This is a genomic window from Methylobacter sp. Wu1, assembly GCF_036553575.1.
Lineage (GTDB): Bacteria > Pseudomonadota > Gammaproteobacteria > Methylococcales > Methylomonadaceae > Methylobacter.
Genome location: NZ_JAZHOC010000057.1, coordinates 1 through 56921 on the forward strand (window position 1 = coordinate 1; position 56921 = coordinate 56921).

Here is a 56921-nt window from a genome sequence, read left to right on the forward strand (position 1 = left end):
GGTTCTCGCACCCGAGGGCGAGTTACTTTCTTTTGCGCGGCCAAAAGAAAGTAACCAAAGAAAAGGCCGCCCGGTTGCCGCTTGCTTCCTGCGCTCCTCGCTTTCGCCGAGGGTTGCCAGAAGGGCCATCCTTGGCCCTCTGGCAACGCGCTGCATCCATGCAGCGCCCCTGCGGGCTTGATCACGCCGAAAGTTGCGGTGCTCGGCGCGGCAAACGGGGGGAAACCGTCCGTACATAACATCAGTCTGATAGATGAGACGCTCTTTTACTTATTTGTGACAGGCGAACCGATGACCATCAAATCTCTTTTATATACGGGTTTTATTACGATGACTTTAATGACTGCCAGCCCTATCAATGCATCCGAAAAAAAACTGGCCCCATGCCCGGGCACTCCGAACTGTGTTTCGAGCCAGGCCGCGGACGCGGACAAGGAGCATTTTATTGCCCCGTTTAAGATAATCGGCAAGGCAGAAGATGCCTGGAAAGCATTCAAACAGGCGCTTGTCAGCCAAAGCCGCACCGTTATTACCGAAGAAGCGGAGGATACGCTGCATGCGGAGGCGATCAGCCTGGTTTTCCGTTTTGTCGATGATGTCGATGCCATACTCAATGTTGAGACCGGACTGATTCATATCCGTTCCGCCTCGCGCGTCGGTTACAGCGATCTGGGCGTCAACCGCAGGCGCATGGAAAAGTTGCGGCTTGCGTTGCAGAAGGCTGGCGTTATTGAATGAATGCTGAAGATGCTTCTCCAATTCAGGGCTTTAATAACGCGTGCTTCACTGCCGAAACCAGGTCCGGGTATTGAAATTCGAAATCCTGCGCCAACAGCCGTTCGGGCATGACGCGCTGACTGCCTAATACCAGTTCCGACATCTCGCCGAGCAGGGTTTTTAACAACCAATCCGGAACCGGAAGCAGGGCGGGGCGGTTTAAACAGTAAGCCAGCGTTTGCGTAAACTCGCGATTGGTGACCGGATTGGGGGCGGTTGCGTTATAAGCGCCTTGCATGGATGCATTGTTGATCATAGCCTGGACAATCGCTATCCAGTCCTCGCGATGGATCCAGGACATCCACTGCCGGCCGCTGCCCAGGCGGCCGCCCAGCCCTAAACGGAACGGCAGCAACATGCGCTTCAGCAAACCGCCATCTTCGGCGATGACCAGACCTGTTCTGATCAGGCAGACTCTGACCCCAAACTGCTCGGCTTTTCGGGCTGCCTGTTCCCAATCGGCGCAAAGCTGGTGCGAAAAGTCCGGATGCGGCGCCGATTGCTCCGTTAAAACAGTATCCCCTTGGTCGCCATAATAGCCGACAGCCGAACCGTTGATCAGAAGATCCGGTTTGATGGCCATGCGTCCGATGGCGTCAACCAGTTGTTCGGTCAGGTTGATGCGGCTGTCCCGGAGCAGTTTTTTTCTGGCGTCGGTCCAGCGGGCGTCAAAAATGGGTTCGCCGGCCAGGTTGATGATGACCTGATAGGCGTCTTCGGCTTTAAGCTGCTCAAGATTGCCTAGCGCGCTTACGCCGGGGCCGCAGATCGCGGCGACTTTGTCGGGATTGCGGCTTAAAACGGTGACGGCATGGCCTTGGCGGGTCAGATGCTGAGTCAATGCATGGCCGATAAAGCCGGTTCCGCCTGTAATCAATGCTTTCATGGTTCTGACCTCATTGCGTTTTTCCTGATAGAGTCAATCAAGTCGGATAAGTTGTTTATTCTTTTTCTTAAAGTTAAATTGCGCCTGTTGTTACAAAGTGCCCGATTGTTCAGGTATGGATTGACAAACTGTCGTAACGTTCTTATGGTAAATCAATTGTTTACTTAGAACAGGGTTATGAGTTAGGGATTTTTTACTTTAAACAAGAGTCGAATATTCGGGTGATGTTGAACGCCCGGTTAACTGATTCTTCTTTTTTCTCTCAACCTCACGAGAACTGTAAAAAATCCTCCTCGATAAACCCTCCTTGGCAGTCTAGGGGAGGGTTTTCTTTTACTTGATGAATGACAAAGCAGATGAGTGGAAGTATGACATCAAAAGTATTCCAGACTTTAAAATTCCTTATGACTGCCAACTTTTATCTTTCCGTGATTGTGCTGATGGCCGGGGGCATCTCGTCAGTATCGGGCAGTGATGCAATTTTCGAATTCAAGAGGGAGTTTTATGATCCCTTGCGCAATAACTTGCGCATCATGATGATTTACCTGGCTATTTCTGAAATAGGCGTTTGCGCATATTGTTTTTTAAAGGATAAATTTCAAGCGATTATTCTGACCGGTTTTTTTCTGGTTTTGATTACCGGATTACTGGAATTTTATGGACAGATAAACGAGATCCCAATTGATCCGAATTACCCGCCGTTTTTTCTCTATATCGGTTTTTCTCACATTTTGTTCGGTGTGCTGACGAATATGGAAAAAACGCTAGCAAACCAGGCGCATGAGATGTCGAAGCAATAGTCTGGACGTTGTCGTTGAATGTCATTGGTCATGCGGATATTTGCATGAGCTATCCGAAAACAAAATCACGTATCTGGCGGAATACACAACGTGTTTTGGGGCTTTTTTATCTGTTTGCATTGGCAGCGTGTACCGAGTCTTTATTGTTCGCCGTTAATTCACTGGCCCGGACCGATAATTTTACTGAAATTGAAGACATAGCTTATGGTGAGCATCGACTGAACCGGCTCGATATTTATCTGCCTGACCGGAATCAGGCTTTGCGAGCCACGGTTGTCTTTTTTTACGGCGGTTGCTGGGGCGGATGCGAAACCAAAGGCAAGGAGAATTACCTGTTTGTCGCCCAGGCTTTGACATCGCACGGTTATGCGGTCGTCATACCGGATTATCGGCGCTATCCTGAAGTCAGGTTTGATCAGATCATAGACGATGCCCGGCGGTCCGTCGAATGGGTTAAGGCTCACAGCGCAGAATACGGCGCGGATCCCGACAATATTTTCCTGATGGGGCATTCGGCCGGAGCGCATCTGGGCGCCATGCTGACGCTTAATGAGGACTATCTGCAGCCTGAAACCTACCAAAGCATAAAGGGATTTGTCGGTCTGGCAGGTCCTTATGATTTTTTACCCCTTACAGAAGTCTATCAAAAAGAGATTTTCGGCCCCGAAGAGAAATACCCGGCCTCCCAGCCCGTCAATTTTGTTCAGGGTACGGAACCTCCCTTGCTTTTGCTGTACGGCAACAACGATGAAACGGTAAAGCCAATCAATATCAAGAGCCTGAGCTATAAAGTCAGGGATGCGGCGGGTTGCGCGGAAACCCGTCTATACGAAGACCTTGATCATGTTGAACTGTTGGCGGCGCTGGCATTGCCTCTGCAGGACAGCAAGCCGGTTTTGCCGGATATCATTGGATTTCTGAATTATTACGCACAGCCGCAGGCATCGTGTAAAACGATGATTACTAAAATGCATTAAATTTCTTGTTAATTTAACCAAACTATAATTTCTGATATCCAGTTGATATTAAGCCAATAGCGATATCGTTTTTTATCTGCCCTTATGTTAAACAGCCAAGCTGTATTTTAAAGACCTCTGAGTCAAGCTATGCTTAAATCTTCCTGACATGATAGAATTTAAGGATTTTTTAATCAGGACAGGATTTTTTCCTCTTCACTGATTTTCTTCAATCAGGCTGATTTTCGCCGTTCAGCATGCGTTAAGCCTGAGTTTGAAAAAGTGATGTTATATTTGTTTTTGCGTTTGAGAAAATTATCAAAATGAAATTGCGTATATTGTTTGTCTTGTCGATCGCATTATCAGCCATCGGCGGCAAAGCCAGTGCCACGACCTACAATTGGCCGGCAGATCCCAACGATACTGTCATCACCGAATACCCGGATGGCGTGCCTCTGGCCCGGGCAGAGCAGGAAGAGACTTTGCTGGATATGGCCAGAAGGTTCAATTTGGGACAAATGGAAATAGTGCGTCTAAATCCGGACGTTGACCGCTGGCATGTGAAAAAGGATGAAATCATTCGCATCTCCAACAGACGCATTCTGCCCGATTCGCCGCACAAGGGCATCACGCTGAATATTTCCGAATACCGTATGTACTTTTATCCGCCTCAGGCACCCGGCATGCCCCGGCAAGTGATGTCGTTCGCGCATGGGGTCGGCAGACAGGACTGGAAGACGCCGCTGGGCGAAACCAAAGTCGCGCGCAAGATTAAAGATCCTGTCTGGCATCCGCCTGAATCAATCCGGCGCGAACATGCGGCCAACGGCGACCCTCTGCCGGCAGTCGTGCCGCCTGGCCCGCATAATCCACTGGGCGCTTATGCGCTGTATCTGAATCTGCCCGGTGAATACCGCATACATGGCACCGATATCGACAAGATCTTCGGTATCGGCATGCAGATCACGCATGGTTGCGTGCGTATGTATCCTGAAGATATAGAGCAGCTCTATAACATGGTGCCGGTGGGAACGCCTGTTTATATCGTCAAGCAGCCTATCAAGGCGGGATGGCTGGATAACAAGCTTTACATAGAGGCGCACCCTGATTTGGAAGGCGAGGAAATGACGCGGGATCAGCGCTTCGAGCTGGCGCTGAGCCTTATCCAGAAAGCCAATAACGGTGAAATACCTGAGTTTGATCAGCAAATTCTGAATGAAGCCCTGACCAAGCTGGATGGTGACCCGATAGCAATTTACGAAAGATTGCCGCCTATGCCTGATGAAGAGGCTATAACCGCGCAGCAAGAGCCGGTTCAAACGCCTGCCAGCAATCCGACTTTGACAAAATATTACCGCGGCCCTCAAAAACCGCCTTCGTCGTATTAACCATGCCCAGACTATCCGGTGCGTTCCTGCCGCAACCGGATAGTCTGAATCTAAAATTGCAATTCAATGTCTATAGGGAGTCGTTCATGCAGCACGCCGGCAAGAAATCCTTATTTGCCATTGATGTCCATTTCTCGATAGCCGATCCAGGCTTGCGGCCAGGCTTATATTTTACTGTGTCGGATGGCATTCTTTGGCAATTGCCTGGCGCTGTTAGGGTTTTACGACCCTATAATTTTTAAGGACAATGTTTATTGAAATGATGCTTTTTGTATAATTTGCACTGGCTTGAATTAGTGTTTTTAAAGGTCATTTCAATTTCCCGGAAGCTGGTAAAGTCACAGGTAATTTTACATTTTTGAAGTCAGAATGGGCATTTGCAGCTCTTTTTTGAAAATCAGGATGAATAAAATTCACGACTTTTGTAAAGAAATCGCTATCATATCGCTCTACCGGGAATTGAGCGTAAGCTTGTCCATTAATATTTTTATTCTATGAGGATTTCATGAAGCAATTGCTGTTTTGGGTTTGGTTTTCCGTGTTGTTTATGAGTGGTCAGTCAATGGCTGCAGATCAGCCGGCAGCTACAGAAAAACCGGCAGTTGCAGACAAGTCAACGGTTGTTGATAAACCGGCAGCCACAGAAAAAACACCGCCTGCCGATAAGCCGGAAGCTGATGCCAAGCCGGCTGCAGCCGAGAAACCGGAAACTGCTGACAAGCCAGCCGCTAAGGGGCAGGATCAGCCACCGCCAGCCGACAAGCCGGCGACAACAGAAAAGCCGATAGCGGAACTCCAGCATAAAGAAAATGGGCCCATTCCACCTTCCAATGAAGTATTGCAGTGCGCCGCTTTCAGCCCTTACGTCGGCGATCTTAATCCCGACAAGGGCACTCATCCATCCAGGGAATTGATCAATGAACTGCTCGATAAGCTGGTCAAGGAAACACGCTTTCGCTGCATTATGACCTACGGCGTCATGAACGGGCTGGAGTATGTCTTTGCTGCGGCCGAAGCGCGTAATCTCAAAGTGATCGCCATCATCTGGCTGGACGATGACATCAACGTCAATACACAGTCGATTAACAGCGGCATAGAAGTCGCGCGGGCTTTCCCGCAGACGATCGTAAAGCTGAGCTGCGGCTCCGAAGTCAGAACGCGGCACGGCAATGCCTTCGATGGCGAGATCACGCGCTGCATAGACAGCCTGCGTAAAGCCGGCGTAACCCAGCCTATCACAACGATTGATACCTGGTGGGAATGGTGCAACCGGTCATGGCCTTGCAAGCAAACCAGCTTCGGCAAAAGCGTGGACTGGATAGGCACAAATATTTTTCCCTGGTGGGAAAATAAATATTCAGGTATTTTTCCTTGTACGTCAGCCAGCAAAGCGGCTGATTTTCATATCGCCCGCCTCAAGGATCTGCGGAAAACTTATCCCAAGAAAGACGTGATTCTGACCGAATTCGGCTGGCCTAACGGCCCGGCAGGCGGCACGGAATACAATATTCATACCAAACAGCATTGCGGCGTGGCCGGCAAGAAAAATCAGATGAGAGTCGTCGAGCAGACCTTTAGAAAACTGTCTCAAAAGAACTGGTCCGGCGTTGCGTTTGAGGCGTTTTCGGAAAACTGGAAGCCCAGCAATGAAGGCAGCTTCGGCAGTTACTGGGGGCTTTGTGAAGGAAAGCCGCCGTACGCCTGCGTCAAAGGGGTAAGCGGCATTCCACCCAAACGGTAGGGAACTGAATTGAAAAGCGTTGTTTAAACAGCAGGGATAACAGCAACGCTTTTTTACCGACATTGGAGCATTTTCGACAAAATAAAGTCCAATGCATCATCAAGCATAGGCGCACCTAAAAATGCGCCATTGATTGTTTTGAAATATGCCATCTACGGGACTTTATCATGCCATCCACCGCCGAACTGAAAGCCAAGCTGGCCGCCGCCCTGGAAGCTAAAGGCCCGAATTACCAGCCTCGCACGCATCATCTGGAAAACGGCAAGCCGATTTATACGAACCGGCTGATCTTTGAGGATTCTCCCTATCTGTTGCAGCATGCCCATAATCCGGTGGATTGGTTTCCCTGGGGTGATGAAGCGTTTGCCATAGCGCGTCTGGAAAACAAACCGGTTTTTCTGTCGATAGGCTATGCCACTTGCCATTGGTGCCATGTCATGGAAGAGGAAAGTTTTGAAAGCCTCTATATTGCAAAAATCCTCAATGACAATTTCATCTCCATCAAGGTAGACAGGGAACAGTACCCCGACATCGACCAGATTTACATGGCAGCCGTCACCATGATGGCTGGGCATGGCGGCTGGCCGATGTCGTCATTTCTAACGCATCAAGGAAAGCCCTTTTTCGGCGGCACTTATTATCCGGCAGAAACATTTGCCAATTTGCTATTGCAGATCTCGCAGGTTTGGCACAGCCAGCAGCAGATACTGATCGATCAGGCCGAGCAGCTGGCCGATGCGCTGGATCGCGTCACGGCCGTTCAGCGTCGGGTCAGCAAATTGGACTCTTCGGTCATGCAGGCGGCGGTCGGCCAGTTGCTTGAACACTACGACAGCAAAGATGGGGGCTTCAGCCCGGCGCCAAAGTTCCCCAGCGAGCCGGTTTTGTTGCTGCTGCTTCAGGCCTATGAGCGAAATCCCGATCCGGCGCTATTTTCCGCTTTGAATCACACGTTGTCGGCGATGGCGCAAGGCGGCATTTATGACCAGATTGGCGGCGGATTTCACCGTTATGCCACCGATGCGCATTGGCTGGTGCCGCATTTTGAAAAAATGCTCTACAACCAGGCCTATCTTGCCAGAGTCTATCTGCACGCCTACGAGCTGACCGGCAATCCGCTCTATGCGCGCATCGTCAAACAGACGCTCGATTATGTGCTGCGAGAAATGACGACTCCGGAAGGCGTATTTTATTCCGCAACCGATGCCGACAGCGAAGGCCGGGAGGGCGCGTTTTTTATCTGGACAGTGGATGAAGTTAAATCCGTGCTGCCGCCTGACGATGCCTTCTTCATCATAAACACTTTCGGCCTGACGCCAAAGGGCAATTTTGAAGGCAAGAATATTTTTCACCTGCCTCGCTCGCTGGATGACATCGCCCGTGACGAAGGCGTCAGCCTGGACCAATTATTTACTAGACTCGATCCGCTGCTGGAAAAACTCAGGCTTTATCGCGCAAAACGGATTTCGCCGTTGACAGACAACAAAATCATCGTTGCCTGGAACGCCATGCTGATCACGGCGCTGGCCGAGGCCGGCGACAGGCTGGTTGAGCCGCGCTATATCGATGCCGCCAGGCGCGCGGCCGGTACGCTGTGGAAGAAGCAACGGCTCAAAGATGGCGTATTGTGGCGCGTCAGTCTCGATAATAAGTCATCCATTCCCGCTCGCCAGGACGACTATGTCCATTTCAGCGAGGCTTTGCTGGCGCTTTATGATATCAGCGGCGAACCGTTGTTTCATCGGCAAGCCCAGGCGCTTGCCGATGAAATGCTGGAAAAGTTCCTGGACAGCGCTTCCGGCGCACTGGTGATGGGACGGGAGCGGCTATTGTTCCATCATCCCAAAGACAGCTATGACGGTGCGCTGCCTTCCGGCAATGCCGTTGCTGTGCGTGTGCTTTCAAGGCTGGCCAGGCGCGCGGGAGAGCTTGTCTATGCTGACCATGCGGCAAAAATCGTTCAGGCTTTCGCGGACGATATCAATCGACAGTCTTCAGCTTTTGCTTATCTGTTGGCGCAGCTCGATGAAATGCAACATGGCGAGATCGGGCCTCGCCAATATGTTGCGCGCGGCGCTGTCAAAATTGAGGCAAAACGCATAAAACAGCCGCGCAAAAGCACTGTGATAATCGATCTGGATATCAAGGAAGGCTGGCACATCAACGCCCATGAGTCGTTACAGCAAACGGCGGTGGCTACGGAGATAAACTTGGCAAAAGGCTCTTCATGGACTATCGATGCGGCGACTTATCCCAAGCCGGTGTTAAGGACGCTGCCGTTCGATAAAAAGCCATTGGCGCTTTATGAGGGCCGGGTACACCTGCAGGCCGAACTTTCCCGTCATGATGACGGAAGCTATGAGCCTATCAAGCTGAATCTGCAGCTTCAGGCCTGTAACCAAAATAGCTGCCAGTCGCCCGAAGCTGTGGTTTTAACGGTCTATTAATAGCCTTTCAATATCATCAAGCATGGTTCTGTAATTGAGATAGTCGACCGCTACAGGCGAAATCTTGCCATTCTGCTCCAAGATCAGCGATGGGTAAGAACAGACGCCAAAACGTCTGGCCGTCTTGATTTCCTGCTGCAGTTGCCTGTCAATTTCATGGCTGCGATAGTCAAGTTCAAATTGCCTGCCGTTTAAACCCGCCTGGCCGGCGCACTCGAACAATGTGGAATCGAGCGCCGGATTTTGGGCGTGCTGATAATAAGCCTCCTGAATGCGGGCTAAAAGCCTGTCTTCAAATTCAATCCCTTGTTTTCTCGCTGCCAATAATGACCGGCAGGCTGGGTAGGTCGAACGGATAGGCGTGTTATTGCTCCAGAATGCAAAATTGAATTTAACGCCCAGCACCGTTTGCTCGATGCGATGCCATGCCTGCTGTATGCTTTGCTGCAGGGCAAGGGGCATAGGCTCTGTCGAGTCGGGGGCAAGTCCGCCCAAGAGTCTTTTAAACCCGATGCCCGGCGGTAATGCCTGTTTCAGTGCGGACAGGCTGGTCTTGAAAGCGTAACACCAACTGCACAGCGGATCGTGTATATAATATAAGCTTGTATTCATTTTCATCCCGATGACAGTTAAGAAACATGCAGGCCGATTCAAATAAAATTTGTAATATCGCCGATCTTGAAGCCGGCCAATGCCGGCAATTCAATTATACCAATGCATCGGGTGTACTAGTTGAGGCGCTGCTGGTGAAAACGCTTGATGCGGTAAAAGCCTATCAAAATGCCTGTCCTCATTGGGAAGTGGAGATGAACTGGAAGCCGGATGAGTTTCTTAACCCTGAGCGGACGCATATCAGCTGCGCCATTCATGGTGCCTTGTTTAGAATTGATGACGGCTTATGTGTGTTCGGGCCTTGCGTCAGGCAAAAACTAACACCGGTTCCTGTCCAGGTTTTGGACGGAGCTGTTTATTTATCGGCGCATGGGCGATAAATTACGATGATTTAACTGCAGATCCTCATAGATTAGTTTATTTGCAGTATAATTAATGAGCTGTCCCAAGGGAGGGTATGACAGAATTTCAGCATAGAATTTCCGGCACATCAATGATCTACTTATCATCAATAGCGGTTATCGTCCAATTGGGAATTGGCGGCATGGCGCGCAATACGGTTGCCCAATACATCCGAAAAGAATCAGGCAATCAGTCAATAGGCATTAATGTTTTGATACATGAAGTAAATAAACAGTCTTTCGGTTTCAGAGGCTAAAGTTGTGGTTATTTCTGAGAAACAAAAGAAAATTCTGGCTATTCTTGCAGACGGCCAATTTCACTCCGGAACCGAACTGGCTCGCGCCATGAAGTTCAGTCGCGCAGCGGTATGGAAGCAATTAAACAGCCTGACTGAATTGGGCCTGCAACATTCGGCAGTCAGAGGTAAAGGTTACCGGCTGGACAAACCGCTTGAGCTGCTTGTGCATGCCGAAATCGATGAAGTGCTGAGCGATCGGACCCGCGAGCTGATTTCATCACTTGAAATTCATGACCGTATCCATTCCACGAACAGTTATTTGGTAGATTGCGGACAACATGGCGCGCTGTCCGGCACTGTCTGTTTCGCAGAGCATCAAACCGCCGGCAAAGGCAGGCGGGGACGGCAATGGATATCGCCTTACGGCAGTAATATTTATCTGTCTATACTGTGGCGTTTCCAGCAGGGCCCTGCCGCCATTTCAGGATTGAGCCTGGCTATCGGCGTAGCGGTCATGCGGGCTTTAAGACAGCATGATATTGAGGATGTCGGCCTGAAATGGCCTAATGACATCTACAGCCAGGGTAAAAAATTGGGTGGTATTCTGGTCGAGGTTTCAGGAGAAACCGATGGCCCGTGTTCGGCTGTGATCGGCTTGGGCCTGAATTTATTTTTGCCCGAACCTGAGGCTGAAAGCATTACGCAGGCATGGACTGATCTGAGCAAAGTGACCGGCTGGCAGCAACTCTCCAGAAACAGGCTGGCTGGTCTTTTATTGGACCATCTGATTGCGGTTATTGCGGATTTTGAGGACGTCGGCATCAAAGCTTATGTCGATGAATGGCGCAGTTATGATTGCCTGAAAGGCAAGGAGGCGACACTGTTTATCGCTACGCAACAATTCGACGGCATTGTCGAAGGCATAGATGATGACGGGCTGTTGTTGATTAAACGACTGGATGGCCATGTCCAGGCTTTTGCTTCCGGCGAAGTCAGCTTCAGCGGTTATTTGCCATGAATTTGCTGATCGACATAGGCAATACCCGGTTGAAATGGGGCATGGCCAACGGCCATCAGATCATTGCCGGACGGCCGCTCGTCCATGATCAGGTGGTGCGGCATGAGCTTGTGAGTATTTGGGAAAAAATCTTTCCGCCTCAACGGATCGCCATCGCCTGCGTCAGTGCAAGGCAACTGTTCGAACAGGTTCGGTCAGTCGCTCTTGAGCTTTGGCCTGGCGTGGATATCATGACTGCCAAATCTCAAGCACAGGCATTCGGTGTACAGAATGCCTATGAAAATCCTGAAAAACTTGGCGTTGACCGCTGGCTGTCGCTGGTGGCCGCCCGGCATTTCTATCCGGGACCGGCCTGTGTGATCGATTGCGGTACGGCAATAACCGTGGATGTGCTTGATGCGTATGGCAAGCATCAAGGCGGCTTGATCAGCCCCGGATTGAGGCTGATGAAAAAATCGCTCTCGCTGGGAACCGAGCAGCTACAGTTCAGTGAAACGCATCATGCATTCGGGCTTGCGGCGAACACGGCAGCGGCCATCTATAACGGCACCTTGTCGGCTGCAGTCGGGCTGATCGAGCATGTAGTGGCCCAGCAGCCGGACAATATGCAAGTGATCTTGACAGGCGGCGACGCACAGCTTGTCGCTGAGCGGCTTGCTTTCAAACCGGTCATCGACGCCGATATCGTGTTGCGCGGACTGTCCATAATCTTGAAGAGTAACGAATGAAATTTTTTTTGTTTTTAGTGGCGCTGGCCAATGTCGGACTGTTTATGTGGGAATATAAACAGGGCGCTTTCGAACCATCGGCCGATATCGCCGAGCAATATGATTCCCAGGAAAGCATTCTATTGGTCAGCGAGCTAAAAAATGTCCAGCAAGCTCAGGCATCCGGACCTAAGCCGGATACAGCAGCAGATCCGAAGAAAACTCCGGCAGCCGCGGTCCCATCAGTTTCATTGAAGGGTTTAGAGGCTCCTGATAATAATTTGCTGGCTGAGCAATTGAGCCCACCTATGGACAAGCTTGCGGTCGATTCCGGTCTGTCAGCTGGAAACAGCGCTGCTCGTCCGATTGAGCAGAAAAAAGCGGAAAAAGCGCTGCCTGAATCCGCTCATGCTGACAAGGAAAAGTCAGGCCAACCAAGGCCTGAATCCAAGCCCGTTCAGCCAATAATTGCCGCCGCTGAAAAGACCCAAGGCAGTGGCGCTGCAAGCGAACCGGCCAGTTGTTATGAAGCCGGGCCTTTCGCCAATGGCAATGCCTATCAGCTTTGGAAAAGAGAGTTGAATGCACCCAAGGAAGCCATTAAGTCGCTGAGCCGCGACGGCGAGGTGGTCAGTGATTATCTGGTTTACTATCCGGCCGCGGAAACCAGGCAGCAGGCCGAGGCCAACCTGAAAATGATCAAGGACAAAGGCATCAATGATCTTTGGCTTTTGACAAAGGGTAAAGATAATGGCTTGATTTCGTTAGGCGTATTCAAAAACGAAAGCCGGGCTCTGGCGATGAAGGGCCAGTTGCTGGCCAAGGGCATTCAGGCCGAAGTCAAACCCCGATATACCCTAAAACCCCAGAAATACGCCCAGATTAAAGCGGGCGGCAAGGTTCAGGAGCGCCTGAATGTCATGAAGCAAACTTACCCGGCTGTCGTCGTCAAACAAATCAATCAGTGCTGGTAATCCGCGAATGGCCGGGCTTTAAAACTGCCGGTTTATTTGCAGAGTAACTCAGGCATATAAACAGGAAAAACTGTACGCCGAAGATCAGGTTGGCCATTAATAAATGCACGGGTTGGGCAACCGCCGGCATGCCCAGTCGGTCCAGCGTGATGCCTGCGATGATGGCAGTGACAATCAGTCCGATAAGCGCGAAGCCGGTGCGCAGCAAAATGCTTTGCTTGTCGACCGACTGGTAAACTTTCCAGACCAGCCAGAGGTTGGTAAATAAAATAATCGACGAGAAGGACCGGTGGATATAAAAAATGACAGGAAAATCGTCGCGCCAGAACTGGCGATCGATATAGGTGTGTTCATGCGCAATAAAATCCACCGCTTCGCGCACCTGGGTGCCCATGGCAACCTGCGTTAAAGTCATGACCATGGCGACGATCAAAACGGCCTTGAACTTCTCGGGCAACCCTTGAGTGTCTATCCGGCCTATAAAGTCGCGTTGCGATCGGGCAATCGTATAAATGAGCAGGGCGACTATGAACAAAGCCAGCAGCATATGCAGCGTGATCATGATTGGCTTCAGATTGCTGGCGACCACGGTGGAACCCAGCCATCCCTGGAAACCGACCAGAAAAAACACACTTAAGGATAAATAAAAGACGGTTTTGTCGGATTTCAGGTAAATACGCGATGACCAGACAGTCAGGAAAATCAGGAATCCTACCGTCACGCCAACCAGGCGGTTGGTATATTCGGTCCAGGTTTTCACCGGGTTGAATTGCGTGCTCTCATAGCCGCGTTCGGCATAGATTTCATGATAATTGGCCGGCAACTGTGATTCTTCGGTTGGCGGAACCCATTGTCCGAAGCAGGTCGGCCAATCAGGGCATCCCATGCCCGCTCCGGAGGCTCTTACAATCCCGCCTACGAGAATGACAAAATAAACGGCGAAAATAGTCAAGGTGCCCAGGCGGCGAAAACGTATGGCTGCTTGTGTATTCATCATAGTTTTATCAGGGTGCTGCTGTTTAGGAAAGCATGCTCTTTGCTAATTCAATTTCATCTGAAATACTTTCAATTTCCGGTATTTCAGCATCGGTTGCAAGACTCGGCTTGCCAAAAGCGGGAGTTGAAGAGCAGTCAATCCGGCATGCCGGACGATCAGTTCCCGCGATGTTCTGCAAGAAAGCTACTTGCATGATATCGGTATAAGGAAGGTCTAATGTAAATGTATCAAATTATAACGTTAATACCGTGACCTTGTCCTGATCTTGATTGTTTAAGGCCAGATTATAAGTATTCGCATCGGACACCTGCAGAACGATAAGCATTTTATAAACATTGTTTCTGGCTTGCGCCGTGAGTACCGTGCCAATGCTTTGTTGTGATTCCGCGTTCTTGTCCATGATTGCCGTATTGGGCCGAGGTGCGGTTGCTGATGTGCATTCAGCCAGGAACATTTCCCGTTTGGTTTTGCCGAGATAATGGGTGCGGGCCACAATTTCCTGGCCGGTGTAGCAGCCTTTGTTGAAACTGATGCCGCCCAATTTATCAAGGTTGAGCATTTGCGGAATGAATTCCTCCGACGTTTCGGGCGTCAGCCACGGAAGGCCTGCGGTAATGTCCAGATAGCGCCATTGCGCCGAGCTTTGCGGCTGGAAGCCATGATCGCCGGTCCATGTTTTCCAAAGCATTATCGCCGCCTCCGGCTCTGATATAACCAGATACCGGCTTTGTTCGGGTGAAATGTTGATAAAGACGGCATTTTGCTGGCTGGTTGCAAACAACCGCTCAGGCAAGGATAAGCCGCTCGGCTGCCCGGCGGGACAGCAGAGCCCTATCAGGCATAGTTCATCCGAGCTATCGATTAATTGCACATCGGACCTCAGGATGTACTTTTGCAGTCTCCCTTTAACCGATCCCAGCAATGCCTTAGGCAAAACCAGAAGGAAGGCATCGGCTTTTTTAACCAGCAAAAAAGTTGTAATGACGCGCCCTTTCGGGTTGCACAGAGCGCCGACACTGCTTTGAGTTTCAGTAATGTCATTGATATTGCAGGTGATCTGCCCTTGCAGGAACTTTGCCGCATCTTTTCCGGCTACAGTCAGAACAGCCAGCTCAGAGATGGCAAAGATATGTTTTCCGCTGTCAGGGGAAATAGCAGGGAAGGCAATATCGTCTTCATCTTTAAACACGGCGTGTTCAGTGATTAGAAAGTTTTTCCAGTTTTGGTCCATGGATGAGATTTTATGGGTGGGTGCATTAAGAAGGGCATTGATTATAACGCGCTTCAAAACTAAGGCAAAAAATCAGCTCGCCCCGCATTTATTACCTATGGATTGGGCATATTTTGTATTGGCTTACCCGCGGCCGACAAGGTATTATTAACTTACCTTATGGCTTAAATCGTGATGTGTTATGGACCAACAGAAAAAAATCCGGCCACTCTCTCCACATCTGCAGGTTTACAAGCTGCCTCTGAATGCAGTTGCGTCTATTGTGCACCGTATTACCGGTGTCGTATTGTCGATAGGATTGCTGCTGTTCGTAGGCAGTCTGCTGACAATCAGCGTGGGAGAGGATGCATATATAACCCTGCAAAACCTTATGAACCATGCCTTGGGCACTGTGATTCTATGGTTATTTATTTATGCGCTGTTCTTTCATCTGTGCCACGGCATCAGGCATTTAATCTGGGATGCCGGCTACAGCTTCGAACGGGAGCAAATGGACAGAAATGTTTATATCGAGCTGATAGCATCCTTTATTCTGACCGTCGCCTGTTTTTTCTTACTTTAAGCGAGGCTATTATGGATTATCGCACACCGCTTGCCAAAGCCCGGGGTCTGGGTTCTGCGAAGTCAGGCACTGTTCATTGGTGGATGCAGAGAGTTTCGGCTGCTGCACTCATTCCGCTGTCATTATGGTGGCTGACGTTCATCGGCCATCTGTTAAAGTCATCTTATCCGCAAACTGTAGTCTGGTTGTCAAAACCTTTGAACAGCGTGCTCATGATAGCCTGGATACTGGCTGTTTTTTACCATGCCGGCCTGGGTCTGCAAGTGGTCATCGAAGATTATGTCCATACCGAATGGCTGAAGATTGTTTCCGTGTGGATCGTCAAACTGGCATTTACTCTTCTGGCGTTAGTCGCTGTGATGGCGATCTTTAATATTGGGAAAATGGTATAAGGCATGTCGAACAGTTATAAAATCATTGAACATCGCTACGATACCGTCGTTGTCGGCGCCGGCGGCGCCGGTTTGCGCGCGACGCTGGGCATGGCGGAAAAGGGATTGAAAACGGCCTGCATCAGCAAGGTTTTCCCCACCCGCAGCCATACCGTCGCCGCGCAGGGCGGCATCAGCGCGGCATTGGGCAATATGGGCGAAGACGATTGGCGCTGGCACATGTACGATACCGTCAAGGGCTCTGACTGGCTGGGCGATCAGGATGCCATCGAATACATGTGTCGCGAGGCTATTCCGGCCATCATCGAGCTTGAGCATTACGGCGTACCTTTTTCCAGAACGCCGGACGGCAGAATTTACCAGCGCGCGTTCGGCGGCATGACCACGCATTTCGGGGAGGGTACGGCCCAGCGCACATGCGCCGCTGCCGACCTGACCGGCCATGCCATTCTGCATACCTTGTATCAGCAGTCGCTCAAGCATCGGGCCGAGTTTTTTGTCGAATATATCGCCCTCGACCTGATTATGGAGGACGGTGTCTGCAGAGGCGTACTAGCCTGGTGTCTGGAGGACGGCAGCCTGCATTTATTCAGGTCTCACATGACTGTGCTGGCAACGGGTGGTTACGGGCGCTGTTACTTTTCCTGCACCTCCGCACATATCGTCACCGGCGATGGCAATGCCATGGCGCTGAGAGCTGGACTGCCACTGCAGGACATGGAGTTTGTGCAGTTCCATCCGACCGGCATCTATGGCGCGGGCTGTCTGATTACGGAAGGTGTTAGGGGTGAGGGCGGTTATCTGACCAATTCCGAAGGCGAGCGATTTATGGAGCGCTATGCGCCTCATGCAAAAGATCTCGCTTCCCGCGATGTCGTAAGCCGGGCCATTATGCTGGAAATCAGGGAAGGGCGCGGCGTCGGCAAGGAACGCGACCATGCTTATCTGCATATTGAACATCTGGACCCGGCCATTATAAAAGAACGCCTGCCCGGCATATCAGAGACGGCCCGAATTTTTGCCGGCGTTGATGTCACCAAGAACCCAATCCCTGTTTTGCCTACCGTACATTACAACATGGGCGGCATTCCCACCAATTACAAGGCCGAGGTCATTACTAAGAACGGGGATGATTCCGAAGTCGTTGTGCCAGGGCTCATGGCCATTGGCGAAGCTGCTTGTGTATCAGTTCATGGCGCCAATCGGCTGGGCTCGAATTCATTGCTCGATCTGATCGTTTTCGGGCGGTCAGCGGCCATACGCTGCGCCGAGCTCGTAAAGCCAAGCACCCCTCATGCACCTTTAAAAAAAGAGGCATGCGATCAGGCGCTTGCACGCTTCGATCGTATCCGCCACTCTAAAGGATCTTTGAAAACGGCTGATGTCCGTTTAAACATGCAAAAAACCATGCAGACGCACGCAGCTGTTTTCAGAACGGGACCTGTGCTTGATGAAGGCATTGAGAAGTTAAAGCAAGTCGCCGAGTCCTTTGTTGATATAGGAATAAAGGATCAATCCTTGATCTGGAATACGGATCTGGTCGAAACGCTGGAGTTGGACAACCTGTTAAGCCAAGCGATGGTGACCATCACCGGAGCGGCAAACAGAACGGAAAGCCGGGGCGGGCATGCCAGGGAGGACTATCCTGAGCGCGATGATCAGAACTGGCTGAAGCATTCATTGCTTTGGCTGGATAAAGGGCAGGTCAAGATCGATTATCGGCCCGTACATCTTTATACCTTGACTGATGACGTTGAAGCTATTCCACCTAAGAAGAGGGTTTATTAATGGTTGAATTTGCCTTGCCTAAAAATTCGGTGCCTAAAAAAGGCAAATTTTTTCCCGCGCCCGAGCATGCCAAACATATCAGGCGGTTTGAAGTTTACCGCTGGGACCCTGAAAGTGGTGAAAACCCGCGGATCGATGCCTATGATATCGATCTTGATAATTGCGGGCCGATGGTGCTGGACGCGATCATCAAGATCAAAAATGAGATCGATAGTACTTTGACCTTTAGGCGTTCATGCCGGGAAGGCATTTGCGGTTCTTGTGCGATGAACATCAATGGCAAAAATACGCTAGCCTGCATCAACGCCATTGAAGATTATCCCGGCACGATTAAAATTTTCCCGTTGCCGCATTTGTCCGTGATAAAAGACCTGGTCGGCGACATGAGCCATTTCTTCGCTCAATATGCTTCCATAAAACCGTGGATTGAGACGCAAACGCCGCCGCCGGCGGACCAGGAGCGGCTGCAGAGCAGGGAAGACCGCAAGAAACTCGACGGTTATTATGAATGCATCTTGTGCGCCTGTTGCTCAACCAGTTGCCCGAGTTACTGGTGGAACAGCGACCGTTTTCTTGGGCCGGCCATTTTGTTGCAGGCCTACCGCTGGCTTAATGATAGCCGCGATGAAATTGCCGGCGAGCGGCTGGATGACCTCGAGGATCCTTTTAAGCTGTACCGGTGCCATACCATCATGAACTGCACCGATACCTGTCCCAAGCATCTGAATCCTGCCAAGGCGATTGCTGAAATTAAAAAAATGCTGTTAATCCGGCAACAAGGCTGATGGTTTCAGAAGAAAAATTGAGATGGCTCTGCCGGCGCGGTTCGCTGGAGCTGGATAAGATGCTTAACCTGTATCTGGAACATGCCTATTTAAAGGCAGGGTATGATGAACAGCAACTGTTTCAGGCATTGCTGAATTTCAGCGATGCGGAGCTGTTGATGTTTTTGGTGGACGGGCAAGTGCCTGAAGCAAAAGGAATGGATGCTCTTGTCAAAAAAATACGATCCCTCTCTGCTGCTGGAACTTAAGCCTTCCAAACGGTTGGAACAGCTGCTGATTTTTGCTCATGTGCTCGCGTTGGGTGCATGTCTGGCCGCTGCCTTGCCGCTTGCCATTAAATTGGCTTTATTGGCAGGAATAGGTCTGTACTGTTGGGGCGTTATCAGGCACTTGAATGATTTCCGGCAAACAATCAGATATACCGAGGCGTCAGGCTGGGAAATCTTGGACGGCAATGACTTCGAACCGGTCCGAGTTATAAATTCAACGGTTATAACCGTATATGTAATATTTTTACAGGTGATAAGGCAGAACGCCGGCAAAAAGACGATTATCGTTTTAAATGATGCGTTATCAGAAGATGATTATCGATTTCTTATCGTGAAATTGAGAACAAGCGTCAACACCGGACAAATTAAATAGGCATTTTAGATTAAAGCGATAAATTGTATAATTTACCGTTTGTTTCAGCTTGAACCTCTCGCTGTATTCCTTTCTTGTACCAAATTCTATTTAAGAGAACTCTATGGCATTGTATTGCGGAATCGTTGGTTTGCCCAATGTTGGAAAATCGACCCTGTTTAACGCATTAACCCGGGCGAAGATCGCCGCCGAAAACTACCCATTCTGCACAATTGATCCCAACGTGGGCGTCGTTCCCGTGCCCGACAATAGAATGGAAAAACTGGCAGAAATTGTGAAACCCGAGCGTACACTGCCTACGACCATTGAATTTGTTGATATTGCAGGGCTGGTTGCCGGCGCCTCGAAAGGCGAAGGCTTGGGCAATCAATTTCTGGGCAACATTCGTGAAACCGATGCGATAGCCCACGTCGTGCGCTGTTTCCATGACGACAACGTTATCCATGTCGCCGGCAAGATCGACCCCGTTTCCGATATAGAAGTCATTAACACCGAATTGGCATTGGCGGATATGGCTACGGTTGACAGGGCATTGCAGCGCGTATCAAAAGCTGCCAAATCCGGCAACAAAGACGAACTGGCGAAAAAACAGGTGCTGGAGAAAGTCGCCAAGCACCTGGATACCGGCGAGCCTGTGCGAGCCATGGGGCTGAGCGATGATGAAACAGCGTTGATAAAAGACCTGTGCCTATTGACGATCAAGCCTACCATGTACATTGCCAATGTTCAGGATGATGGCTTCGAAGACAATCCCTTGCTGGACAGGGTCAGAGAGTTTGCCGCAAAGGAAGGGGCGGTCGTCGTGCCGATATGCGCCGCGATAGAGGCGGAAATTGCCCAACTGGACGACGATGAAAAGAAGGAATTCCTCGATGATCTAGGTCTGGAAGAACCGGGTTTGAACCGTGTCGTCAGAGCCGGCTATGCGCTGCTGAACCTGTCCACTTATTTTACCGCCGGCTTAAAGGAAGTCCGGGCCTGGACCATTCCGACAGGTGCAACCGCTCCGCAGGCAGCCGGCGTCATCCACTCGGATTTTGAAAGAGGATTCATCCGCGCCGAAGTGATCGCCTATGAAGATTTCATTGCCAATAAAGGCGAGCAGGGCGCCAAGGATGCCGGAAAATGGCGTCTTGAAGGCAAGGATTATGTCGTTAAAGACGGCGATGTGGTTCATTTTAGATTCAACGTTTGACAAATCTCGAGCGGGTATTTAAAATGCCCGCTCTTTTGAGAGACCTACTTCAAAGGCGATGTAGCTCAGCCGGTTAGAGCGTGGGATTCATAACCCCAAGGTCGGTGGTTCGATCCCACCCATCGCCACCATTTTCCTTATTTGAAGTTTTGTTTTCGCAGTATCGCCAGATACGCGACCTTACAAAATAAAGACCTATCCAAAGGCGATGTAGCTCAGCCGGTTAGAGCGTGGGATTCATAACCCCAAGGTCGGTGGTTCGATCCCACCCATCGCCACCATTCATTAAATCTGCACAAGTTCTCCCGTTTCTGTCCTCTTTTTTGATTGATACAATGCCTGATCGGCATGATCAAACAAATGTCCTGCTCAATCACGACTAGCTCGGCAATATACGCGAACTGGCTAACACCCTGACTCGGGCCGTGCTCTGGTCCGAGGCAGAGATTATCGGCAAACGGGACATTCAGTACGCGCTGCTGAAAAGGCGGCAGACAGACGCCGCGGCGGAAACCATCCTGCATCAGCCCATCGAAGGAGGCTTTGATTTACAGGCCGTCATCTCCCAAGCCGCTACGCATCCAGGGCAACGGCCCGCTCACGGTGAATCCGGCGATTTGCGCATGGCGATGATTGCCTTGGGCGTCGCGCGACAGTCAGTATTATAATATGCGCATTCGTCCCAGGAATCGCTTGGGAACGGGAACGGCATAAGCCGGATAGGCACGTTTAACTTTCTCGAAATTACAGGGAGTTAACATGACAGGCAATAACGGCCATCTGGGCGGATCAACCAATAGGCCGGTGATAGATGAAGGCACTCTCATTCGGCACCGATCGCCGGCACCTGGACCGATTGGTATCACCGCCCAAGATAGTTTGCACGTTACCCCGGAAAATGAGTCCAGAGGATTAACAGCGGGGGAGATTCAAATGGCGAAAAAAATCTTTAAGGATTCGATTAACTACGCCAGGGTTCGGGTCCACAAGGAAGGCTATTTCCCTTTTGGACTGCAGGATGCCAGGACTGCTGTGACACCTAATGGGGAGATGTATTTTCCTCCTTTAAAATTTCTAGAGGACTTCTCAATTTCTAATGATTTGAATAAATGCTGGTTTATGCATGAGATGACTCATGTATGGCAGTATCAACTGGGTTATTGGGTTAGGTTTAGGGGCGCATTCCGTCCGGGATTGGACTATAAATACACGCTTGATGCGCAGAGAAAGTTCTGTGACTACAATATGGAAGCTCAGGGTGATATCTTGGCAGATTACTTTGCGTTAAAGTTTCTTAATAATCCAAGTGCTGTCAGAAATCAGCTCAGTGCCGATTCAACTGTAACTTATTCGCTTGATGATTATGAAAGAACACTGAAAGACTTCCTGATCAATCCAGCAAGCAGTGAAAATCTACCCTGACACATGAAAATATTCTTTTATTTATCAATAGCCGTCGCGCTGCCTCTTACGCAAATCGGCGGGTGTACTCCGATAAGAAAGGAAATTGGGCAGGCTATTGTTCTACAAAGCGGCAATCTCCCATGCTTTTCCATTGAAAACACTGAAAAAACCCGAGCCGGCGAAGCAAATCTTAAAGCTATAGAGGTCATAGGTGAACAGGGCAATAAAATCTGGTTTGCAGAGTTTAAAAAATCGTCTCCGTTCACGCCAGACCAGTGCATACCTTATGGTCAAACGACTGACATATATCCAGCGAAGATGCCGGCAGAACCATTAGTACCCGGACAGGTGTATGGGGTAACGCTCTATGCGCCGATGGGAAAATATCCGTATGAGGCGCATGGATACACTGCGGACTTCTGCTTGCTTGAACGACCTGGACAAGAGATTCTTGTGCATCAAGTCCAATTTGACTCAAAAACATCGCGATGGCTACGCGAATTCTGCAAAACTGATGTGCCGAATTGATCATTAGCAGGTAGCTCCAATGAATCGCGGCATGCAATATGCCATAGCTGATCGACAGGTAATAAATTGATTATTAAATGCTTTTTCGGACTTTGGTTGAGCATCTGAATAAAGAATAAATCCTAAACTCCAGCCATGCATCCAAACAGCCAACAAAAAACACAGAATCCGCAAAGTCTAAAAGAACAATGTCCTGTGCAATCCCATGCCCTCTATGGTCAACCTGAACATGAACAGCAATAAGCTTCCCGATAACTATCCCCAATGGCTGGCAGGGCTGAAGAGACAAATCGCCTCGGCCCAGCAACGCGCCGCTTTAGCCGTCAACCAGGAGCTGATCCGACTATACTGGCAGCTCGGCGCCGACATTTTACAGCGCCAGACCGAGCAGGGCTGGGGCAGCAAGGTGATCGAACGGCTGGCTCAGGATTTGCAGCAGGCTTTTCCGGATTTAAAAGGGTTTTCGGCGCGGAACATCAAGTACATGCGCGCTTTCGCGGAAGCCTGGCCGATAACCGCGGCATCACCCTCAATTGTGCAACAGCCTGTTGCACAAATTCCCTGGGGCCATAATCTGGTGTTGCTGACCAAGCTGAAAACGCCGGAGCAGCGCCTGTGGTATGCCCATAAAACGATAGCGCATGGTTGGTCGCGCAGTGTGCTGGTGCATCAGATTGAAAGTGGCCTGATGCAGCGCGAGGGCCAGGCGGTCAGCAATTTCAGCCGGAACCTGCCCGACCTGCAATCCGAACTGGCTCAGGCAACGCTGAAAGACCCTTATATCTTCGATTTTTTGAGCATAGGCGCAGAAGCGCGTGAGCGCGACATAGAACAGGCGCTGACGCAGCATATCACTCAGTTCCTGCTGGAACTGGGCGCCGGCTTTGCCTATGTCGGCAGGCAGGTCGAACTGAACGTGGGCGGCGATGATTTTTATCTGGATTTATTGTTCTACCATCTGAAATTGCGCTGCTATGTCGTCGTGGAGCTCAAAACCGGCGATTTCAAGCCGGAGCATGCAGGACAATTGAGTTTTTATTTAAGTGCGGTAGACGCCCGGATCAAAAGCGAACAGGACGCCTCAAGCATCGGTTTGTTGTTATGCAAGACCCGCAATAAGCTGGTCGCGGAATATGCCCTGCGCGACAACAACAAGCCGATCGGCGTCGCGGAATATCAGTTGGCCCAAGCGCTGCCCGCCGATCTGGAAAATCAGCTGCCCAGTATTGAACAGATTGAGCGTGAACTGGAAGGCGATTGAGCCGGAAATTCAGTGCGTAGATTGGGTTGATAAACCCAGCTTCGAAGCCGCTCGTGCCGGGTTTCCACAAAGCACTAACCCAGCCAGTGAGCTTTAGAGAGTACAGAGACACACAGAGAAATGGCTTGCCTGGCCTCTGTGCTCTCGGCAACTGCTCCTGCGTTGCTCTACCTCCCGCATCCATGCGGTCGTCTGTGTCCTCTGTGGTTAATAAGCCTGTGTTAAAAAATTAAAAAATTTTAATTATGACCAAATCCCTCTCACATGTCATAGGCTTGGACGACGCCCCGTTCCCGCGCACGCACAAAGGCGATGTGCTGCTGGTGGGCGCGGTTTACGCCGGTCTGCGCCTGGATGCGGTGCTGAGCGGCAAAGTCAGGCGCGATGGGGCCAACGCCACGCAGACTATCATCAAGCTGATCAGCGGCTCGCGTTTCGCCGGCCATTTGCAGTTGGTGATGCTGCAGGGCATCGCCTTTGCCGGTTTCAACGCGGTCGATCTGCCGCTGTTGCATGAGGCGCTCGGCCTGCCGGTGCTGGTGGTCATGCGCAGGCGTCCCGATATGCAGACGATCAGGCAGACCCTGCTGAATCATGTGCCTGGCGGCCAGCGCAAATGGCGGTTGATCGAACGGGCAGGGCCGGTGGAGCCGGTTCGGCAGGTTTTTGTGCAGCGGATGGGGCTTACCCTGGCCGATGCCGACCGGACGCTACAGTTTCTTGCCGTCAACAGCCATATCCCCGAACCGCTGCGGACGGCTCATCTCATAGCCGGCGGCGTCACCCTGGGAGAAAGCCGGCATCGGCCTTAGCTCTGCAACCTTGAGCACCGCTGGAGCGGTGCGGGATACATGCCAACGCGGAGCATCACTGCCATTAAGTTAAGACTTGTTTCGTTCGCCCTGATCTTGTCGAAGGGTGAGCGAAACAAGTCGTTAAACTATTCATGGTTCGACAAGCTCACCACGAACGGTTTAACTTAACGGCATTGACGTGGAGCGTGGGAATGAGAGAAATTTAAACGGCCAAGTCCTGCAGTTCATCGGCTAAATCGCGGCTTAGACGATCGAGGCATTCGTTGAGCGCTTTCACCATAACTGAGTAGTCAGTGGTCGAAGCAGGAACACGGTAAGACTCCTGCTGATTCAATACCATTCCATCATTGCGCGTTATCTGCCATTGCGCCTTCAAACCTGCCTGTTTTTGCGGGTCCACATGAAATTCGAGAATATTGACGGATACCCGGAACTTTGCTCGTTCAGCCGTATTCGGATTGCTGGAGAATTCCACCTCGGCAGGCACCAGAAGCGCGAGGTTTTGGGCCAGCACGCGTCTGATATTGTGGTCCAGCTCCTCGGCCCAGCGATTGAGTTCACTCAATTGATAAGCGTTCTGGCCTGTGGCTGTCACGATCTGAGGCCTGTCTACATAATGAGGAATACGAATGGATGTCAGGATAACGATGGGCTTTTTGGCGGCTCCGGCTGGCTGTTCGAAGCTGCTGATCGGCTCCAGCATATAGAATTGCGGCGGAGGCGATGTACCGCCTATGCAGGCCGACAGAGATATAAATATAACAGACAATAAAGGAAGAAAAACGAGCCGGTTTGTGTGCATAATCAAACTCCTCTAGTTATCTTTTCCGGTAAGCACCGCTTCCGGATGGCGTTCCAGGTAGTCGGTCAGATTTTCCATGGAACGTGCGGCATCTTTGAGCGCTTCCAGGGTTTCGGTCAGTTCCGATTCAGGCCCGACGGCGCCGCCCAGTTTCGCCATCGAATCCCGTGCTCTGTCAAGGGTAGCGGTTGCGGTGCTCAAGGTCTTGTCGGTGTTGGCGACGATAGGCTTGAGGTCTTTGATCAATGCATTGGTGCTGACCATGGTTTTGCTCGTATTGGCCAGCAAGGGCTCCAGATTATGATTGAGCGTCTTTACCGTTTGCTCCATTCCCTCCAGGGTATTGGCCAGAGCAGCGGTAGATTTCCTGACGTCTTTGGAAGCGATGAAGTCTTTGATTTCGCGCAAGCTGGCCGACAAATCCCGGACTATGTCTTCCAACGGCAAATCGTGCAATCTCTTGGCCACTTCCGAGGCCGTATTGCGGAGTTCGTCCACGGTTGTCGGAATGGCAGGCACTTCCAGTAATCCTTGATATTCAAGACCGGTAAACACGGGCGGTTTGTCACGATGCACATCGAAATCTATATAAAGCAAACCCGTTAATAGGCTTTGCATCTCAAGACGGGCACGGAACCCCGCAGCAACAAGCCTGTCCCTGTTTTCTTCTCGATCTTTATGCGTCATTGCTCTGGGAAAAGGCGTTCCCCCTATGCTGGTTAAACTATTACGATCGATCTCTATCACTACCGGCTTGTATATCTTGGTGGCGTTCGGATCGATCTGTAAAACGATCTGCTTGACTTCGCCGATTTTGACGCCCTGCATTTTTACCGGCGCGCCGATTTCGAGTCCATTGAGCGAGGAATCAAAAAAGACCACGAAGCGGACTTTGTCGGCCTGAAAAAACTGCCCGCCGCCGAAGACGAAGAGCGCGATCAGCAAAAGCGCTAGAGCGCCAACCGTGAAACCGCCAATAGCAACAGGACTGATTGGTTTACTCATGGCAACGTTGCTCCCTTCTAAGGACAGGGCGAGAAATAACTTCTCTGAATTCTGACGAGCAGCTGGTGTGGGGGCGACTTAAGTCGCCCTGGGCGAATACCCTAAAGGGCACAAGTACCCTAAAGGGCATAAATAAATTCGCCCCTACATCAGCACCAGTTTCATTCGTGAACCGGAAAGTTATTTTTAACCGAATCCTATGCGGATTTATTGACATTGCTTTCGCCTCGGGTCAGAAATTGAATGATTTTGGCATCGTTCGATTCAGCCAGCAGCTTTTTGGGCGAGCCGGTCGCCCGCATGGTCTTGGTTTCGGGATCGAGGAAAACCGAATTGGTGCCGATGGCGAAGATGCTCGCCAGCTCGTGGGTGACGACGACAATGGTCGCCCCCAGCGTGTCGCGCAGGCTGGCGATCAGGTCATCCAGCAGTTTGGCGCTGACCGGGTCGAGCCCTGCCGAAGGTTCGTCGAAGAACAGGATTTCGGGATCGAGCGCCATGGCCCGGGCCAGACCGGCACGTTTTTGCATGCCGCCGCTGATCTCGGACGGGTAATAATCCTCGAACCCCGCCAGACCGACCAGGGCAAGCTTGTAGGATACGATGTCGGCAATTTCACGGCTTCCCATGCCGGTGAACTCTCCCAGCGGCAAGGCAATGTTTTCCGCCAGCGTCAGGGAACTGAACAAGGCGCCGCTCTGGTATAAAACTCCGATGCGGCGCATGATCTGAGTGCGTTCTTCGTCGCTGGCATGCCAGAAATCTTGCTGTTCGTAGAACACATCGCCTTTGGCAGGCCGCTGCAGGCCGATCAAATGCCTGAGCAGGGTGCTTTTGCCGCAGCCGCTGCCGCCCATGATGATGAAGATATCGCCATGGTCGATCGTGAAATTCAAATCCCGCTGGATCACGAAATCGCCGTAAGCCATGGTCAGATTCTTTACCGTGATGTGCGGAGCATTCATGGCTTATCCACTCAAATACCGAGCCGATCGCAGATCAGCGTAATCACCGAATCGGCTACCACGATGTAGACGATGCTGTTCACCACGGCCGCCGTTGCGGCATCGCCGACAGCCGAAGCGCTGCGTCCGCACTGCATGCCGCGCATGCATCCGGCCGTTGCGATCAGGGTTGCGAATACCAGGCTTTTGAACAGCCCGATGCTGAAATCGGTCAGATCCACGGCCTTTTGGGTTTCGTTGTAGTATTGAATCAAGGATACATCGAAGGCGCTGATCGTGACCATCGCCCCGCCCAAAATGCCCATCAGGTCGGCATACAGGCACAGCAGCGGCATCATCAGGATCAACGCCAGCATGCGCGGCAGTACCAGGAACTCCATCGGCGATATGCCCATAGTCCTGAGGGCGTCGATCTCGCTGTTGACGTTCATGGTGCCGAGCTGCGCGGCATAGGCGGCGCCGGTGCGCCCGGACATGATCACGGCCGTCATCAGCGCGCCCATCTCGCGCACCGTGCCCAGACCGACCAGATCGGCGATATAGATCTGGGCACCGAACAAAGCCAGCTGCACGGCGCCGACGAAAGCCAGAATCAGGCCCACCAGCAAGCTGATCAGCGTTACGATCGGCAGGGCCGCGGGACCGGCGTCCTGTATGCACAAGAACATATCAACAGTACGAAAGCGCGCCTTGCCCCGGACCAACGTTATGAAAGCCAGCACGGCCTCGCCGATGAAAGCGATCAGCCCCTTGGCGTCTTTAAGGCCTTTCAGGACCGTTTTGCCAATTTGGCCCAACATGGATTTTTTTTGCTCCGTGCGGCGCGCCCCGGCCCGCTCAGGCACCGCGCGCGCCAGTTTGAGCAGCGCCTGTGCGCCTTCAGGCAATCCGGAGGCATCGACTTCAATATCATGGCTCTGACAATAATCGATGATCCTGAGGAGGTAAGCCGGCAGCCGGCTGTCCCAGCTTCCAAGCTCATGCGCCTGCAGCAAAACATGGCTTGGATTTTTAGAGGCATCCAAATCCGCGAGCACCTGTTCGGCTTGCTTGATTGTCGCGCCATGGTCCCAGTTGCCGGTCAACTGTATAGCCACGGTCGAATCGTCAATCCGAATGAAGTTGACATGGCCCGATACAGCGCTGACAGCGCTCACGGCATTCTCCTGCGGGCATCGTCTTCAAGGCATTCAGATTCTGCTCGCTGGTCATGAGGTTTTTTGATAATGCCTGTCTTTAACATAAATCGTTTCCGCCTTAGTAAGAAAAGTTCATGCAAGAAAGTGTATCGCTGCCCGGATCTGACTGGGCAACAAATACCGGTAAGGCACTGATTAAGACAGCAGCGATGGCTTTTGTATCCTGGTGTTAGAGCCTGCATACCAAATCAATAAGACAATGTATGTTTACTTGTTGACAGGTTTAAGTATTTTTAAAGTAGCGATTGACTATAATTTGCGCCCCGACAAGGCAACTTATCTTCCTGCCTCAATCTCTAACTGATAAATCTGTTTTTTACTATCCCAAAATGAACAAAATCTTGCTAATGCCATTGTTATGGCTGATGGTTTTTTATGGCCCGGCAAAAGCCGACGTCATTACCGCGCCCCGAATAAATCCGGTTCAACTGGAATATCAGATTCACCTGCAGGTCAATCGCGAGCGCCAGAAATACGGCCTGGCCCCATTGGTTCAGGATGAAAAGCTGGCGTTTATAGCGCGTAATCACAGCCTGGATATGGCGAAGTACAAGTTTTTCAGCCACATCAATCCGCTGGGCGAAGGTCCGGCCGAGCGCGGTAAACGCCAGGGCTGGAACAGGCAAAAACAGATCGGCCCCAACACATTGAGAACCGGGTTATCGGAAAATATTTTCCAGAACAGTCTTTACAGCACAATATTGAAGACGATCCAGGACGGCATTACCGTTGACCAGGAATATATCTGGTACAGCCTGGAGCAGATCGCACAAACGACAGTGCAGAGCTGGATGGACAGCCCGCCGCACCGGAAAAATATCCTGTCGCCTCTGACTGACCGGCAAGGCATCGGCGTTGCCATCTCGGGCAACGATGTTTATGTGACGGAGGATATGTTTTAACGGCGCTCTAATGGAACGATGGGGCGGGTACCATTGGCAAGTTGGGCGAGCAATTGAGGAAGCTTCAGCATATCGTCAAATGACTCTGCATCTCCGGCTTGGCTTAACGGGGTTTCACCATTGCCTACATACTGGAATGCGTTCATTCCTGCCGCTGCGGCTGCCTCAATTCCAACTTCGCTATCTTCTATAACCACGCATTGGCCGGGTAAAAAACCCATCGCATTCGCTGCGTATTGGAATAAGCCCGGATCCGGCTTCCAAGAGCCAACTTCATACGAACTGAAGATATTATTGCCAAAGTAAGGCGCGAGACCGCTAATTTCGAGCGCCTGACGGATTTTCAAAGGCGGTCCGCTTGAGGCAATGCACTTGGGAAAATTCGTGGTTTCGAGCATTTCAATAACGCCGGGCATGGGTTTCAGCTCGCTAGAGAAGAGTTCCGTAACACGTTGACGGTAATGGTGTTCAAAGTTATCCGGTAAATTCTGGCAAAGATGGCGCTCAAGATCAGAAAAAATTTGGGCCAGCTTTTTGCCGCGATATCGTTGGATCAATGACTCCACGGTATCGGTCAACTGCGGAAGCAGATCAAGAAACGCTTGATTGCAAAGCCTCTCACTATCCACGAGCGTGCCGTCCAAATCAAAGATTACACAGATGAGGGTCATTTATCGAGATGCCTGACGTAGACTATAAAAATTTTCGTATATCTTCCATACTTTTTCTATTAACGACAACCAAGTTTTGATTGTTGCATTGCTACCTTGATTCTTTTTCAAATAATGGCGCAAATTCCCCATAGCCGCTTTCCTTGAGCTTGTCGGCCGGAATGAAGCGCAGCGCGGCAGAATTCATGCAGTAGCGTTTGCCGCCCGCCTCTTTGGGGCCGTCATCGAAGACATGGCCCAGATGAGAGTCGGCCAGGCGGCTGCGAACTTCGGTGCGCGTCGTGAAAAAACCATGATCTACTTTGGTCGTGATACTGTCCATGCCGATCGGCTTGGTAAAACTCGGCCAGCCTGTGCCTGAGTCGTATTTGTCCAGCGAGCTGAACAAAGGTTCGCCGGAAACCACATCAACATAAATGCCGGGCTGCTTGTTATTCCAGTACTCGTTGTCGAACGCGCGCTCCGTGTCTTCGTGTTGCGTCACGTCAAACTGCAGCGGCGTCAGCCGTTTTTTCAGCTCATCCTGCGTGGGCTTTACGAATGAGCGGGCATCCCAGGCTGAAGCCGTCGCGGCCCATAGCGATAAAGTCAGCAATAAAATGGTTTTGTTCATAGCAAACCTCCGGAAAATTACACATAGCCGCTATCGTAAGCATTGCCTTAAGACAATGTTTATTTCCGGTAATTCACGTAAAGTCGGGGAGCGAACAGAGAAAGGCAAGGGAAACTGCCGGTTCTGATGTTCGATCCCCGGAAAAGATCGGTAACGCTTAACTTGCAACGCCCAGGATCACCGCGCCGGCTTTGAATACGACGGTTGCAGGCTGGCCTTTGCGCAAGCCCAGCGTTTCAGCGCTTTCGTTAGTGACGGTGGCGGCAATCTGTTCGCCGCCGGCTAACTCGATGTCGACTTCGGCATTGACCGCGCCCGGCTTGACTTGAGTGATCGTTCCGGACAGTTGATTGCGGGCGGAAAGCCGGTAGCCGCCGAAATCGGTGACAATGATGATTTGCGGCGCCTTGACCAGCGCGATGACTTCCGTGCCGGTTTTGATTGCCAGGTTTTCCGCTGAATCTTTGGTGATCGAGGCGACAATCGTAGCGCCTCCGCTCAGACCCACATGCACTTCGGCGTTGACCGCGCCGATAATGACTTCTTTGACAGTGCCTTTGAATTGATTGCGTGCACTTGCTTTCATGATAAAACTCCCTATTTAGTATTGATTAATTCAAGATCGAGGTGCCTTTGATCTGCACATAAACCCCCATGCCGACCTGCAAATCCAGCAATATTGCCGATTTGCGGGTGATGTGCGCCAGCAATGCCTGAGTGCCGATCCGCAAGCGCACCACGGTCTGGCCGTCGTGACTATTGGTCAGGCCTGTGATAGTGGCGAGAAGGACATTGAGAATGCTGGTGGCGTTCGGCGCCTCAAGGCAGATGCTAACATCCCGGGCATAAATTTGCACGCGCAGTTGTGCGCCGGCATCGGCATCGATGGACGGCAGACTCAGCGTGCCGCCGACAAAAGCGACGTGAGTCAGATGGTAATCGATTTCGTGCTCAACGACGGTAACAGGCCAGACCGTGGCCGCTTCTCTGTCATGCGCCAGCGGCACATCAAGACGGCTCAGCGTTTCCGCCAGCGGCCCCGAAGCCAGCGCCCGGCCTTCGGCCATAATCACCAGAGTGTCGGCCAGTTGCGCGACTTCCTGCTGGGAGTGCGTGACATAAAGCACCGGAATGTTGAGTTCCCTATGCAGACGGATCAGAAACGGCAGGATTTCCTGTTTGCGCTGGGAATCCAGCGCCGCCAGCGGCTCGTCCATCAGCAGCACTTCGGGGTTCAGGGCTAGCGCCCGGGCTATGGCGACGCGTTGCCGCTCGCCGCCCGATAGACCTTCGGGCATTCTGTTCAATAGATGGCCGATGCCCAGCAGTTCGATCACCTGTTGCAGATCGACCGCGTCCGGTGTTTTGCCGATCCGTTTCAGGCCAAACTGCAAGTTTCCAGCGACGGTCAGATGCGGAAACAGGCTGGCCTCCTGAAATACATAACCCAGAGCCCGTTTATGGGTCGGCACAAACACGCCGCGCTCGCTGTCTTGCCAGATCTTGCCGTTGATTTCCAGAAAGCCTTGAGGCGCGCGCTGCAGACCGGCAATGCAGCGCAGCAAAGTGGTCTTGCCGGAACCGGACGGGCCGAACAGCACAGTAATGCCCGAACCGGGCAGGTACAGATCGACGTCGAATTGAAATTCGCCGTAATCGAGAAGAAAGCGGGCGTTGATAGTCTGGATCATTTAAGTTGATGGGCGACAGGGTGGGTTTTCAACACGCTGTACATCAACAGCAATACCGAGAATGAAAACGCCAGCAGGCCGCCGGCCAGCCAGTGCGCCCGACCGTATTCCAGCGCTTCGACATGATTGTAGATCTGCACCGACACGACCCGCGTCTTGTCGGGAATATTGCCGCCCACCATCAGCACCACGCCGAATTCGCCGACCGTATGCGCAAAGCCCAGGATCGTGGCGGTCAAAAAGCCGGGCCGGGCTAAAGGCACCACGACATTGAAAAAAGTATCCAGCGGACCGGCGCGCAGCGTGGCCGCCGCTTCCAGGGGCCGATCGCCGATGGCGGCAAAGGCGGCCTGCAAGGGCTGCACGACGAACGGCAGTGAATACAGGACCGACGCCACGACCAGGCCGCCGAAGGTGAACGGCAAGGTGCCCAGGCCCAATTGGGTCGTCAGTTGGCCGATGGGACCGTGCGGCCCCATCAGCACCAGCAGATAAAAGCCCAGCACGCTCGGCGGCAATACCAGCGGCAAAGCGACCAGGGTATTGCAGACGCCTTTCCAGCGCGACGTCGTGCGGGTCAGCCACCAGGCCAGCGGCGTTCCCAGCAGCAGCATCAGCAGTGTGGAAAGGCTCGCGACCTGGAAGGTCAGCCACAGGGCGCTGATATCGGCCGCATCCAGCATCATCTTGTTACCCGGCAATGCCGTAGCCGTATTTGCGGATGATCGCCAACGCTTCCGGCGATTTCAGAAATTTCAGCAGTGCCGGCGCGGCCGGGTTTTCGGCGCCGATTTTCAGCAGTACCGCATCCTGCAGAATAGGGCTGTGCAGGTTGTCGGGCACAATCCAGCCTGAACCGCTGGCAATTTTGCCATCTTTAATGGCTTGCGACAGTGCCACGAAACCGAGTTCGGCGTTTCCGGTACTGACGAACTGATAGGCTTGGGCAATGTTTTCACCCTGCACGAGCAAGGGCTGGAGTTTTTCCAGTACGCCCTTGTTTTTCATCAACTCGATCGCCGCCGCGCCGTAAGGCGCCAGTTTGGGATCGGCCAGGGCCAGATGCTTGAAACCGCCTTTGTCGAGAATCTGCCCCTGATCGTCGACCAGACCTGGCGTGGCCGACCATAAAACCAATTTGCCGACGGCATAAGTGAAGCGGCTGCCAGGCACAGCCAAGCCGGCTTGCTCCAGCTTGAGCGGCTTTTCGTTGTCGGCCGACAGAAACACTTCAAACGGCGCGCCGCTCTCGAATTGAGCGACAAATTTGCCCGAGGAACCGAATGACAGCTTGGCGCTGTGGCCGGTGGCTTTCTCAAACGCCTCGGCGATTTCGGTCATCGGCTGGCTGAAGTTGGCTGCGACTGCGACCAGCGTGGTTTCGGCATGCGCAATCGCATTGAGAGAAAACAGACACAAAATCAGCAGGGCGCTCTTTAAAGAATTAAATGACATGGCTTATCTCCAAAATAAAAATGCCCGTTGCAGTGCGCAACTATGAATCAAGCGCTGCAAGGGCGGCATGATACTAAAACCGAAACAAACTCTGCACATAGAAATAGTCAACATCCTTGGCTTCCGGCGCCGATGGCGCGTTTTTGGCAAAGGTGCCCTTGAACAGATGCGCCCAGCCGGTTTCCAGATTCAGGCTGCTGTTGACATCCCAGCGTGCCGATAACTCCAGTTGCTGGCCGATGTAATTACCGGTCTTGCCGGTCTTGTCACGTAAATTGGCACTGGTCCAGGCGTCCTTGTCTTCAGCCAGCCAGAAAAACCGATGAGCTAAGAAAGCTTGCACGTCGGAACGCGGATTAATGCCGATCCGGTAGCCCGGCGTATTGATATTGCTGCGGGCAAAAGCGCCATAGATGCCGGTGGGGCCGAAGTCAAAGCGGCGCGCGCCGAACAGGGTATCGAAGCGCTGGTCCTTACCGTCGTTCGGGTCGTGATCGCCGCTGGCGTAATCGTATTCGAGCGCCAGGCGCGGCGTCCACGGCATGTCAAAGGTATAGCCGACATCGAGGTGCTGGAACCAGGCGGAATGGTCCAGGTCGCGGCCGTCGTTGGCAGCGGTTGTCGCGCGTACCGTACCGAATTGGCCGATGGTTTCCGATTGGAAATCGAAGCTCGCTTTGGTAGGTTTGATGTAAAAACGCATGCCGGGCGTGAAGAAGCGGCGGTTGCGCGTCGGATTGCGTTTGCGGTCACCTTCGTCCAGGTGATACAGATACAGCTCGGCGTTCATTTTCCAGGGCAAATCGTAGACTTCCAGGAAGCCGCCGGAGAACCAGGTCTGGTATTCTGGCTCGTCGAAGCTGTGGAAATGGTCGAGTAGCTGTGTTGAATCATTAGGATAACGGCCGACCGGCATGGTGACGAAAGCATTGAATTGCCATCTGTCGTAGTCGAGAACCCGCAGCCGCACACCGTCAAAGCTGTTGATGGTATTGCGGAACACGTTGCGGGCCACCAGGCGGCGGCTGCCGAAATTCAGCGTCTGGCGGCCGGCGATGACTTCCGCGCCCAGGCCGCTGTAAGCGACATTCTGATCGGCCCAGGCCAGGTAACCCTGGATGAAGTCGGCTTCGTCGACATGAGTATTATTGATGCCGGAGCCTTGATCCGCACCGAATTGCCTGGCATCCAGAAATTCACCGCCAGCGCGGAAATGGCCGAAGCGCGCTTCCATCCACAGGTCGTTTTGCAGCGGAATCTGCTGGTCTCCGCCCTGGCTGTTGGCGCGGAAAGTGCCATCCATGGTTTCGTAGCGGGTGCGTTGCTCTAGAGATACTGACAGCCACTCCGGTAAATTCAATGCATCATGCAGATTCCAGACCGGTTTTTCGTATTTGCCGTAGCCGGTCAATGCATCGCGCATTTGGCTGGAAAATACGGAGAAGGGCGGTTTGGTGTAGCTTTTCTTTTCTTCTGCCGCCTGGGCAGTATTGCTGCCCCCCATGTAAATGCTGCCGGCGATAATTAAACTGAGTGTATGGCCAGCAGTAATGCCGATAATATGCTTTCTTTGCACGGTCAAACCTATAATTATTGTGGGTACGGAATCTATATAGCAACACTTACTCTGAAAGCCCCAAAATAAGCATCGATCTAGTTTAACACGTTATGTATACTAGTATATAACGATAATAGCTTTTAAGCAAATGGCGTACCAATTATTGAGATGGCACATGTTATTGAGTTATATCAGTTATTATTGTTGTGTCAGAAAATAAATAATGTTGGGTTTCAAACATTTTGTTATGTTTTGTAGGTTGAGTGATGGAACGATTATTCAATTGTTTTTTCATCCACAAAGCGCCATAGCAATTCCAAAAAGCGGATAACCGCTTGGCGCTTTCTGGCTGACAAACCGACATAGTGTTGCTGGACGGGCAGCGGGCAGCACCTCCCCCGTGCCATGGCTCAGCTTCCTCCAAGTTGCACGCGCCATTCCCAACCGGCGGCTTGAACCGCAAAAGGCCGTATTTTATAGATCGTTATGTATAAAAGTAAATATCGAAGATGAAAGGCAGATTGTTGCTTGGAATTAAATTACTGTAGGAATTTATCAGCTTGAGTAGCACGACAGGCCTCCTGCATTTTGAAGAAAAAGAAGCACTTCATGGCCGCGTTACTTGTGTTCCATGGGTAAAAGACAACTGTCTGATGGCGCTCAGCATGCTCGCGTTTTTCGCCCTGGCAGGGGATGCACATGATTGACTCAAGGCGACGCTGAAAATGCCTGCGGCATCAATACCGGCTCAGCGATGAAGTCTTCGGGTTGCTTACCCGTCAAACTGTTCAGGAAGTCTACCAAGTCATGGACTTCCTGATCGGTCAGTTCTCTGCCGAGTTGTACTTTGCCCATGACGCGTACCGCTTGCGGCAGGGTAGCGACCGAACCATCATGAAAATACGGCGGCGTCATGGCGACATTACGAAGACTGGGCACTTTGAAGACGTACTTATCGGCGGGATTTTTGGTGGCGGTGAAACGGCCCTCATCAATGGGTTGGCTGCCCGTTTGCGTCCAGTAGTCCTCAACGACGCCGAATTTCTGAAATGAAGAACCGCCGATTCCCACGCCGTTGTGGCAGGACGCGCAGCCGAGCTCGATGAAGGTCTTTAAGCCATTCTGCGCTTGGGGAGCCAAAGCCTTGGCATCGCCTTTGAGAAAGACGTCGAATGGCGAGGGTGTCACCAAGGTACGCTCATAAGCCCCGATCGCCTTGCCCCAGTTGTCAGGCTTCACCGGTTCAGGATCGTTCGCAAAGGCTTGTTTGAATTCCGCCTCATAGCCGGGCAGGGCCTTGATCTTGCGGATGACCGCTGCAAAGTCGGAATTGCCGAAACTGGCATGCCCGATCAGCGATTTCATCGCCTGCTCCTCCACGTTTTGACGCTCGCCGGTCCAATGGGCCTTGAACTGGAGCGCAGCATTGAGCACAGTGGGCGCATTGTGGGCATTCAGGCGATGCTCGACGCCGACCGATTTCGCCAAGGCATCAGTGCCGTAGAGGGCGGGACGGTGGCAGGTCGCACAGCTCACGGTACCGTCGAGAGACAGCCGGGGGTCAAAAAACAACTTCCTGCCCAGCGCGACACGCGTGGTATCGATGGGAAACTCATCGGTCGCCATATCTTGAGGGAGCGGCTTGAATACCTGATGGACTTTTTCCATCAAGGGCGCTTGTGCCTCCCGAGCCTGGGCCGTTAGTGCAAGAAGCGCTATTGCCCAAGCCATACCCGATGTCCAGGAGGACGATTTACTTGTTGCTGTCAATGGATGACTAGTCATATGCGTGCCCCACTTAATCTAATTTCGGCGTAAAGCTGGCCAGATCATTAAGACCGAGCATGCGCTCAAGATCACCCACTTCGGCGACGATCTTCTCGAACCCCTCCTTGCCAAATAGCGCATGTTCCTTATTTTCGAAGGCCTCGCCCAAGGCGGCATATTCATGGGCGGAAACGAGAGAACGAAAAGCCGGGAACAGCACCGTATCTTCGCGTGCGGCATGAGGCCGATACATGCGGACGAACAGGCGCAGGGCGGTGCTCAGCTTGTCACGTTCTGCCGGCGTCTTGACAGTCTGGAGCGTGGTTCCCTTGATGACATCGGTCAACTGGCGTCCGGCCCGATGCTGAGTGCGCAGTACCTGCACGAGATCGGTCAGTTTCCCGGCTTTCTCGAAACGTGGAAAAACGTAGTCTTCTTCCAGCTTTCCGTGATAATCCTCAAGAAAGCGGCGGACCAGATCGGCGCCTTTCGACAACACTTCGGGCGGGAAATCGGCGTTTTTTGGCAGACGCCGCCACAGGATTTCGTCGTAAATAAGCAGAATACGGTCGAGCACGCCATGTTCGCGCATCAGGTCTTCCACCGGAGACACTTCTTCAACCGTATCTTGCTTTTTTTGTTTTGCGGCGTCTTCTCGGGCAAAGGCCAAAGCCGGCTGTGCGAATACCGCCGCTCCACAAGCCAAAGTGCCAGCCTTTTGGATAAATTGCCTACGTGAGGTGTACTGCATCATGGTCAATCTCCTCATTATGTTAGTCGAACGTATTTTTCAGAAGTGGGGTTAAACAAGTTATCGGATGAAGCGCATCCGGAATCATCTTAGGCCTCATGCTATCGGCATCCGGCCAGCTCACGATTCTGCTTTAGACGGCTTTGATCATCGTTTTTGGGCTTGCACCAGCGCATTGCCGAGCTACTGCCGTGGTGTATCTACAAGACTAAATGGCCTGAGAGACTAAATCAGGCCGGATGCCAGCCCGACTCCGATCAATAACATCGCCAGCGCAACGATAATCTGCACAGCCTGCAATGTGACTTTCCGCAGCGCCTGCCGGCCCACGAACGAGCCGATAAAGGCGCAGAGTGTGCCTACCACAACCGGCGCGATCAGCTTCTGAGATTGCGCCAGGTGGTCCGCCGCGATGTCGGTTCCGTACACGATCAGGCGTGAGGCATCGACGATCACTGCAGCAACCACACCGGTCGCCACGAAAGCTTCTTTCGACAGACCCGCCTTGATCAGAAAGGCCGAACGCAGCGCCCCTTGATTGCCGGACAGGCCGCCAAAGAATCCAGATAGCGCGCCGCCCAGCGGTAGCCAACGCGACGGAAACGCCAAAGCCTGAAAACGGGGCCACAATTCCAGCAGTGAGAACGCTACGAGCAAGAGGCCGACGACCGCCTTGACGACCGTAATCTCGAAGGTCGATTCGCCGAGAGTATAGTGCGCTAGAGGCGGCATTTTATCGAACAGATTGAGGAGACTTGCTCCCACTATAGCCGCAATGGCAGCCGGCACGCCGAAGCGCACCACCACCTGCCAGTCAGCCTGCTTGGCCAGCAAGCCGAACTTGAAGATGTTGTTGGCGAAGTGCACCACAGCCGTGGTGGCGATGGCCAGCGACACCGGAAAGAACAGCGCGAATACCGGCATCAGGATGGTACCGAGGCCAAATCCGGAAAACAGTGTAAGGCCGGAAGTCAGCAGCGCCACGGCGCCAATCAGAATCAGTTCCATGGGAGAGCCTTATCTATAATCGAATTTCGTTATCGATTTTGATTATTATAAGCCACCTTTGTTTCAAAGCGAGAAAGCAAACGCATGACGATTATCCACCCTCATGACCGCAGCCCATGGTCAATCTTTCTCATTTTCCTGCGCCTGGGGTTAACCTCCTTCGGCGGTCCCATCGCGCACTTGGGCTATTTTCGTGACGAATTCGTGACTCGCCGCCACTGGCTGAGCGAACGCAGTTATGCGGATCTGGTGGCGCTGTGCCAGTTCTTGCCGGGGCCGGCCAGTAGCCAGGTCGGGATCGCGTTAGGCCTGTCGAGGTCGGGGTATAGCGGGGCGCTGGCGGCATGGGCGGGATTTACGCTGCCTTCAACGATCGCATTGATCTTATTCGCATTGGGCATTGCCAATTATGGCGATGCTGTCGCACCCGGTGCGCTGCATGGCCTGAAAGTGGTCGCGGTCGCCGTGGTTGCTCAGGCGATATGGGGGATGGCTCGCAGCCTGTGCCCGGATACGCCGCGTGTCTCGCTGATGGCGATTGCCGCCTGCATCGTCTTGCTTGAACCTTCGACTTGGGGCCAGATCAGTGTGATTGCCGGTGCCGGCATCGCGGGCCTGCTGCTGTTCAAACCTGTGCAGGCGACTACACATGATCCGCTGCCGGTCACGGTCAGCCGCCGGGCTGGAGTTCTCTGGTTGTCGCTGTTCTTTGTCTTGCTGGCTGTGCTGCCGATGTTGGCCAAACTGCTGCCGGGGCAGACCCTGGCGATGGTGGATGCGTTCTATCGAGCGGGATCACTGGTGTTCGGCGGAGGCCACGTCGTGCTACCGTTGCTGCAGGCCGAAGTGGTGCCCTCGGGTTGGGTGAGCAATGAGTCCTTCCTGGCGGGTTATGGAGCAGCCCAAGCGGTGCCCGGTCCTTTGTTCACCTTCGCCGCATTCCTTGGGGCTTCGATGAACACCGGACCTTCCGGCTGGATCGGCGGCCTGATTTGCCTATTGGCGATTTTCACGCCGTCCTTCCTACTGGTCATCGGGGCACTGCCATTCTGGGAGCAATTGCGCCGCAGCGTGGGCATGCAAGCGGCACTGGCCGGCATCAATGCGGCCGTGGTCGGCCTGCTGCTGGCGGCGCTGTATCAGCCCGTATGGACCAGCGCCATTCATCAGCCGCAAGACTTCGGGTTAGCGCTAGTCGCCTTCATCGCGCTGATGTTCTGGCAGCTTCCGCCGTGGCTGGTTGTCGTCGGGAGCGGCACGGCAGGTTGGCTGCTGAGTTTCATTCTGTGAGGCCGAGAACATGACCGACAAAGACCTTTATGGCGGCCTGATCCGCCTGCACATTCTGCATCATGCCGCCGAGGAGCCCATCTTCGGCCTCGGCATCATCAAAGAGCTGCGGCGATATAGTTACGAGATGAGCGCCGGGACGCTGTACCCGATTGCACGGGTTAGAGAAAAAAGGCTACCTCTGCGTCGAACGGGCCGTAGTGAATGGCAAGATACGCAAGTACTATCGGATTACCGACCGGGGCCGTGTCGCCCTGGAAGATATCAAGCCCAAGCTGCGGGAGCTGATGGCAGAAGTGCTGGGCGATCAGGGATCTGCCAACGGCTCCGGATCAGTCGAGTAACGCCATGCAAGCGTAGTGATCGAAATGCTGAAGCGGAGATTCTCATGAATCAGAGAATGAAAATTAGCACTAAAGTCCACGACCTCGGTCAGCGTCTGGCACACGATCAACGGAGGCCCGCTCATCTGCGACAAAAAGCCCTACTTGCCGCAGTGCAAGGACCTATGAGGTCGAGGCTTACTCTTTCGTAAGCACGATGCCGGAGGCTGGCGCCTCCGGCAGAAGCCGAGCCAGCTGACGAGTGGTGACAGTCCTGTCGATAGAGTGCTGTCGCGCTGGCGGTACTTTTTAAACCTGTCTCAATCCGACTGATGCGCAACATCAGTTACACAAACAAAAAGCGGGGGAGTTGCGGTTTGATTTCCATGAAGGATGCTTCAGTAGGTTTTGTAAGGAAGAAATTTTCCTGACATAGTGATCTTGACGCGGTCGCCATTCGGATCGGGCTCACGGGTCAGATCCATCTTGAAATCGATGGCGCTCATGATGCCGTCGCCGAACTCTTCCTGGATCAGTTCTTTGAAGGTCGTTCCGTACACATTGATCAATTCGTAGAAGCGATAGATCAACGGATCGGTCGGAATGCTGGTGGGCAACGAGCCCTTGTAAGGCACAACCGTCAGCCACTGCCTCTCCTCCTCGGCCAGATCGAACAGTTCTCCCACCACGGCAGCTTGTTCATTTGTGAGCGTCATCTGGCCCAGACAGGCGGCCGTGACCCATTCCTTGCTCAGGCCAACCTTTGCCGCGACGTCAGCCCATTTCAGCCCTCGTCTGACTTTCGTGATGATGATTTTCTCAGTGACTTTGAGTCTGTTCATTGGGTTCTCCCGGTATGTGAAAAAACGCATAGAGGCGGTATGGATGGATAGCGATTCATGAGGACTTCTTTCATTAATATGTCGACAAAATTGCTTCAGAATCGGGAAAGCTGACGCAGGGCAGCAACAGAAGCAAAGGCCAGGCTCGATCCAGGCTAGCTTCATGCAGGATAGAGAAGGGCTTGGCGGAAGGGCTTTGCCGCTATTTCTTGTTCTATTTCTGAGCGCCACAGGTTAAGCTCTTCCCCAAGTTGGTTAAAGGGATGCAGGCATTAATTGCCGCATTCCGCTTTCAGGTCAAACGACGGTTATCAATTCTTCTTGAATTTAGCCGCTTCTTCCGACCCGCCGGTGGCGTCGCCTTTGCTGTAGGAATGCGCACCCACGCCCGCCAGCTGGCCGCCTTGAACCACCAGATACTCGTTGCGGATGGGCCGGCCCTCGAAGTAGCATTCCAGTATCTCGCGCACGCCGGCTGCATAGCGCGTCTGCGCCGACAGGCTGGTGCCTGAAATGTGCGGCGTCATGCCGTGATGCGGCATCGTGCGCCACGGATGGTCGTTCGGCGCCGGCTGAGGAAACCAGACATCGCCGGCATAGCCCGCCAATTGACCGCTTTCCAGGGCGCGGACGATGGCGTCGCGATCGCACAATTTGCCGCGCGCCGTATTGATTAGGTAAGCGCCGCGTTTGAAATTCTTCAGCGTCTGCTCGTTGATCATGTGCTCGGTTTCAGGATGCAGCGGGCAGTTCAATGTCACGACGTCGCACACCTTGGTCAGGCTGTCCAGGCTGGTGTGATAGGTCAGGTCGAGTTCCTGCTCGACCGATTCCGGCAGGCGATGGCGATCCATATAATGCAATTTCACACCGAAAGGTTTGAGCAGGCGCAGTACCCGCAGACCGATACGGCCGGCAGCCACAGTACCGACTTGCATCGCTTCCAGGTCGTAGGAGCGCGCCACGCAGTCGGCGATATTCCAGCCGCCTTTGATCACCCAGTTGTAGGACGGGATATAGTTGCGCACCAGCGCGAGCGTCGCCATCACCACATGCTCGGCAACGCTGTTGCTGTTGCAGTAGGTGACTTCGGCGACAGTAATGCCGCGCTCCATCGCCGCCTGCAGGTCAGTATGGTCAGAGCCGATGCCGGCCGTCACGATCATCTTGAGATTTTTCGCCTTGGCGATGCGTTCGGCCGTCATGTAAGCCGGCCAGAACGGCTGCGAAATCACGATGTCGGCATCATGCAGTTCGCGGTCCAGAACGCTGTCGGCGCCATCCTTGCTGGAGGTGATGATAAATTGGTGGCCGTTTGATTCCAGATACTTGCGCAGGCCCAGTTCGCCGGACACGCTGCCAAGCAGGGCGCCGGGCTTGAAGTCAATGGCCTTGGGCGTCGGCAAGGTTTGCCCGTCCGGGTAACGCTCCGGCTGCGGGCAGTCATCCCGTGCGTAGGAAGTCGGATAACCGTCGATCGGATCATCGTAAAGAACACAAATAATTTTAGCCATTTTTCCATCTCCATCATGAGTTGAATTTTGAAGATCGGTCCTGATCTTTGATTGATCGGGACCGGAGTTTATCCTGGCCAGATGACAATATTGCCCGCTTTACCGGTGACGGGCGTCTTATCGTTTGGAGATATCGCTTGATAACTCGCGGTTATCATTGAATCGAATCGTTATTGCTGCTTCGGATCACGATAGGCAACTCCGGACCCTCCCAGACCGCAATAGCCCAGCGGATTTTTTTTCAGATAATCCTGATGATACGCTTCGGCGGACGTATAGTTTTTCAGCGGAGCAATTTCAGTGGTAATGGGCTTGGTGATGCCGGCCGCTTTTAAATTGGTTTGATAGATGTCCCGTGTTTTCTCCGCCAGCTGCCGTTCTTCATCGGTACGATAAAAGATGGCACTGCGGTAATTGCTGCCTACATCGTTGCCCTGGCGATTGCCCTGGGTGGGGTTGTGGTTTTCCCAAAACTGAATCAGGACCCGTTCAAGCGTCGTCTGCCTGGGGTCGTAATAGACTTTGACCACTTCCGCATGGTTTTTGACGGCTTTGCCTTCCTGTATGGATTTTTCGGTATCGTGGAGTGCCTGGTAGTTGGGGTGGGCGATATCGCCCCCGGCATAGCCGGCCTCAACATCCAATACGCCTGCCAAGGCTTGCATGCGTTTTTCCGCGCCCCAGAAACATCCCATCCCCAGGACGATATAAGAGGTATCAGGACCGACAGCCGCTTTATTCAGGGAAGGATTGCCGCTTTTGCCCGCAAGCACTGAAGAACTCAGCAATACGCCAGTTGCGATCACTAAAACGCCTATCATAGGTAAAGACCAAAATGCTCGATGCCATCTGTTCACAAATATGTCCTTCTTTATACCGTCAGTTACATAATGGAGCCACTCAGCTCCGTCTACGCTGTTTGATCGCGTTGAATCGACATTGGTTGCGGTTGCCGGTGAAAATTATTTACTCGGCGGAGGTAGTGACCAATGCCGTTAAGTTAAGACTTGTTCCGTTCGCCCAGCTCCTTCGACTACGCTCAGGACTAAAGGCTCTGTCGGAGGGAAAGGGGAACAAGTCGTTAAGCCATTCATGGTTCGACAAGCTCACAACGAACGGCTTAACTTAACGGCATTAGGGCAGTGATGCCTCCAAAAAGTACGATGCCTTGTAAGTGCTTTGGAGAGTGGGCTAATAGTTCATAGCGATCAGCGAATCGAACCTGTGTTGCAGATTCAGATGATGGGCAATGTGCCAAACCGCATCCTGTAACGGCGACGCCAATTCCTGCCGGCGGGCGATCAGGCCGATTTCCCGCGACAGTTCCGGAAGCAACGGCAGGGCAGTGACTTCCTGGCGCATTTCAAACAGGTTCAACAGGCTGTGAAGCACCACGCTGTACAGAGTGGCGTTGCGGACATGGGCATATAGGGCGAATACCGAATCGGTTTCCAACACCACATTGGGAATGATGTCCGCTTCGCGGAAGGCCGCATCGATCAGGCGGCGGTTTTGCATGTTCTGGGTCAACAAGCACAAAGGCAACTCCGCCAAATCTCGCCAGCACAAGTTGCTTTTGATCAAGTGAGGGGCAGGGCTGCGGGCCAGCAGCACATGCCGTTCACGGTATAGCGGTAAAGTTCTGAAACCTTTGAGTCTGGGGTCATCCAAATAGGTCAGGCCCAAATCCAGCTCGAAACTATCCAGTTGGCGAATCATCTCATCGTAGCTCAATGAAACCAATGTGATGCCAACGCCGGGATAATCATGCTGGAACGGTTCGGTCAATAACGGCGTCACCGCCAGCGTCGTGGGAATGGCGCCGAGGCGGAGCGTGCCGGTGAGCTGCCGGTGACACTGCGCCGCTTCCTGTTTCATGGATTCCCAGTCTTGCGCCAGCATTCGTGCCCATTTCAACAGGCGCTCGCCGTCAGCGGTAAAGCCATGAAAGCGCTGGCCGCGTTGAACGATGGTAATGCCCAGTTCTTCCTCAAGATGCTGGATGGCGGAGGACAAGGCTGGTTGGGAAACATGGCACGCTTCCGCCGCCTGGCCGAAATGTCCGGTTTTCGATAGCGCCAGCAGATAATGGATTTGACGGATGAACATAGTGGCATTACAACGATTCCAAAAAGCGGATAACCGATTGGCGTTTCTCGGCCGGTAGCCCGGCAAAACGTTGCCGAGCGGGCAGCGCTTCGCCCCCATGCCATAGCACGGCTTCCGTCAAGCTGCGCGCGCGGCCGTCATGCAGGAAATAACTGTGCTCGTTGATGCGCGCCGTCAGGCCGATGCCCCACAATGGCGGCGTGCGCCACTCCCGCCCACCGGCTTGAAAGTCGGGCCGCTGGTCGGCCAGTTCATCGCCCATGTCGTGGACCAGCAGATCGGTATAGGGATGCAGGGTTTGCCCGGACAGGGCCGGCTGCGGCGGAAATTCGCCGGTCGTCAAAACCGGTACGTGGCAAGCGGCGCAGCCGATGGCGGTAAATGTTCGTTCGCCTTGCTGCACCATCGGATCATCGGCATCGCGCCGAGCCGGGACTTGCAGCAGGCGCAGATAGCCCAGCGCGGCATCGAGCTGGGCATCGGTCAATTCGGGCTGCCGGGCTGATGGCGACTGTTTACAGGCGATTTGAACCGCTGTGCAGTTCTCCTTGGGATGCAACGATGAGGTAATCCCCATGTCGCCGACAAAAGCGCCGGCAATTTGCTGCCTGAGCGTGGCGACATTGGCCTTGAGGCCGAAACGCCCGATAGCCGGACGCTGCCGTTCGGCATCCCAGACATGATTGGGATGGCCATTGACGCCTTGCTGACGGCCTGCTTCAGCCAAGTGCAAGATGGTCTGGTCAGAGATGGCTTCCAGCAAGCCCAAACCGAATACCGGCGGTCCGACGCGCGGCGAGAACCGGATGTCGGCGTTTAACGGCCCGTATTGCAGGTCGGTGAATTGGTATAACGGCGTTCTCAAGCCGACGGTTTCACCGTCCGGCAGCGTCACGCTCTCTTCGCGGTAATCGACGCGCACCCAACCTTCGCCAGGTACGCCGGGAACGCCTTGTTCGTTCAACTGGTTGCCGTAGACAGGGTGCGGCAAGGGGGCGCCATGCGGGTCTTGCCCCGGCAGGCTCAGGCGCACCAGCATCGAACGCATGGCCTGCTGCGGATTTTCCGGCGGCTGCCCGCGCCCGTTCTTGGGATGGCAGGACAGGCAGGACAATTGGTTGTAAAGCGGGCCGAGCCCGGCGATTTCTATATCTTGGGCCGGCGGCACAACCCAGCTCTGCCGGAACAGGCTGCGGCCGCGCAACGCTTCGGCCCGTTGTTCGCGCGTTACCTCCGGATTGATCCGCGAGTAGGCCTCGCGCGTGGCATCCGCTATTTCGAAACTGCTTGCGGCTTGAGCCGCTTGCAGGCTCGTCAGAGAGCCGCTCAATGCCAACAGGATTACCAGGGCGCGCGTCATTATGGCTCCAACTGCTTTAGCAGGTGTTCAGCTTCGGCATAACGGCTGTCGATCTCCTGGCGCCAGGATTGTTCCAGCATCCGAGCTTTTGCTTCGGCTTTCGCATCGGTCGATCGGTCGGCGAATATCTGTTGCATGGCCGGGTTTTCAGCCGTTTTCGCATCGACAGGCACGGCCGTCAGCAACTGTCGAATCTTCGCCAGACGTTCGTCCTTGCCGGCGGCTTCATGCGTGCGCAGCTTCTGCCAGAGAGTTTGCAGGCGCGGGTGATGATCGGTGAACAGCCGGTCAAACAGCGCATTGTTCAAAGCCAGGAGCGGCAATGCGCGGACCGGATCGTAAACGACCGGATGCAGATCCGCCGCCGCGAACGGGTTGTAGTATCCGTCAGGCTTGTCCGCGTAAACGGCGGCCCGTACCGGCAGTTTGCGGATGTCGGGATGGAACAGCCGTTTCTGGCCGGCGTTCGATAGAACGAAAGCCACAAACTGACGGGCGGCATCGGTGTGTTGGCTGGCGGCCGTGATCGCGATATGGGCCGGCGAATAGGCGGCCGGTTCGGGATAGACGAATTGCAGCGGCGCGCCGTTGGCGATGGCCGAGGCGGTGAAAAAGTCGATGGCCGGCCCAATGCCGCGCTCGCCGGAACCGATGCTGTCAGTGATGAAGGTGGCGCCGGATTCGACCAGGCGGGCATTGGCGGTGATGCCGGCCAGTATCGCCCAGCCCTGGTCCCAGCCGTATTGCTGCAGGACGCTGTCGATCATCATCGGCGCGAAGCCGACCTTGGACGGCACCGGCAGAGCCAGATGCCCTTGATAACGCGCATTGGCCAAGTCTTGCCAGGTTTTCGGCGTCGGCAGGCCATGCTTTTGCAGATAAGCCGGATTCACCGCGAAGCCGTAACCGGCCGTTTCGGTGGCGCAAAAATAGCCGTCCGGGTCGGCCAGCGGCATCGCGCCGAGATGATCGCCCAATCCTTGACGGCTTATGCCGAGCTTCTGCCAGGCGCCTTGCCGTTTCAAGACCGTAAAATTATGCAGCGAGGCGGACCAGTAAACATCGACGCCGCCTTGTTTAGGCTGGCTCAAATACGGCAGCGCATCATGCGGCATGCGCCATAGCACCGCCAGATCGATGTCCGGATAGGCGCGCTCGAAAGCGGTTTCGAAACGGGACACCACATCTTCCGGGTAGGCGGTCAGGACAGTCAGTTTCTCCTTGGCGGCGGCCGGAAAGGCGCTTAAGCCGATGATCAGGCCGAATAAGAGGCATAAATTTTTCATCATCGATCTCCCGATGCTCAATAACTCAGATTAAGGTTGGCGAAGTAATTCCGGCCCGGTTCCGGGAAGCCTTCTTCATAGGCGTAATTCTGGTCGGCCACGTTGTTGACGCCGAATTCGGCGCTCAACTGTTCAGTGGCGATGAAAGTAGCCTTGAGATTGCCGACGACAAAATCTTCCGCGATGCGCGTGCCGGTGGTATTGCTGTAGCGTTTGCCGTTGTATTCGGCGCTGGCGAGCAGCCGCAGGTATTGCAGCGGCTGATATTCCAGGTACGTGAAAATCTTGTGCCGGGGTGTGTCGGTCGGATAAATGCCCGGATTGCTGATGTTGTTGCGGTCCAGCCAGGTGTAATTGGCATGGGCCCGCCATTGGTCATTGATTTGCGCGGTCGCGAACAGTTCTACCCCCAGGTTTTCCTGCTGGCCGATATTCTGCAATTGAGAGCAGGGCGGGCGGCTGCAGCTGTCGTTGGGCAGGGTCACGCTTTCGATGGTGTCGTCAATCTGGCTGAAAAACAGGTTGCCGCCGTAATCCAGCCCGCCCAACGCCTTGCCGTCCAGGCCCAGTTCATAGTTCAGCGCGTCTTCCGGCTGCAGGGCGGGATTGGGCAGGGCAGTGCCCAGCCGGTAGGAAAAGCGGTCCTTGATGGTCGGGAATCGGGTCTTTCGGGCAAGGCTGGCATGCAGTTGCAGGTCGTCGGCGAGCTGGTAAAAGGCGCTGCTCTGGACGTTATAGGCGTCCTTGGTGCCGCTGAGCGGGAACGAAACCAGTTGGTTGTCGATCAGGTTCTGCGCCTGAATTTGTTTCTGCTGGTCATAGCTGGCGCCGATGACGAATCTGAGGTTATCAAGGGGTGTGTAGCTGTCTTCGATCGCATAGGAAAACAACTCGTCGGCAAAACGCTGCTGTGGCTGGCCTTTATTGCCGATTTCGCGGTGCACATCCTGCTTGTAGCTGAATGCCAGTTTCAGTTCGTGCCGGTCGAACCAGGTATTTCCGTATTCGATGCCGCCGCCGAACGTGTAGTCATCATAGCGGCTGTCGAAGGCATACGGCCGGCGCATGCTGTTGTAGCTGGCGTCGTCATAGGATTGCAGGCTGTTCTCAAAGGTATCGTGGTAAGCGCGCAGTTTTACGGTATGCGCATCGCCGAACTGGGTCCGCGACAGGAAATACACGCTCTCCTTGTCCCAGTATGGCCAGCGCCAGAAACGGGGGCTGACGGTTTTGTCGGTGCCGGCGTAAGGCGGCGTGTCCTTGCGGCCGTTTTGATTGATGTAGGTGAGGGCGTATTCGTCAGTAGCGTTGGGAGTGAGGCCAAGCTTGATATTGCCCTTGTAATCGGTATTGCCCGAATTCTCGCGGATGCCGCCGTCCTCGCTGGCGGTCGGCTTGAAGTCATCGGAAAGCCGCCAGAACTGCCTGTCCAGATAGGACGCGCCGCCCTGGATATACCACAGGCCCTGGTTCGAGCCGAAGTTCAACGCCGTCTGATAGTAATTGGCATCGAACTGCGAATCCATGCCCATGCCGGTCGTCAGATTGCCTTCCAGCTTCCGGGACGGGCGCCGGCTGACCAGATTGACGCTGCCGCCCAGCGTGTTCGGGCCATACAGGACGGAGGCATTGCCTTTGCTGACGTTGATCTGGCCAATGTCGAAGGTCGTAAACCGGTTCAGGTCGACATTGCCATCATAAGGCACATACACTGGAATGCCGTCCATGAACAGCGGCACTTGCCGGGAGTTGAAGCCGCGCAGGTAGATCAGGCGCTCGTTGCGCGCGCCTAAATTCTGCACCGAAACGCCGGGCAGCAGATCCAGGGCCGAAGCGACATCGTTACGGTTGTTGCGCGCTATGTCTTCGTAGGCGAGGGTTTCCTTATCGGAAGGCTGTTCCACTTTGGCGTTAACTTCGATAACGCCTAAATCAAAAATATCATCGTCGGCCAATGCCCCTTTGGAGAAAGTTGTGATCATTAACAATAAAGCGGTCGTGCGCATGATTTTTTCTGTTAGATGTTGATAGAATACGGAAGGGGCTTGTGCGCGCGAATGGCTTATAATCGCGGTTTTACTTGCGCATCGATGAATATGGCAGTGCAAAAGCAAGACTTATTCGTTCCCATCCGATAAGAATAAGGCTATTTTAATTCGTTATGTATTTGTGTAAATAACGAAAATTGACAACAGTCTGTTTCTATTCAGGAGATAATGTTCAACTTAATTTTTTGCGAGGCAACCAACACGACAATGATCGGCGATTCAAACCACGACGATTTTCCAACCGCCTGGATCGAAGGCGACTTGCGGCTGGCCGGTATACTTGACAGCCGCATGATCGGCTTGCTGAAGGCTATCGATGAAAGCGGTTCCATCAACCAGGCCGCCAAGCAGGTGGGCTTAAGTTACAAGGGCGCCTGGCAGATGATAGAACGTGCCAACAACCTGGCCCCCAAAGTGTTGATTGCCACAACGACCGGTGGCAGCAAGGGCGGCGGTACCCGACTGACTGCCTCCGGCCAGGCGCTGCTGCAGCTGTTTACCCGGTTGGAGCAGCAGCATCGGCAGTTCTTGCGGCAACTCAATCAGAATCTGGTGGACGATCCCGAGATGATGCTGCTGCTTAAACCGCTGGCCATCAAAACCAGCGCCACTAACCAATTGTTCGGCACGATCACCCGCATTCAGCCCGGCGCCATTAATGCCGAAGTGATCGTCGAATTAAAAGGCGGTGAACAGATTGTCGCTGACTTGAGTTTGTCAACGCTTGACCGGCTTGAACTCAACATTGGCAAGGATGTGCTGTTGCTGATCAATGCGCCGGAGATTGGCATCGTTATCGATTTCAACCGTCAACAATTCTCGGCGCGCAACTGTCTGCCAGGCAGAGTGATTCGCTTGCAGCGGGACGACGTTGATTCGCAGGTAGCGCTCCGGTTGCCTGGCGGAGACAGTCTTATCGCCACGATAACCCAAGCCAGCGACGAATCCCTGGGATTGAAATGCGATATGCCGGTCAATGCCGTGTTCAAAAGCAATGCCGTGATGCTCGCCGTGGCGGCGCTTGAAGAATCTCATCCACCAGCGCAGTAGGTTTCTGTCTGGAAACGATAAGAGAATCTCGATCTGAGAACGGAATAGGGCGACTGAAGTCGCCCCCACAGGCTTATATCTTCCGGAATCGGCAAAGAATGCGGCAGCAAGGATATGCTGCGGTTTGGGCCATGAAGTTCAGCCATATTATTAGCAAGCCACATGAGATACAATCTTGCCAAGATTTTATAATTCATGCGAGTCATCGCTAATAATGCTGGGGGGTATTTAATAATGATTTCTAAAAGAAGAATAACAGCTTCTTCCACAGCCCGTTTTACCTGGACTGCAAGGCCCAAGTATTTTTTTCTGTGTTTATCCTTTACCGTGCTGATCGGCTGCCAAACCGACCCCGGTACCGATCTCAACAATTCCAGCGCGACGGAAGGCTTCTCGCCGAAAGATACCGACAAGCTTTTCGTCGTCGATTGTTTGCTGCCGGGCCAGGTCCGCAAGCTCGGCACCCAAATGACCTACATTTCCAGCCGTCGCCCCATCAGAACGACAGCCGGCGAATGCGAAATTCGCGGCGGCGAATATGTGGCTTATGACCGCGCCAATTTCGCATCGGCTTTGAAAGTATGGCTGCCGCAGGCGCAACAGGGCGACGCGGAGGCGCAGGTGACGCTGGGCGAGATTTATGAAAAAGGCCTGGGCGGAATGGCCGATCCCGCACTGGCTGCGCAATGGTATTTAAAAGCAGCCGAGCAGGGCAATTCCAGGGCCCAGGTCAACCTCGGTTATCTTTATGAGAAAGGCCTGGGCGTAAAGAAAGACATTCCGACCGCATTGAACTGGTACCGCAAGGCATCAGGCCTGGCAAACTCGGATCTGCAGTTTGCCTCGGTGACCGAAGCGGCTGTGGCCAATACCTATAAGGAGCAACTGGAGGAACTGCGCCAGGAGTCGCAAAGCCATGCGGAAGAAGCCAAGAGCCTGCGCAGGGAACTGGATGAGACCCGGCAGCAATTGTCCAGCCAGCAGCGCAAACTGTCGGATCTGCGCAGACAGCTCGACAATACGCGTGACAAACTCGAACAGGAACGCGGAAAATCCAATCGCAACGACGCCCTGATCCACTCCCTGGAAAAAGACCTGGAAGAGAAATTATCCAGCCTGAATGCCCAGCAAACCAGAGTCTCTCAGCTTGAAAGCCAATTCCATAACGAACAGCAGCAAGCCAAGGCTGGGGGCGATGCATCCGGCGCGGCAAATGAGTCAGGCCGCCAGCAGCAGACGGCACAGTCCAGGCAAAAGCTCGAGCAACTGCAGGAACAATTGAAATCGCTGGAAGCGGAATATCACAATACTTCTATCCGCATCAAAAGCGACATGAGCGCGCTTGAAGGCAAGGCATCCGAGACGGGCTCTACGCAGGAAAAACTGGCTCTGGAAAAATTGCGCGGCAAACTCAAGCAGGACAAGAGCGAACTGTTGGCTCAGGGCTTGCAGATCAAGGAACTGAAAAAGACGATCGAGCAGGAGCGGCAGGCGTTGGCAAGCCTTGAGGATACTTCATCCCAGGCGCTGGCGCAAAACGGCCCTGTCATCGATATCATCGACCCGCCGATGACGCTGACCCGCGGCGTACCCAGCTATCAATTAAGATCCATTGACCGCAGCAAGAAAATCGTCGGCAAGGTCGGCGCCGCGGACAGCCTGAAAACACTGCAGATCAATGAACAAAACACGCCGGTCGACGCCGACGGTGTGTTCCGCACCGATATCGCTATCGAGAGCGCATTGACGCCGGTCAAGATCGTGGCGGTCGATAAACAGGGCAAACGCAGCATCGTCACTTTCAATCTGCTGGCTAAAAATCAGGAAGCAGTCGCCGATGAAAAAACCTTGCCGGTCAAAGCCAGCTCGAAATCCTACCCATCCGTTGATTTCGGCCGGTTTTACGCCTTGATTATCGGCAATAACGACTACAAACAACTGCCGACGCTGAAAACGTCGATCAATGACGCCAAAGCGGTCGATGAAATGCTGCGGACGCGCTACGGCTATAAAACCACGCTGTTGGTCAACGCCAGCCGGCATCAGATCATGACCGCTTTCAACGATCTGAGAAAGGTATTGACCGAAAAGGACAATCTGCTGATTTATTACGCAGGCCACGGGGAGATCGATAAAAACGATCAAAGCGCCTACTGGCTGCCGTCCGATGCTGAACCGGACAATAACGCCAACTGGCTGTCCAGCCATAATATCACGCAGTATTTGAGCATTCTGCCGGCGAAACATATTCTGGTCATTGCCGATTCGTGTTATTCCGGTGCCATGACTGAAACATCCATCGTGCGCTTGCCGGACGAAATGCCCGAAGAAAAACGTGAAAAATGGCTGAAATTCATGAACAACCGCAAGGCCAGAACCGTCATGACATCGGGCGGCGTCAAGCCGGTGCTGGATTCAGGCAGCGGCGGCCATTCGGTATTTGCCAATGCGTTTCTGAAGGCATTGGGTTCCAATGCCGGTCTGCTCGAGGATTACGAGCTGTACAGAATCGTCTCCGGCAAAGTCAAACAGTCCGCGTCGCAGATCGGCTTTCAGCAAAGTCCGCAGTATTCCGCCATGCAGCATGCAGGGCATGAAGGCAGCCCGTTCTTTTTCGTACCGCGGAGCTGAGAAGACAGGCATTGTTAGATAAAGTAAGTTGTAGGTGCGAATTGATTCGCACTGTTTTTGGATATAGAGAAATACAATGAATGCAGACGATCTAGCCGATGATGCTACGCAAATCGCGCCGACAAGAACCATGCGCCAGCCATCGGATGAGGCAGGCGCATTAACGCACACGCCTGAGCAGGATACTGATGCCACCGTTCTGACTCAGCCGCAGCCGGCGAAAAAGCCGGTTGCGGTCGATGCTGACGCCACTGTTCTGGCCCGGCCGGCGAAAAAGCCAGCTATGGTTGACGATGAGGCCACCGTTCTGACTCAGCCGGCAAAAAAGCCGGTTGCGGCTGATGCTGATGCCGCTGTTCAGGCTACTGTAACTTTCAGGGAGCTTCATAAGGAAGAGAAATCCGAAGCACTGAAAACGGGATCGATACTGAACAGGCGCTTCGTGCTCAAGGAAGTGCTCGGCAGCGGCGGCATGGGTACTGTGTTCAGGGCGACCGATTTGCGTCGCCAGGAAGCGCAGGACCAGCAGACCGACGTTGCGTTAAAAGTGTTGAATGAAGAATTTCGTGATGATCCGGAACTGTTCATCGCGCTTCAGAGAGAAACGAAGAAATCCCAGATGCTGGCCCACCCCAATATTGTCAGCGTCTATGATTTCGACCGCGACGGTCGCAATATCTTCATGGTCATGGAAATATTGGAAGGCAAGTCGCTTTCTCAATATATCCGTGAAATCGCTCCGCAAGGCGGCATCTCCTTCGACAAGGCCTGGCCGATCATCAAAGGGCTGGCGTTGGCATTGGGTTACGCCCACAAAAAGAACATTGTTCATTCGGATTTTAAACCGGGCAATATCTTTATCACCGATGGCGGCGAAGTCAAAGTGCTGGATTTCGGCATCGCCTGCGCGGCCGTAAGATCGGACCGCCAGGGCCATGACGATACGGTTTTCAATGCCCGCGACCTAGGGGCGCTGACGCCGGCTTACGCCAGTCTGGAAATGTTTGAAAACCGCGATCCCGATCCGCGCGACGATATTTATGCGCTGGCCTGCGTCAGTTATGAACTGCTGGCCGGCAAGCATCCTTTCGGCAAGCTGTCCGCCCAGAAAGCGCTGGAAGTCAATCTTCAGCCGCCGGTCATTCCGGGCTTGAAACGCCGGCAATGGAACGCCCTGACGCACGCCCTGGCGTTGAAAAGAGAGCAGAGAACGGCTTCCATCACGCAATTTCTTGATGAAATAGAGCCCAAATCACCCTGGCCGAAAGTCCTTGGCGCTGCAGCGATTGTGGCTTTAATCGCGGCGGCGGGCGGTTATGTCTATATCTATCAGAATATGGATGCCGTGCCTGAAGTGGTTGAACTGACTCCGGAACAGCAACTTCAGATCAAGGACCTGCTCGAACTGGCGCAAATCCATTTTGAAGTCGGCTATATCACCGCGCCTTCCGGCAGCAACGCCTTATGGGCTTACCGTCAGGTGCTGGCCATTGATCCCTATAACAAGGAGGCCTTGCAGGGACTGGAGAAGATCGCTGACCTGATTGAAAAGCAGGCTAACGAACTGTTTGATCAGCAAAAGTTCGATGAAAGCCTGGCAAAAATTGAAGAAGGGCTGGAAGCGCTGCCTAAAAGAGAAAGTCTGCTGGCATTGAAAGAGAAGATATTGCAGATGAAGCGATAGGAGTTTCATCGGTTGTGCTGGTGGAATTCCTGTTTTTCCAAAAAGGAAAACGCAGAAGAAGCAGATCGACCGGCAAAAATCGACCCCAAGCGGAAATTCGCCAGTTTCCTTTGAACGTCAGGTTATCGTTCTCTTAAGTCATTCAAACTACACCAGATTGCAGGTCGGCTTTTTTATTTTGCGCGAATTTATTTTGTACGAATGAGTCCCACCAGCAGCAGCAAAAAATGGCGACGCGCTTGGTTTTATAACCCGCAGCGTCGCCATTCGTACTTGGGCCATAAAAGCCCCAGTCAGTATGATGCAGAAGTGGCTACATTACAAAAAGTCGCTTAACTGGCTACTGGGTTGGTGGATTTCACTTGACCCCCTCACAAAACCAGCGACGAGGAGGAAGAACTATGAAAAGCGATATTCGATACGATCTATGTCTGTGCCCTTGGTTGTTACAGTGGTCCTGGGGCGCTGGTCGCATCCTTTGCGGAGGCCCAGGAAACTCCTCCTGCAAGGGTAACATTACTGTCGTGGGCGACAAGCCGGGATTCTTTATGTTTGCTCGGTGAGTGTTCGACCGCGGGCATGCCACATTATCTTTATAACTGAAGAAAGGAGGAAACAATGAAAGTATCTACCTGGATCGGTATTTTCGGCTGCCTCATGGCACTCGCGTTCCTGATCAATCCCAATGTCGTTCGCGCCCAAAATTTTAATTATCGAGGCTGTGCGTGGCCGCTCGAACTCTCGCCCGAAGGTTCCGGTAACGTGCAGGGCCCTGACGCTGCTGCCCGGTATTGGATCATGCCCTTTGATACGCAGTACGAAACGATGACCATCAAAGGCATCTATCCCAATATCCGGTTTTTTTCTTTTACCGCGTACGAAACGATAGATTACGACCCTCTAAATAATACCAATAAGGGATTCCACCTCGCAGAACATTATCTGTACGATGCCCAGATCACCCCCGATCCGGGCAGCACCAACCCGTTCGTCCCACCGGGCGGTCGCAACGGCAACTATACTGTCACAATCTCGCGTAACAGCACGAGTTCGGGGAATACAATCGGGGTTTCCTCGGACCTTACTTGGGTAGTCCTGCGCATGTACGTAGCGGACGCCGATCCGTCCCAGAGCGGTCAAAGTCTGATGGGCGGGGTGCCGCTCCCCACCATAACAGTGGCGGACCAAACCGGTGCCAGCAAGCAGTTGGAGGCCTGCTTCCCGATCAACAAATGGTTGGATGCGAGTGCCTTTGCCCAATTTCTCTTCCCACCCGCGGTCGATTTGAGCATCGATGAAGGCACGCCTTCCTCCGATCGGCTCTGGTTTGCGTCACCTTTAGACCCGCCGTCGATTCTATGGCCTAATCCGGATGGTAAATACATGATGATGTGGCCGGGGAACAAATACCAACCCGGGCGGATCATTGTCATACACGGCAAAGCTCCGGGTTTCCCCGACACATTCGAGGGTTCTCCGATTTGGAGGCCGGCACGGGGCTTCCGGACCGTCGACATGCGGTATTGGGCCGTTTGCGAACAGGACTTTGCGCCGCCGCTTTCGCTGGTTGGTTGCGTAACCGATCTGACAACTCGTCTTGAAGGCGGCTATTATACGATCGTCATAACGGATGATCGGCAGCGCCCGGACTGGTTACGGCCTAATGTCAACTGGCTGCCGTATGGGGATGAGCAGTATCCCAAGTTTTTGGTTATCCGCAACATGCTGCCTGCGCCCGATTTCCCCTATGCTATCCAAAATGTCTGGGCGGGGGGGGGGGGGGGGGGGGGGGGGGGGGGGGGGGGGGGGGGGGGGGGGGGGGGGGGGGGGGGGGGGGGGGGGGGGGGGGGG

General features: G+C 53.2%; 57 protein-coding genes and 2 tRNA genes. 33 read left to right on the forward strand and 26 right to left on the reverse strand.

Annotation, left to right across the window (positions count from 1 at the left end; translation table 11 throughout):
• The first annotated feature begins 291 nt into the window (after positions 1–291).
• On the forward strand, positions 292–738 hold the full coding sequence (locus V2P20_RS11135; RefSeq protein WP_331818296.1) for a DUF1499 domain-containing protein: 447 nt from the start codon (positions 292–294) through the stop codon (positions 736–738).
• A 22-nt stretch (positions 739–760) separates the two neighbouring features.
• Here the strand turns inward: V2P20_RS11135 and V2P20_RS11140 are convergent, their stop codons facing one another.
• Positions 761–1663 carry a TIGR01777 family oxidoreductase gene (locus V2P20_RS11140; protein ID WP_331818298.1) on the reverse strand — a complete coding sequence of 301 codons (903 nt, stop codon included), beginning with the start codon at positions 1661–1663 and terminating at the stop codon, positions 761–763.
• Between the two features lie 368 nt (positions 1664–2031).
• Here V2P20_RS11140 and V2P20_RS11145 point away from each other — a divergent pair, with 368 nt between their 5' ends.
• The 5 genes from V2P20_RS11145 (at position 2032) to V2P20_RS11165 (ending at position 8995) form a co-directional block, all read left to right on the forward strand.
• On the forward strand, positions 2032–2463 hold the full coding sequence (locus V2P20_RS11145; protein WP_331818300.1) for a hypothetical protein: 432 nt from the start codon (positions 2032–2034) through the stop codon (positions 2461–2463).
• Positions 2464–2507: 44 nt separating this feature from the next.
• Entirely contained in the window at positions 2508–3440 is a 933-nt protein-coding gene (locus tag V2P20_RS11150) for an alpha/beta hydrolase (RefSeq protein WP_331818302.1), read from the forward strand.
• A gap of 302 nt (positions 3441–3742) precedes the next feature.
• On the forward strand, positions 3743–4807 hold the full coding sequence (locus tag V2P20_RS11155; RefSeq protein ID WP_331818304.1) for a L,D-transpeptidase family protein: 1065 nt from the start codon (positions 3743–3745) through the stop codon (positions 4805–4807).
• A gap of 562 nt (positions 4808–5369) precedes the next feature.
• Positions 5370–6548: an exo-beta-1,3-glucanase gene (locus V2P20_RS11160; RefSeq protein WP_331818306.1), complete on the forward strand. Its 1179-nt coding sequence runs from the start codon at positions 5370–5372 to the stop codon at positions 6546–6548.
• A 167-nt stretch (positions 6549–6715) separates the two neighbouring features.
• Positions 6716–8995, forward strand: coding sequence for a thioredoxin domain-containing protein (locus V2P20_RS11165; RefSeq protein WP_331818308.1), 2280 nt, complete (start codon positions 6716–6718; stop codon positions 8993–8995).
• On the opposite strand, the gene V2P20_RS11170 is transcribed toward V2P20_RS11165, so the two are convergent.
• A complete protein-coding gene (locus tag V2P20_RS11170; RefSeq protein WP_331818310.1) occupies positions 8981–9607 on the reverse strand; it encodes a DsbA family protein in 627 nt (208 codons plus the stop codon). The two genes, V2P20_RS11165 and V2P20_RS11170, sit on opposite strands and share 15 nt — an antisense overlap.
• Positions 9608–9633: 26 nt before the next feature.
• Here V2P20_RS11170 and V2P20_RS11175 point away from each other — a divergent pair, with 26 nt between their 5' ends.
• The 5 genes from V2P20_RS11175 to V2P20_RS11195 all read left to right on the forward strand — a co-directional run bounded on the left by V2P20_RS11175 (position 9634) and on the right by V2P20_RS11195 (position 12946).
• Positions 9634–9987 (forward strand): Rieske 2Fe-2S domain-containing protein, encoded by a 354-nt coding sequence (locus V2P20_RS11175; protein WP_194969328.1) that lies wholly within the window; start codon positions 9634–9636, stop codon positions 9985–9987.
• A gap of 77 nt (positions 9988–10064) precedes the next feature.
• Complete coding sequence (locus V2P20_RS11180) at positions 10065–10265, forward strand: hypothetical protein (RefSeq protein WP_331818313.1); 201 nt, start codon at positions 10065–10067, stop codon at positions 10263–10265.
• Positions 10266–10269: 4 nt separating this feature from the next.
• Positions 10270–11265, forward strand: a complete 996-nt coding sequence (gene birA / locus V2P20_RS11185) for a bifunctional biotin--[acetyl-CoA-carboxylase] ligase/biotin operon repressor BirA (RefSeq protein ID WP_331818315.1) — start codon at positions 10270–10272, stop codon at positions 11263–11265.
• The gene (locus tag V2P20_RS11190; RefSeq protein WP_331818317.1) at positions 11262–11993 is read left to right on the forward strand and encodes a type III pantothenate kinase; all 732 of its coding nucleotides are present in this window, start codon (positions 11262–11264) and stop codon (positions 11991–11993) included. Before birA ends, V2P20_RS11190 begins: the two co-directional genes overlap by 4 nt.
• Complete coding sequence (locus V2P20_RS11195; RefSeq protein ID WP_331818319.1) at positions 11990–12946, forward strand: hypothetical protein; 957 nt, start codon at positions 11990–11992, stop codon at positions 12944–12946. The genes V2P20_RS11190 and V2P20_RS11195 overlap by 4 nt, the downstream gene beginning before the upstream one ends.
• Here the strand turns inward: V2P20_RS11195 and V2P20_RS11200 are convergent.
• The 3 genes from V2P20_RS11200 to V2P20_RS11210 are packed head-to-tail and all read right to left on the reverse strand — an operon-like array spanning position 12930 to position 15132.
• Positions 12930–13943 (reverse strand): COX15/CtaA family protein, encoded by a 1014-nt coding sequence (locus V2P20_RS11200; RefSeq protein ID WP_331818321.1) that lies wholly within the window; start codon positions 13941–13943, stop codon positions 12930–12932. The genes V2P20_RS11195 and V2P20_RS11200 overlap by 17 nt on opposite strands.
• Before the next feature lie 22 nt (positions 13944–13965).
• Entirely contained in the window at positions 13966–14136 is a 171-nt protein-coding gene (locus V2P20_RS11205) for a hypothetical protein (RefSeq protein WP_331818323.1), read from the reverse strand.
• A gap of 39 nt (positions 14137–14175) precedes the next feature.
• Positions 14176–15132: a folate-binding protein gene (locus V2P20_RS11210; RefSeq protein ID WP_331818325.1), complete on the reverse strand. Its 957-nt coding sequence runs from the start codon at positions 15130–15132 to the stop codon at positions 14176–14178.
• A gap of 223 nt (positions 15133–15355) precedes the next feature.
• Here V2P20_RS11210 and sdhC point away from each other — a divergent pair, with 223 nt between their 5' ends.
• The 14 genes from sdhC (at position 15356) to V2P20_RS11280 (ending at position 24543) form a co-directional block, all read left to right on the forward strand.
• Positions 15356–15736, forward strand: coding sequence for a succinate dehydrogenase, cytochrome b556 subunit (gene sdhC / locus V2P20_RS11215; protein ID WP_331818327.1), 381 nt, complete (start codon positions 15356–15358; stop codon positions 15734–15736).
• An 11-nt stretch (positions 15737–15747) separates the two neighbouring features.
• Positions 15748–16128: a succinate dehydrogenase, hydrophobic membrane anchor protein gene (sdhD, locus tag V2P20_RS11220; protein WP_331818329.1), complete on the forward strand. Its 381-nt coding sequence runs from the start codon at positions 15748–15750 to the stop codon at positions 16126–16128.
• 3 nt (positions 16129–16131) lie between these two features.
• The gene (sdhA, locus tag V2P20_RS11225; protein ID WP_331818331.1) at positions 16132–17916 is read left to right on the forward strand and encodes a succinate dehydrogenase flavoprotein subunit; all 1785 of its coding nucleotides are present in this window, start codon (positions 16132–16134) and stop codon (positions 17914–17916) included.
• The gene (locus tag V2P20_RS11230; RefSeq protein ID WP_331818333.1) at positions 17916–18701 is read left to right on the forward strand and encodes a succinate dehydrogenase iron-sulfur subunit; all 786 of its coding nucleotides are present in this window, start codon (positions 17916–17918) and stop codon (positions 18699–18701) included. The genes sdhA and V2P20_RS11230 overlap by 1 nt, the downstream gene beginning before the upstream one ends.
• Positions 18701–18949 carry a succinate dehydrogenase assembly factor 2 gene (locus V2P20_RS11235; RefSeq protein WP_331818335.1) on the forward strand — a complete coding sequence of 83 codons (249 nt, stop codon included), beginning with the start codon at positions 18701–18703 and terminating at the stop codon, positions 18947–18949. Before V2P20_RS11230 ends, V2P20_RS11235 begins: the two co-directional genes overlap by 1 nt.
• Positions 18909–19343 (forward strand): protein YgfX, encoded by a 435-nt coding sequence (locus V2P20_RS11240; protein WP_331818337.1) that lies wholly within the window; start codon positions 18909–18911, stop codon positions 19341–19343. The genes V2P20_RS11235 and V2P20_RS11240 overlap by 41 nt, the downstream gene beginning before the upstream one ends.
• Positions 19344–19446: 103 nt before the next feature.
• On the forward strand, positions 19447–20538 hold the full coding sequence (gene ychF, locus V2P20_RS11245; protein ID WP_331818339.1) for a redox-regulated ATPase YchF: 1092 nt from the start codon (positions 19447–19449) through the stop codon (positions 20536–20538).
• Positions 20539–20592: 54 nt separating this feature from the next.
• Positions 20593–20669: transfer RNA gene (locus tag V2P20_RS11250), tRNA-Met, on the forward strand.
• Positions 20670–20742: 73 nt separating this feature from the next.
• Positions 20743–20819, forward strand: a tRNA-Met gene (locus tag V2P20_RS11255).
• A 144-nt stretch (positions 20820–20963) separates the two neighbouring features.
• Positions 20964–21206 carry a hypothetical protein gene (locus V2P20_RS11260; protein WP_331818341.1) on the forward strand — a complete coding sequence of 81 codons (243 nt, stop codon included), beginning with the start codon at positions 20964–20966 and terminating at the stop codon, positions 21204–21206.
• 91 nt (positions 21207–21297) lie between these two features.
• A complete protein-coding gene (locus V2P20_RS11265) occupies positions 21298–21960 on the forward strand; it encodes a hypothetical protein (protein WP_331818343.1) in 663 nt (220 codons plus the stop codon).
• A gap of 3 nt (positions 21961–21963) precedes the next feature.
• Positions 21964–22470, forward strand: a complete 507-nt coding sequence (locus tag V2P20_RS11270) for a hypothetical protein (RefSeq protein WP_331818345.1) — start codon at positions 21964–21966, stop codon at positions 22468–22470.
• 229 nt (positions 22471–22699) lie between these two features.
• The gene (locus V2P20_RS11275) at positions 22700–23731 is read left to right on the forward strand and encodes a PDDEXK nuclease domain-containing protein (RefSeq protein WP_331818347.1); all 1032 of its coding nucleotides are present in this window, start codon (positions 22700–22702) and stop codon (positions 23729–23731) included.
• A 245-nt stretch (positions 23732–23976) separates the two neighbouring features.
• Complete coding sequence (locus V2P20_RS11280) at positions 23977–24543, forward strand: DUF99 family protein (RefSeq protein WP_331818349.1); 567 nt, start codon at positions 23977–23979, stop codon at positions 24541–24543.
• Positions 24544–24748: 205 nt separating this feature from the next.
• On the opposite strand, the gene V2P20_RS11285 is transcribed toward V2P20_RS11280, so the two are convergent.
• The 4 genes from V2P20_RS11285 to V2P20_RS11300 all read right to left on the reverse strand — a co-directional run bounded on the left by V2P20_RS11285 (position 24749) and on the right by V2P20_RS11300 (position 28475).
• Entirely contained in the window at positions 24749–25348 is a 600-nt protein-coding gene (locus tag V2P20_RS11285) for a PqiC family protein (RefSeq protein WP_331818351.1), read from the reverse strand.
• Between the two features lie 12 nt (positions 25349–25360).
• Positions 25361–26353, reverse strand: a complete 993-nt coding sequence (locus V2P20_RS11290; RefSeq protein WP_331818353.1) for an MlaD family protein — start codon at positions 26351–26353, stop codon at positions 25361–25363.
• A 197-nt stretch (positions 26354–26550) separates the two neighbouring features.
• Complete coding sequence (locus V2P20_RS11295; protein ID WP_331818355.1) at positions 26551–27318, reverse strand: ATP-binding cassette domain-containing protein; 768 nt, start codon at positions 27316–27318, stop codon at positions 26551–26553.
• Positions 27319–27329: 11 nt separating this feature from the next.
• On the reverse strand, positions 27330–28475 hold the full coding sequence (locus V2P20_RS11300) for an ABC transporter permease (protein WP_331818357.1): 1146 nt from the start codon (positions 28473–28475) through the stop codon (positions 27330–27332).
• A 371-nt stretch (positions 28476–28846) separates the two neighbouring features.
• Between V2P20_RS11300 and V2P20_RS11305 the strand changes: the two genes are divergently transcribed.
• The gene (locus tag V2P20_RS11305) at positions 28847–29419 is read left to right on the forward strand and encodes a CAP domain-containing protein (RefSeq protein ID WP_331818359.1); all 573 of its coding nucleotides are present in this window, start codon (positions 28847–28849) and stop codon (positions 29417–29419) included.
• On the opposite strand, the gene V2P20_RS11310 is transcribed toward V2P20_RS11305, so the two are convergent.
• From V2P20_RS11310 to V2P20_RS11340, 7 genes are all read right to left on the reverse strand, one after another.
• Complete coding sequence (locus tag V2P20_RS11310) at positions 29416–30090, reverse strand: HAD-IA family hydrolase (RefSeq protein ID WP_331818361.1); 675 nt, start codon at positions 30088–30090, stop codon at positions 29416–29418. The two genes, V2P20_RS11305 and V2P20_RS11310, sit on opposite strands and share 4 nt — an antisense overlap.
• Before the next feature lie 91 nt (positions 30091–30181).
• Positions 30182–30703, reverse strand: coding sequence for a peptide-methionine (R)-S-oxide reductase MsrB (gene msrB / locus V2P20_RS11315; RefSeq protein WP_331818362.1), 522 nt, complete (start codon positions 30701–30703; stop codon positions 30182–30184).
• 157 nt (positions 30704–30860) lie between these two features.
• Positions 30861–31289, reverse strand: a complete 429-nt coding sequence (locus V2P20_RS11320; RefSeq protein WP_331818363.1) for a TOBE domain-containing protein — start codon at positions 31287–31289, stop codon at positions 30861–30863.
• 25 nt (positions 31290–31314) lie between these two features.
• Positions 31315–32391 (reverse strand): molybdenum ABC transporter ATP-binding protein, encoded by a 1077-nt coding sequence (gene modC, locus V2P20_RS11325; RefSeq protein WP_331818399.1) that lies wholly within the window; start codon positions 32389–32391, stop codon positions 31315–31317.
• Positions 32391–33077: a molybdate ABC transporter permease subunit gene (gene modB, locus V2P20_RS11330; RefSeq protein ID WP_331818400.1), complete on the reverse strand. Its 687-nt coding sequence runs from the start codon at positions 33075–33077 to the stop codon at positions 32391–32393. The genes modC and modB overlap by 1 nt, the downstream gene beginning before the upstream one ends.
• 7 nt (positions 33078–33084) lie before the next feature.
• Positions 33085–33849, reverse strand: a complete 765-nt coding sequence (gene modA / locus V2P20_RS11335) for a molybdate ABC transporter substrate-binding protein (protein ID WP_331818365.1) — start codon at positions 33847–33849, stop codon at positions 33085–33087.
• 73 nt (positions 33850–33922) lie between these two features.
• Complete coding sequence (locus V2P20_RS11340; RefSeq protein ID WP_331818402.1) at positions 33923–35353, reverse strand: alginate export family protein; 1431 nt, start codon at positions 35351–35353, stop codon at positions 33923–33925.
• Between the two features lie 614 nt (positions 35354–35967).
• Between V2P20_RS11340 and V2P20_RS11345 the strand changes: the two genes are divergently transcribed.
• Entirely contained in the window at positions 35968–36114 is a 147-nt protein-coding gene (locus V2P20_RS11345; protein ID WP_331818367.1) for a hypothetical protein, read from the forward strand.
• A 1-nt stretch (position 36115) separates the two neighbouring features.
• Here the strand turns inward: V2P20_RS11345 and V2P20_RS11350 are convergent, their stop codons facing one another.
• From V2P20_RS11350 to V2P20_RS11360, 3 genes are all read right to left on the reverse strand, one after another.
• Entirely contained in the window at positions 36116–37138 is a 1023-nt protein-coding gene (locus V2P20_RS11350) for a cytochrome c peroxidase (protein WP_331818369.1), read from the reverse strand.
• Positions 37139–37205: 67 nt separating this feature from the next.
• Positions 37206–37928: a hemerythrin domain-containing protein gene (locus tag V2P20_RS11355; RefSeq protein ID WP_331818371.1), complete on the reverse strand. Its 723-nt coding sequence runs from the start codon at positions 37926–37928 to the stop codon at positions 37206–37208.
• A 222-nt stretch (positions 37929–38150) separates the two neighbouring features.
• Positions 38151–38933, reverse strand: coding sequence for a sulfite exporter TauE/SafE family protein (locus V2P20_RS11360; protein ID WP_331818373.1), 783 nt, complete (start codon positions 38931–38933; stop codon positions 38151–38153).
• Between the two features lie 84 nt (positions 38934–39017).
• Between V2P20_RS11360 and chrA the strand changes: the two genes are divergently transcribed.
• Together chrA and V2P20_RS11370 are read left to right on the forward strand one after the other, a co-directional pair.
• Entirely contained in the window at positions 39018–40223 is a 1206-nt protein-coding gene (gene chrA / locus V2P20_RS11365; protein ID WP_331818375.1) for a chromate efflux transporter, read from the forward strand.
• A 152-nt stretch (positions 40224–40375) separates the two neighbouring features.
• Positions 40376–40567 (forward strand): helix-turn-helix transcriptional regulator, encoded by a 192-nt coding sequence (locus V2P20_RS11370; RefSeq protein WP_331818377.1) that lies wholly within the window; start codon positions 40376–40378, stop codon positions 40565–40567.
• Between the two features lie 377 nt (positions 40568–40944).
• Here V2P20_RS11370 and cynS read toward each other — a convergent pair whose 3' ends face one another.
• From cynS to V2P20_RS11405, 7 genes are all read right to left on the reverse strand, one after another.
• Positions 40945–41388, reverse strand: a complete 444-nt coding sequence (gene cynS / locus V2P20_RS11375; RefSeq protein ID WP_331818379.1) for a cyanase — start codon at positions 41386–41388, stop codon at positions 40945–40947.
• A 311-nt stretch (positions 41389–41699) separates the two neighbouring features.
• Positions 41700–42902, reverse strand: coding sequence for an NAD-dependent formate dehydrogenase (locus V2P20_RS11380; RefSeq protein ID WP_331818381.1), 1203 nt, complete (start codon positions 42900–42902; stop codon positions 41700–41702).
• 170 nt (positions 42903–43072) lie between these two features.
• A complete protein-coding gene (gene msrA / locus V2P20_RS11385) occupies positions 43073–43723 on the reverse strand; it encodes a peptide-methionine (S)-S-oxide reductase MsrA (protein WP_331818383.1) in 651 nt (216 codons plus the stop codon).
• 370 nt (positions 43724–44093) lie between these two features.
• On the reverse strand, positions 44094–45011 hold the full coding sequence (locus V2P20_RS11390; RefSeq protein ID WP_331818385.1) for a LysR family transcriptional regulator: 918 nt from the start codon (positions 45009–45011) through the stop codon (positions 44094–44096).
• A gap of 7 nt (positions 45012–45018) precedes the next feature.
• Entirely contained in the window at positions 45019–46371 is a 1353-nt protein-coding gene (locus V2P20_RS11395) for a di-heme oxidoredictase family protein (protein WP_331818387.1), read from the reverse strand.
• The gene (locus tag V2P20_RS11400; protein WP_331818389.1) at positions 46371–47660 is read right to left on the reverse strand and encodes an extracellular solute-binding protein; all 1290 of its coding nucleotides are present in this window, start codon (positions 47658–47660) and stop codon (positions 46371–46373) included. Before V2P20_RS11400 ends, V2P20_RS11395 begins: the two co-directional genes overlap by 1 nt.
• Positions 47661–47674: 14 nt before the next feature.
• The gene (locus V2P20_RS11405; protein WP_331818391.1) at positions 47675–49663 is read right to left on the reverse strand and encodes a TonB-dependent receptor; all 1989 of its coding nucleotides are present in this window, start codon (positions 49661–49663) and stop codon (positions 47675–47677) included.
• A 210-nt stretch (positions 49664–49873) separates the two neighbouring features.
• On the opposite strand from V2P20_RS11405, the gene V2P20_RS11410 reads away from it, so the two are divergent.
• The 4 genes from V2P20_RS11410 to V2P20_RS11425 form a co-directional block, all read left to right on the forward strand.
• Positions 49874–50755, forward strand: coding sequence for a TOBE domain-containing protein (locus V2P20_RS11410; protein ID WP_331818393.1), 882 nt, complete (start codon positions 49874–49876; stop codon positions 50753–50755).
• 234 nt (positions 50756–50989) lie between these two features.
• On the forward strand, positions 50990–53386 hold the full coding sequence (locus tag V2P20_RS11415; RefSeq protein ID WP_331818395.1) for a caspase family protein: 2397 nt from the start codon (positions 50990–50992) through the stop codon (positions 53384–53386).
• 76 nt (positions 53387–53462) lie between these two features.
• Positions 53463–55070, forward strand: a complete 1608-nt coding sequence (locus tag V2P20_RS11420; protein ID WP_331818397.1) for a serine/threonine-protein kinase — start codon at positions 53463–53465, stop codon at positions 55068–55070.
• A gap of 1101 nt (positions 55071–56171) precedes the next feature.
• A partial coding sequence (locus V2P20_RS11425) for a hypothetical protein (protein ID WP_331818398.1) occupies positions 56172–56921 on the forward strand: 750 nt, incomplete at its 3' end.

Bases quoted from the DNA above. Each gene is read 5' to 3' on its own strand.
- V2P20_RS11360 (WP_331818373.1), bottom strand. From the start codon at position 38,933: ATGGAACTGATTCTGATTGGCGCCGTGGCGCTGCTGACTTCCGGCCTT.
- sdhA (WP_331818331.1), top strand. From the start codon at position 16,132: ATGTCGAACAGTTATAAAATCATTGAACATCGCTACGATACCGTCGTT.
- V2P20_RS11410 (WP_331818393.1), top strand. From the start codon at position 49,874: ATGTTCAACTTAATTTTTTGCGAGGCAACCAACACGACAATGATCGGC.
- V2P20_RS11420 (WP_331818397.1), top strand. From the start codon at position 53,463: ATGAATGCAGACGATCTAGCCGATGATGCTACGCAAATCGCGCCGACA.
- modA (WP_331818365.1), bottom strand. From the start codon at position 33,849: ATGTCATTTAATTCTTTAAAGAGCGCCCTGCTGATTTTGTGTCTGTTT.
- V2P20_RS11135 (WP_331818296.1), top strand. From the start codon at position 292: ATGACCATCAAATCTCTTTTATATACGGGTTTTATTACGATGACTTTA.
- V2P20_RS11270 (WP_331818345.1), top strand. From the start codon at position 21,964: ATGAAAATATTCTTTTATTTATCAATAGCCGTCGCGCTGCCTCTTACG.
- V2P20_RS11200 (WP_331818321.1), bottom strand. From the start codon at position 13,943: ATGATGAATACACAAGCAGCCATACGTTTTCGCCGCCTGGGCACCTTG.
- msrA (WP_331818383.1), bottom strand. From the start codon at position 43,723: ATGATAGGCGTTTTAGTGATCGCAACTGGCGTATTGCTGAGTTCTTCA.
- V2P20_RS11160 (WP_331818306.1), top strand. From the start codon at position 5,370: ATGGCTGCAGATCAGCCGGCAGCTACAGAAAAACCGGCAGTTGCAGAC.
- modB (WP_331818400.1), bottom strand. From the start codon at position 33,077: ATGCTGGATGCGGCCGATATCAGCGCCCTGTGGCTGACCTTCCAGGTC.
- V2P20_RS11415 (WP_331818395.1), top strand. From the start codon at position 50,990: ATGATTTCTAAAAGAAGAATAACAGCTTCTTCCACAGCCCGTTTTACC.
- V2P20_RS11180 (WP_331818313.1), top strand. From the start codon at position 10,065: ATGACAGAATTTCAGCATAGAATTTCCGGCACATCAATGATCTACTTA.
- V2P20_RS11355 (WP_331818371.1), bottom strand. From the start codon at position 37,928: ATGATGCAGTACACCTCACGTAGGCAATTTATCCAAAAGGCTGGCACT.
- V2P20_RS11145 (WP_331818300.1), top strand. From the start codon at position 2,032: ATGACATCAAAAGTATTCCAGACTTTAAAATTCCTTATGACTGCCAAC.
- V2P20_RS11275 (WP_331818347.1), top strand. From the start codon at position 22,700: ATGAACAGCAATAAGCTTCCCGATAACTATCCCCAATGGCTGGCAGGG.
- ychF (WP_331818339.1), top strand. From the start codon at position 19,447: ATGGCATTGTATTGCGGAATCGTTGGTTTGCCCAATGTTGGAAAATCG.
- V2P20_RS11205 (WP_331818323.1), bottom strand. From the start codon at position 14,136: ATGCAAGTAGCTTTCTTGCAGAACATCGCGGGAACTGATCGTCCGGCA.
- V2P20_RS11190 (WP_331818317.1), top strand. From the start codon at position 11,262: ATGAATTTGCTGATCGACATAGGCAATACCCGGTTGAAATGGGGCATG.
- V2P20_RS11395 (WP_331818387.1), bottom strand. From the start codon at position 46,371: ATGACGCGCGCCCTGGTAATCCTGTTGGCATTGAGCGGCTCTCTGACG.
- V2P20_RS11390 (WP_331818385.1), bottom strand. From the start codon at position 45,011: ATGTTCATCCGTCAAATCCATTATCTGCTGGCGCTATCGAAAACCGGA.
- V2P20_RS11280 (WP_331818349.1), top strand. From the start codon at position 23,977: ATGACCAAATCCCTCTCACATGTCATAGGCTTGGACGACGCCCCGTTC.
- sdhC (WP_331818327.1), top strand. From the start codon at position 15,356: ATGGACCAACAGAAAAAAATCCGGCCACTCTCTCCACATCTGCAGGTT.
- msrB (WP_331818362.1), bottom strand. From the start codon at position 30,703: ATGAACAAAACCATTTTATTGCTGACTTTATCGCTATGGGCCGCGACG.
- V2P20_RS11350 (WP_331818369.1), bottom strand. From the start codon at position 37,138: ATGGCTTGGGCAATAGCGCTTCTTGCACTAACGGCCCAGGCTCGGGAG.
- V2P20_RS11285 (WP_331818351.1), bottom strand. From the start codon at position 25,348: ATGCACACAAACCGGCTCGTTTTTCTTCCTTTATTGTCTGTTATATTT.
- V2P20_RS11320 (WP_331818363.1), bottom strand. From the start codon at position 31,289: ATGAAAGCAAGTGCACGCAATCAATTCAAAGGCACTGTCAAAGAAGTC.
- chrA (WP_331818375.1), top strand. From the start codon at position 39,018: ATGACGATTATCCACCCTCATGACCGCAGCCCATGGTCAATCTTTCTC.
- sdhD (WP_331818329.1), top strand. From the start codon at position 15,748: ATGGATTATCGCACACCGCTTGCCAAAGCCCGGGGTCTGGGTTCTGCG.
- V2P20_RS11155 (WP_331818304.1), top strand. From the start codon at position 3,743: ATGAAATTGCGTATATTGTTTGTCTTGTCGATCGCATTATCAGCCATC.
- V2P20_RS11380 (WP_331818381.1), bottom strand. From the start codon at position 42,902: ATGGCTAAAATTATTTGTGTTCTTTACGATGATCCGATCGACGGTTAT.
- V2P20_RS11265 (WP_331818343.1), top strand. From the start codon at position 21,298: ATGACAGGCAATAACGGCCATCTGGGCGGATCAACCAATAGGCCGGTG.
- V2P20_RS11150 (WP_331818302.1), top strand. From the start codon at position 2,508: ATGAGCTATCCGAAAACAAAATCACGTATCTGGCGGAATACACAACGT.
- V2P20_RS11310 (WP_331818361.1), bottom strand. From the start codon at position 30,090: ATGACCCTCATCTGTGTAATCTTTGATTTGGACGGCACGCTCGTGGAT.
- V2P20_RS11140 (WP_331818298.1), bottom strand. From the start codon at position 1,663: ATGAAAGCATTGATTACAGGCGGAACCGGCTTTATCGGCCATGCATTG.
- V2P20_RS11400 (WP_331818389.1), bottom strand. From the start codon at position 47,660: ATGATGAAAAATTTATGCCTCTTATTCGGCCTGATCATCGGCTTAAGC.
- V2P20_RS11305 (WP_331818359.1), top strand. From the start codon at position 28,847: ATGAACAAAATCTTGCTAATGCCATTGTTATGGCTGATGGTTTTTTAT.
- V2P20_RS11340 (WP_331818402.1), bottom strand. From the start codon at position 35,353: ATGGGGGGCAGCAATACTGCCCAGGCGGCAGAAGAAAAGAAAAGCTAC.
- V2P20_RS11195 (WP_331818319.1), top strand. From the start codon at position 11,990: ATGAAATTTTTTTTGTTTTTAGTGGCGCTGGCCAATGTCGGACTGTTT.
- V2P20_RS11290 (WP_331818353.1), bottom strand. From the start codon at position 26,353: ATGAGTAAACCAATCAGTCCTGTTGCTATTGGCGGTTTCACGGTTGGC.
- V2P20_RS11165 (WP_331818308.1), top strand. From the start codon at position 6,716: ATGCCATCCACCGCCGAACTGAAAGCCAAGCTGGCCGCCGCCCTGGAA.
- V2P20_RS11235 (WP_331818335.1), top strand. From the start codon at position 18,701: ATGGTTTCAGAAGAAAAATTGAGATGGCTCTGCCGGCGCGGTTCGCTG.
- cynS (WP_331818379.1), bottom strand. From the start codon at position 41,388: ATGAACAGACTCAAAGTCACTGAGAAAATCATCATCACGAAAGTCAGA.
- V2P20_RS11230 (WP_331818333.1), top strand. From the start codon at position 17,916: ATGGTTGAATTTGCCTTGCCTAAAAATTCGGTGCCTAAAAAAGGCAAA.
- V2P20_RS11175 (WP_194969328.1), top strand. From the start codon at position 9,634: ATGCAGGCCGATTCAAATAAAATTTGTAATATCGCCGATCTTGAAGCC.
- V2P20_RS11405 (WP_331818391.1), bottom strand. From the start codon at position 49,663: ATGCGCACGACCGCTTTATTGTTAATGATCACAACTTTCTCCAAAGGG.
- V2P20_RS11295 (WP_331818355.1), bottom strand. From the start codon at position 27,318: ATGAATGCTCCGCACATCACGGTAAAGAATCTGACCATGGCTTACGGC.
- V2P20_RS11170 (WP_331818310.1), bottom strand. From the start codon at position 9,607: ATGAATACAAGCTTATATTATATACACGATCCGCTGTGCAGTTGGTGT.